The following is a 55095-nucleotide window of genomic DNA, read 5'->3' as shown; positions in this document are numbered from 1 at the left end:
CGATCGGCAGCCAGCGCATGCCCTCGGCGTCGAGCGTGGCGTGCAGCGGGTCGTAGCGCCCGTACTCGTAGACGCCCTCGGTCTTCTCGATCGACTCCCAGAACGCGTCGTCGCGCACGGTGCGCACCCCGGCCTTGGCGGCCAGTTCCAGCAGGTCGCCGCCGGGAGCGCCCCAGTCTGCCCGGGTGAAGTGCCCGGCCACGCCGAACGGGGAGTCGCCCGTCGCGGTGAAGGGCGTGAGCACGGCGAAGGCGGTCTCCTTGGTGGCGATCGCCGTCCCGGCCGCGGTCGCGGTCACGCTGAGCCGGTAGTGCCCCGGCCTGGCGACCGGTACGGCCAGCGTCCCGGGAGTTCCGCCGCCCGCGGCCACCTGGACGCCGGACAGGTCGCGTACGGTCCAGGTCAGCGCGTCGCCCCGGCTCGTCACGTCGAACGAGGGCTGGGTGGGCTGCACGAACACGTTGCCCACGGCCCGCTGCCCCAGGGCGAGGTCGGGGGCGGGCGCGGTGATCGTGACCCCGTCGAGCCTGAGCTGCCCGGTGCGCTCGACGAGGAACGCCACCCGCTTGGCCGGCCCGTGCCAGACGCCGTCGCCGGCCCCGCCGAAGTGCTGGTAGGACTGCCCGGCGGTGAAGGAGGTGACGGTGAGCCGCTGCCAGCCGCCGCCCGCGGCCAGCGGCAGCCGCTGCTGGTGGGTCTGCCCGGTGCTGTCCACCAGGCGGAGCGTCACCGTGGGCAGTGCGGGCGAGCGCGCCCAGAGCGACAGCGCCTTGAGGTCGGCGGCCGTGGCGTACCCGGCCTCGACGTACTTGCCGCCGGCGGTGAGGTCGGCGGTCAGCAGGGCCGAGCGCGCTCCGGTCCTCGCGTCGGCCGCGTCGCTGGTGAGGGCGCCCTTGGCGCCGGGGAACTCCGGGCCGAGCCCCAGGGCCCAGCCCTGCGTGCCGTACTCGAAGTCGCCGACGACCTGGTCGATGTCGGTGGCCGCGTGGGACGGCACGGCCAGGAACGGGACGATCAGCAGGGAGGTGATGACGGTACGTAACCAGAGATGGATGCGGGATCTCATGGGGGGTGGATCCTCTCCGTTCGTCAGAACCGGTACAGGTGCTCCGCCTCGAAGCCGAGGACTCGGCGGGCCTTGGTCACGTCGATCGGCACGGCCCGGCCGGGCAGGGCCGCGCGCAGCGGGGAGCGGGGCAGGAAGTGATGGACGAGTTCCTCGGTGGGCAGCGGGACGATGGTGTCGGGGGCGGCCACGAACAGCACGTGGGAGCCGTCGATCGGCCGGGTGACGCCGAGCCAGCAGGCGGTGGCCGCGTCCCGGGAGTCCAGGTAGGCCCACAGGTCGGCGACTCCCCTGGCCGGCTCGGCGGCGAACTCGGCGGCCCGCTCGGGCAGCCGGTCCTCGGGGCCGCCGACGAACGGGAAGCGCAGCGCCACCACCGTCATGCCGTGCAGCCGGTGGATCATGCGCGCGGTGGACTCGTCGGCCTCCTTCGACAGCGCGTACGGGTCGGCGGCCAGCAGCGGGTGCGCCTCGTCGACGGGCAGGTAGGCCGGTTCCAGGCGGTGCGGGGAGAACGGCATGCCGAGCACGCTGAGGCTGCTGGCGATGACCGCGCGGCGCACCCCGGCCCGGCCCGCCTCGTCGAGCACCGCGAACGTGGCGCCGGTGTTGTTGAGGTAGACCTCCTGCGGGGGGTTGTCGTTGGGGCTGGGGATGGCCGCCAGATGGATCACGGCGTCGACGCCGTCCAGCGCCCGCCGTACGGCCTCGGGGTCGCCCGCGTCGCCCACGACGACGCGGTCGGCCTTGAGGTCGCCCGGATCCTCCAGGACCAGCGCGGTCACCGGCACGTCCTCGGCCGCGCAGCGCGCGAGGACGGCCCGGCCGATCAGCCCGGCGGCGCCGGTGACGAGCACTCTGCTGAGCATCAGCCCTTGACCCCCGTGAACCCCACGCCGCGCACGATGTACTTCTGGAAGACGATGAAGACGAGCACGGGCGGCATCAACGCCATGAACATGCCGGCGATGACCATGTTCTCCTCGGCGAACTCCGCCAGCCTGGGCAGCGCCACCGAGATCGGGTGCAGTTCGCCGTCGGAGATGGCCACCATGGGCCACAGGAAGTCCTTCCAGGCGCCCATGATCGTCAGCAGGGACGTCACGGCCAGGATGGGCTTCGACATGGGCAGCACGATGTACCAGAACATCCGCCACGGTCCGGCGCCGTCGACCTGGGCCGCGCCGAACAGCTCGCGCGGGATCCCGTCGAAGAAACGTTTCATCAGCAGGACGGTGAAGGCGTGCGCGGCGTGCGGCAGCCACACCGCCCACGTGGTGTCGGCGATGCCCACGTCGAGCACCGTCAGGTAGAGCGCGACGAGCGACACGCTGCCCGGCAGGAACAGCGTCGCCAGGATCGCGCCGTAGACGTACTTGCCGTAGCGCGGCCGGAGCACCGACAGCGCGTACGCGCCCATGACCGACACGACGATCTGCGCCAGCCACGACCCTCCGGCCAGGACGACCGTGTTGAGCATGAAGTGGCCGATGCGCAGCCTGCTCCATGCCTCGGCGAGCAGCGACCAGTCGGGGGCGGCCGGGTAGAGGCGCAGCGGGTCGGTGAGCAGTTCCCGCGTCGGGGAGATCGCCCCCTTGACCGTCCACAGGATCGGGCCGAGCCCGGCGACGAGCACGCCGAGGAAGACGGCGAACTGGGTCGAGCCGAGCACCGCGCGTACGCCGCGCTTCTTGCGGTCGGAATCGGAGATGAGTCCGCTCATGTCGTGCTCCAAGCCTTCGTCATGCGCAGGTACACCGCCGACAGCAGGCCGAGCACGACCGCCAGCAGCACCGACAGAGCGCCGGCCATGCCGTAGTCGCCGTAGACGAAGGCGTACCGGTAGATGAGCAGCAGGACGGTCACCGTCGCGTCCTCAGGGCCGCCGTCGGTCATGACGAACGGCTCGGTGAAGACCTGGAAGGTGCCGATGACCTGCAGCAGCAGCATGAGCAGCAGCACGCCGCGCAACTGGGGCAGCGTGATGTGCCACACGCGCCGCCGGATCGACGCGCCGTCGCTCTCGGCCGCCTCGTACAGCTCCCTGGGGACGCTGGTCAGCGCCGCGATGTAGATCAGCACGGTGCCGCCCGCGCCCGCCCAGGTGGCCTCCAGCACCAGCGAGGGCATCGCCCACTGCGTGTCCTGCAGCCACGGGAACGGGCCCAGGCCGACGAGTCCGAGCAGGCCGTTGAGCAGGCCGTAGTCGCTGTTGTAGAAGAACTTCCACATCATGATCGCCACGACCGGTGGCACCGCCACCGGCAGGTAGACCAGCACGCGGAACAGGCCGCCGCCCTTGCGCAGCTCCGACATGACCACCGCGAGGAAGACCGGCACGGGAAAGCCGAGGATCAGGGCGAGGACGGTGAACCAGAGCGTGTTCAGCGCTGCCTTGCCGAGCAGCGGATCGGCGAACAGGTTGGCGAAGTTCTGCCAGCCGACCCAGCTCGCCGCCTCGACCAGGTTGGTGCGCTGGAAGGCGAGCATGGCGCTCTGCAGGATCGGCCACCAGGAGAACACCGCGAACACGAGCACCAGCGGCGCGAGGAACAACACCGAGGCCACCGCGTGGGGGTGCCGGGCCCGGCGCCGCCGGGGCGGGCGCGGCGTGGTGACCGCCGCGTCCGCCTGCTCGGCCAGCGCCGTCACTGCTGCGACCTGTCCAGGATCGGCTTCACCTTCTCGACGGCCTTGGTGATCTCTGCCGCCGGGTCGGCGTCCTGGCGGGTCAGCACCGCCTGGACGACCGTGTCGAGCGCGGCGTAGAGCTCCTGGCCGGCGACGGGCGGCTCGGAGATGAACTCCTGCGCCTTCACGCCCTCGTTGTAGGTGGCGAAGTGCTCCCAGTCGACGTTGGAGACGGCCTTCTCCGCGGCCATCACCGGGTCGGAGACCGCGGGGGCGAAGAACGGCAGCTGCGGCACGGCGGCCACGAGACCGTCGGCCTTCTTCTTCTCGGCCCGCTCGGTGGCCAGGGCCGGGTCGTACTTGGGCCGCAGGTAGACGGCGTCGATCCACTTGACCGCCGCCCGGCGCTGCTCGGGAGTGGCCTTCGGGCTGACGACGGCGACCGTGCCGCCCAGCAGCGTGCCCTTGCCCGACCCGGACGGCAGCGTGGTCTGGCCGTACACCTCGGGCTTGCCGTTGAACTTGGCGACGTAACTGCCGTAGAGGTTGGGCGCGCCCATCATCATCGCGACCTTGCCGGCGGCGAAGTCACGCAGCAGGTCGTCCTGGTCGCGCAGGTGCTGGGTGCCCATCGAGCGGTCGTCCCAGCGCATCGCCTTGAGGAGGGCGAGGGCCTGCCTGGTGGGGGCGTCGTCGAAGGCGGGGACGACCTTGCCGCCCTCCTCCCTCTCCATCCGGCCGCCGTAGGAGTAGGTCATGGTCGTGAGCATCCAGCCGCCGGTGTTGGCGGTGGCGTGCATGCCGAAGCCGGGCACCCCGGTCCTGTCGCTGATCGTCTTGGCGGCGGCCCGCACCTCGTCCCAGGTGGCCGGGGGCTTGTCGGGATCGAGCCCGGCCTTGGTGAACAGTTCACGGTTGTAGACGAGGCCGGCGGCGTACGCCTCGGTGGGCAGGCCGTAGATCTTGCCGTCCGGGGTGCTGCTCGGGGCCAGGATGCGCTTGTCGAAGTCGGACTTGGCGAGCAGCTTCAGGTCCGCGGTGAGGTCGGCGACCTGGCCGCGCCTGATCATGGCCTGCGGGTCGGTCAGCGGGACGCGGAAGACCGTCTCCAGCCGGCCCGCGGCCAGGCGCGCCGCGAACGTCTTGACGTCGTACTGCGTCTCGGTCGGCTTGACCTTGATGGTCGGGTTGGCCTTCTCGAACTCGGCGACCTGGGCCAGGAAGTTCTTCTGGCTCTCCGGCTGGGTGCTGGGCGGCATGCCGGAGACGGTGATCTCGGTCTTGCCGCCGGACGTGCCGTCCTGCCCGCCGCCGCACGCCGCGACCGCGGCCAGGAGCAGCAGACCCGCGGCTCCTCTAGCCATGTACGTGTTCATCGGGACTCCAAGTTCATGCCGGGGGGCGAGTCGAGTCGAACGCTATATATGACGCGTTAACGTGTAAAGCACGGGATGGTAACGCGCGCGAAATGCAACGAGTTAACGCGTCAACTAAGGTGCCTCTATGCCGCCGTCGGGGCGGCGGACCCGCGCGGCCCACCGCTCGTGCAGGTGCGTGACCGGCGGGTACGCGGCGGCCAGCGTCTCGTCCAGCTCGATGCCCCAGCCGGGCAGGTCGGCGGGACGCAGGTGACCTCGGACGGGATTGAGCGTGCCGGGGAACACCTCGCACACGCTGTCGGGGTAGACGTGCCCCTCCTGGATGCCGAACGCGGGCGTGGTGACGTCGAGCGCCAGGTTCGCCGCCACGCCGACGGGCGAGACGTCGCCCGGGGAGTGCCAGGCCGTGCGCACCCCGGTCAGCTCGCAGAGCGCGGCCAGCTTGCGCGCCGGGGTCAGCCCGCCGATGGCCGAGACGTGGCAGCGCAGCAGGTCGACGCCGCCGCCCAGGATGAGCCTGGCCGCGTCGGGCACCGAGACGAGCAGCTCGCCGACCGCGATGGGCGCGGGCGAGGCCGCCCGCACCTCGGGCAGCCGGTCGTAGTGCTCGGGCGCGACCACGTCCTCCAGGAAGAACAGCCGGTACGGCTCCAGCGACCTGGCCAGCAGGATCGCCTCCTTCGGGGTGAGCCGGCTGTGCACGTCGTGCAGCAGCTCGACGTCCTCGCCCAGGACCTCGCGGGCCCGGTCGAACAGGGCGGGGGTGGTGCGCAGGTAGTGCCTGACGTCCCAGCCGTCGGGATGCGGCGCGTCCGGGTAGGCGTTCGCCCTGCCGGGCGCGCCGTAGCCGCCCAGCCCCGGTTGCCCGGTCTGCAGCCTGACGTGGCGATATCCGGCGGCCATGAGCCGCTGGGCGTGCTCCAGCGTGCCCTCGACGGTGGCGCCCTCGGCGTGCAGGTAGACGGGCGCCGCCGCGCGCACCCGGCCGCCGAGCAGCTCGTACACGGGCATGCCGGCGCGCTTGCCCGCGATGTCCCACAGCGCCATGTCGACGCCGGACAGCGCGTTGTTCAGCACCGGTCCGCCGCGCCAGTAGGACGACAGGTGGATCATGCGGGTGATGTCCTCGATGTCGGCCGGATGGCGGCCGATCAGCATCGGGCCCACGTGCTCGTCCACGGTCGCGGCGACGGCGTGGAAGCGCTGGGTGAAGGTGGCGCAGCCGAGGCCGTGCAGGCCGTCGTCGGAGGTGTCGATCCTGACCACGACCAGCGGGATGCCCTCGGGCGCCGTGACGACGGCACGCACGCGCGTGATCGTCAGCCCGTCCCTGGACGTCCAGGGGGCCTGGGTTTCCTGCATGCGGGGACGCGCCTTTCAGAAGCGGGTGGGACGGGCGGGCACGGCGACCTCCAGGCCGCCCCACGACCAGCGGACCTCCTCCTCCCCCACGGCGCTGAGCAGCGCCTGCGCGGCGGGTTCCGCGCCTTCCGCGAGCAGTTCCACGGCGAACCCGGCGCGCAGGACCGCGTGGTGGAAGTCGACCGGCCGGCGCGGCCCGCTGTAGAGCACCGCCTCGACGGCGACCTCGTCCTCGCCGGTCGTCAGGGCCCAGGTGGCGGGCTCGCCGAGGAAGGCGGCCGCGCCCGTGTGCACGACCGCCCGGCGCCTTCCGGCGGCGAGCTCGAAGACGCCGTCGCCCAGCTCGCGGCCCCGCACGCCCCGGCCGCGCAGCGTGACGCGCAGCCGCAGGTCGCCCACGTCGAAGACGCTGCCTTCTGGCTTGTCCAGGTTCGGATGGAAGTCGCCGGAGTCGTAGGTGAGCCACCATCCGGCCAGCGCCCTGGGCCCGTCCTGCGCCTGACGGCACCACGCGGCGGTCAGATCGTGGCCGTTGTGCATGATCCGGGCGCGCAGCACCACGGCCGGGTCCTCGGGCGTGCGCCAGTAGCCGAGCAGCGGCCTGCGCTGCACCCAGGCGAACTCCTCGTTGACCGTGCCCAGCGTGGCGTCCTCGCTGAGCCAGGTGGTGCCGGTGGTCTGGCCGTCGAAGACGGTCCTGACCTGCACCTCGGGCTCGGGCAGCCGGGCGAAGCGCCCGGCCAGACGCGGCGGGCAGGGCAGCGTGGGCACCAAGCGCGGGGTGTCGTCACGGATCCCGACGCCGGGGCGCGGCTCGATCGGCGCTCCCGTCTGTGCGGCGAGATAACACGTCAACTCCTCGCTGAGCCAGTCGGTGTACGCGCGGGCGTGCGGCCCGGCGAGCTGCCCTGTGCCCGGATGGAAGCGCTCGGCGAGCGCCGCCCAGACGCGTTCCCGCATGACCTCGATCTGCTCCAGGAACCCCTGGTCGCGGACCACCACGTGGGCGCGTTCGCAGATCTCCAGCAGGAATGGGCTGTAGGCGGGCGAGTTGTACTCGGCGAAGGCGTCGCGTTCCAGCATCGCGGCGAGCTTGCGCCTGCCGTAGGCGAGGAACTCGGGCGTGCCGAGCAGCTCGCCGGCGCTCGCGCAGGTGACGGAGCCGAGCAGGGCGATGTTGGTGTAGCGCGGGCCGACGTTGCGCCGGAAGATGGACAGGGCCGCGTGGCGCAGCGCCTCGGCGATCCGGCCGTCGAGGACGTCCCCGTGCGCGGCCAGCACCTGGGCCAGCCGTACGCCGATGAAGTCGGCCCAGTTCCAGTCGGCGGGCGCCATGGCCTGGGGCGGCTCCTCCATGAAGTAGCCCCAGATGCCGTAGTGGTCGTCGAGCGGGTCGCGCTCCTGCAGGCCGACGATCGCGCCGAGCACGTCCTTGGCCCGGTCGAGGCGGCCTGCCTGCAACAACGCGATCGCGTAGTCGGTGGAGGCGCGGGTGTCGTGCACGCGGGTGCCGGCCGGGATCGTCGTGTGGTATCCGTTGCTGCGTGACAGCTGCCACGGCAGCCGGTGTTCGGGGTCGTAGCGCTCGTCCTGAACCTTCAGGAACTCCTCGGGTGTCACCGCTGGGTGTCCTTTCGCCGAATGCGGCCCGACGTTAGTCTTAGCGTGTTAACGTGTCAACGATCACGAATGGGACGGATGGGGGCAGGATGAACGAATCGTCCGACAGCCAGGAGCCGCTCTACCAGCAGGTCAAGCGGGATCTGGTCGCGGCGATCTCGCGCGGTGAGTACGTGCAGGACGAGCCGTTCATCAGCCAGCGCGAGGTCTGCGAACGGTTCGGAGTGAGCACCACCACCGCGGTGCGCGCGCTCAACGAGCTGGTCACCGAGGGCTACCTGGTACGCCGGCGCGGACGCGGCACGTTCGTGGCCGACCGGCCCGTCCCGGCCGAGTCGACGCGGGAGCGCTCCATCGCCTACATCATGCACGGGCACGGGCCGCACAACTCCGACGTGATCGACGGCATCGAGTCGGTCTGCGCCGAACTCGGCTACCGGATGTTCCTGTCCAACACCAAGGGCTCACCGGCCGCCCAGGAGAAGGCGCTGCGTCAGGCGCTCGACACCCAGGCCAGCGGCGTCGCGCTGTACTCGGTCGACGCCCACCACGACTCCCCCGCCCTGGCCGAGCTGAGACGGCGGCGTGTCCCGCTGGTCATGGTCGACCGCTACCACCCCGAGTCCCCGACCGACGCGGTGCTCTTCGACAACTTCGCCATCGGCTACCGGCTGACCGAGTACCTCATCGGGCAGGGGCACCGGCGCATCACCGCGCTCTGGGACGCCACCGAGTGCACCTCCGTGCAGGAGCGCCTCACCGGGCACGTGCAGTCGCTGCGCGAGCACGGGCTGCCGGTCTCGCCGGAGCTGACCGCGCTCAAGACCTATCTGCGGCTGCCGGAGGACCGGCGGCGGGAGATGCTGGCCGGGCTGCTCGACCGGCGCGAGCCGCCGACGGTGCTGCTGTGCGCCAACGGGTTCGTGCTGGCGCACGCGGCCTCCGACCTCACCGCGATGGGCGTCGAGGTGCCCGGCCAGGTCGAACTGGCCGGCATGGACGACGCGGGGCCGTTCGACCTGCTGCCGCTGACGGTCGCCGCCGCCCGCCTGCCGTCGCGGGAGATGGGCGAGCGGGCGATGCGGCTGCTGGCCGAGCGCATCGACCATCCCGAGACGGCGTCGGAGGTCGAGCACGTGGTGCTGCCGATCGAGATCCGCACCCGCGAGTCGGCTTCCGCCTATCTGCGCGTGGTCTCCGCCCAAACCGCCTGAACCTCCCGAGGTCCCCCATGCCTTCCCCTCTTCGCGTCGTCCTGGTGGGCGGCGGTCAGATCGCCGACTCCACCCACATGCCGGCTTTTCGCGAAATGTCGGCCGATATCGAGGTTGTCGCGGTCGTCGACGCCACCGTCGAGGCGGCCAGGTCGTTCGCCGACCGGTGGGCCGTGCCGTACGCCTCGGACGACCTCACCGCGACGCTGCGGGACCTGCGCCCCGACCTCGTCGACATCGCCAGCCCGCCCGCGCTCCACCGCGACCAGGTGGTCGCCGCGCTGCGCGCGGGCGCGTGGGCGTGGTGCGAGAAGCCGCCGTGCCTGTCGCTGGCGGAGTACGACGAGATCACCGCGGCCGAGCGGGCCGGCGGCCCGTACGCCGCGGTCATCTACCAGCAGCGTTTCGGCTCGGCCGCGCAGCACGCCCGCGCGCTGATCTCCGGCGGCGCACTCGGCCGGCCGTACGTCGCGCACTGCCAGACCACCTGGTTCCGCGACCCCGGCTACTACGCGGTCCCGTGGCGCGGCCGGTGGGAGACCGAGGGCGGCGGCCCCGCCATGGGCCTCGGCATCCACCAGATCGACCTCATGCTCGAACTGCTCGGCGACTGGAGCGAGGTGCGCGGCATGGCCGCCAGGCTCGCCCGCGACGTGCGGACCGACGACGTGACGACGGCGCTGGTCCGCTTCGACTCCGGCGCGCTGGCCACGGTCGTCAGCACGTCGCTGGCGCCGCGCCAGGTCAGCCACCTCCGCGTCGACCTCGCCGCCGCCACCCTGGAGCTCACCCACCTGTACGGCTACGCCAACGAGAACTGGACGATCACCCCCGCCCCCGGCGTGGCCGGTCTCGACTGGCCGCCGCCCGACGACGTGCCCAGCTCCCACCTGGCCCAGCTCCGGGGCCTGATCGCCGACCTGCGGGCCGGACGGCGGCCACGCGGCAGCGGCCAGGACGGCCGCAGGGCGCTGGAGCTGATCACTGCGATGTACAAGTCGGCGCTCACCGGGCAGCCGGTGCGTTCCGGCGAGATCGGTCCGGGCGACCCGTTCCACCGGAACCTGCACGGCGACAACCCCGAGGTGTTCCGGTGAAGATCATCGGCTTCGAGCTCTTCGTCGTCACCCCGCGCTGGATGTTCCTGCGCGTCGACACCGACGAGGGCGTCAGCGGCTGGGGCGAGCCCATCGTCGAGGGCCGCGCCGAGACGGTCGCCGCCTGCGTGAACACGCTGATGGAGGCGCTGGCAGGCGCCGACCCCGGCCGCATCGAGGACCACTGGCAGGTGATGTCGAAGGGCGGCTTCTACCGGGGCGGCCCGATGCTGTCCAGCGCGGTCGCCGGGATCGACCAGGCGTTGTGGGACATCAAGGGCAAGGCTCTCGGCGTGCCGGTCCACGACCTGCTCGGCGGCCCGGTGCGCGATCAGGCCAAGGTCTACACGTGGGCGCACGGCGACACGGACGCGGAACTGGCCGAGAACGCCGTGGCCCGGGTGGAGGCGGGCTTCGACACGCTGAAGTTCGCCGCCTGGGAGGGCCGGCTGCCGCCGATCCCGTCACCGGCCCTCACCAGCCGGATCGTGGCCCGCTTCGCGGCGGTGCGCGACGCGGTGGGCGACGGCGTCGACCTGGCCGTCGACCTGCACGGCCGCTTCACGTCGGCGGCCGCGCGCAAGGTGCTGCCGCTGCTTGAGCCGCTGTCCCCCTTGTTCGCCGAAGAGCCGGTGCTCCCTGAGTTCTCCCGCGACCTGCGACGAGTGGTGGAGTCCACATCAATTCCCATCGCGACCGGCGAGCGCCTGTTCTCCCGCTGGGACTTCCGCGACGTGCTCCCGACGGGCGTGGCGGTGATCCAGCCGGACCTGTCGCACGCCGGGGGCATCTCCGAGGTCCGGCGGATCGCCGCGATGGCGGAGACCTGGGACGTCACCCTCGCTCCCCACTGCCCCCTCGGCCCGATCGCTCTGGCCGCCTGCCTGCAGATCGACTTCGCGACCCCGAACTTCCTCATCCAGGAGCAGTCGCTGGGCATCGGCTACCACGACGGCAGCGAACTCCTCGACTACCTGGTGGACCGTTCGGTCTTCACCTTCACCGACGGCCACCTCGACCGCCCGACGGCCTCCGGCCTGGGCATCGAGGTCGACGAGAAGGCGGTGCGCCAGGCGTCGTCGCACGCCTGGCGCAACCCGGTCTGGCGGCACCGGGACGGCTCGTTCGCCGAGTGGTAGCCGTCCATGGAGCGCGCGGCCGATCGTACGGCCGCGCCCGAGGGCAAGCGTCACGCCGATCATCGTCATGGGCGCCAGCTGGGGTTCCCCGGCCTCGCCCTGCCCGCCCTGACCGTCGCGTGGCCGCAGGCCGTCACCGACGGCCGCCGAACTGCCAGTCGTGCACCTCGATCCCGGCGTAGCGGTCGGCGGTGAGGACGGCGCGGGCCGCGTCCGCGTCCGGCGCCCGGACCAGCAGCGCGGTGCCGACCCAGGTGGCGCCGTCGTCGGACAGCAGCGGCCCGTACGCGATCAGCTCGTCGCCGTCGGCCGGCGGGACGAGGTCGGCGGGCTGCCCGGAGCCGAGGCCCAGCACCAGGTACCGGTTGCCGCCCTCCCGGCCGCCGGGGAACTCCCACATGGTGCGCCCCAGCACGTTGCGCCAGCGGCGCAGCAGCACGTCGCGGTAGACCCCGGCCTGGTAGTTGGGCTCGTCGAAGGCGAACGCCCGCGCGGCGGCGGGGCCGGGCAGGTCGACGATGTGCACGCTGCCGGTGGCCGCGCCGGTCTCGCGGTCGAGGGTCGGGCCGCGGGCGATCAGCTCCGCTTCGTACCGGTCCATGTAGGACCAGTGCGCTTCCCCCAGCTCCTTGCGCAGGGGGCCCGATCCGGGACGGTCACGGTGGTGGCAGAAGAACTCCATGCCGGAAGTACCTACCACGTGATCTCCTCCCGGTCACCACCGTCGCGCGGCCCGGCGGCTCAGCCGAGCATCTGCTCGACGAGGTCGGCGGCGCGGGTGGTGCCGCCCTCGGCCCGCGCCTCGGCCTTCAGCCGCGTCAGGCGGCGGGCCACGTCGGGGTCGGCGGTCAGCTCGACGAGCGCGGCGCGCAGGGCCTCGGCCGTGGCGTCGGCGGTGTCGATGCGGCGGGCCACACCCAGCTCCACGAGCCGGTCGGCGTTGGCGAACTGCTCGGCGCCCTGCGGGACGGCGATCATCGGCACGCCCGCCAGCAGCCCTTCGCAGCAGCCGCCCATGCCCGCGTGGGTGACGAACGCGTCGGCCTGGTCGAGGATCGCCCGCTGCGGCACCCACGGGTGCACCTCGACGTTGGACGGGATCTCGCCCAGCTCCGCCGCATCGGTGTACTTGCCGATCTGCAGCACGACGTGCCAGCCGGGCAGGCCGCCGAAGGCCGCCAGGCACCGGCGGTAGAACTCCGGCTGACGGGTGTAGGCCGACCCCAGGGAGATCAGCAGGACGTTCGCGGCGTCGCCCGGACGGGTCCAGCCGCCCTGCCCGCGTAGCTCGTGGCAGGGGCCGACGAAGGTCACGGTGGCGGTGTCGACCTGGTCGGCGTGCGGCTGCATGGCCCGCGGGATCAGGGCCAGCGCGCGGGGCGGACGGCCGGAGAAGGCGTCGACGTCGGTGGTGGTCGCGCCGGATCCGGCGAGCCACCCGGCGAACCTGGCCCGGTAGGCGTCGGCCCCCGGCAGCCGCCAGAGCTGCTCGGCCACCTCCTCCTCGTAGCCCTTCCAGGCCACGAACGTCGGCGACAGCTGCAGCAGCGGACGGCCCTGCGCCTCGGCCAGGGCCCGCGCGGCGTAGGCGCCGATGTCGTACAGGTAGAGGTCGGCGGGGTCGTGGTCGTAGGCGGCGCGCAGCTGCGGGAGCGCCTGGACGGCGTCGTCCAGGAAGAGGCTCATCGCCGCGATGGGGTCGTCGGGCCAGTCGTTGTCGGCGACCGGCAGCGTCGAGGTGCACGGGACCAGCTCGGCGCCGGCGCCGGTGACCAGGTCGGCGACCGCCGGGTCGTTGGCGTACGTCACCCGGTGGCCGCGGGCCACCAGCTCGCGGACGATCTCCAGGCTGGGCAGGATGTGGCTGACGGCCGGGATGCCGACCATGGCGATGTGGGCGCGGCGGCGAGACATGGGCGAATCACTCATTCCGGGTTCTGCGCGGCGGGACAGGTGAGGGACGGCGGTCAGGCGCGACGCGCGCCCGGCGCGGCGGCCTCCAGGTCGGCGACGCTGCCCGACATGATCGTGCGCACGTGCTCGGTGATGTGCTCGGCGGGCCAGTCCCACCAGGCCACCGCGAGCAGGCGGGCGACGTCGCCGGCCGGGTAGCGGGTGCGGATGAGGCGGGCCGGGTTGCCGCCGACGATCCCGTAGTCGGGCACGTCGGAGGTGACCACGGAGCCGGCGCCGATGATCGCGCCGTGCCCGATGCGCACGCCGGGCAGCACCGTCGCGCCGTGGCCGAACCAGACGTCGTTGCCGACGACGGTGTCACCCCGGTTCGGCAGGCCGGTGAGCAGGTCGAAGTGGTCGGACCACGAGCCGCCCATGGTGGGGAAGGGGAAGGTCGAGGGGCCGTCCATGCGGTGGTTGGCGCCGTTCATGATGAAGCGCACGCCGGCGCCCAGGGCGCAGAACCTGCCGATGACCAGCCTCTCCGGGCCGTAGTGGTAGAGCACGTTGCGGGTCTCGAACGCGGTCGGGTCGTCGGGGTCGTCGTAGTAGGAGAACTCCCCCACCTCGATCAGCGGGGACTTGACCAGCGGCCGCAGCAGCACCACCCGTGGCTGGGCGGGCATCGGGTGCAGGACGGCGGGGTCGGCGGGGACGCGGGCGTTCATGGATCTCTTCCTTCCGCCGCTGCTAATGCGACAACTTGTACATTAAGATGGTGGCATGCCGACGTCCGCCTCGCAAACGGGAAAGGGAGCGTTGACGCCCGAGAGCCCGTCGTCCGAGAGCCCGTCGTCAGGGCCGCGCCGCCGTCCGGGTGGCCGTACCGGTCGCATCCGCGCGCAGGTGCTCGACGCGGTCCGCGCCGAGCTCGGGGAACGCGGCTTCGACGGGCTGACCCTCGACGCCGTCGCGGGCCGCGCGGGCGTGCACCGCGCGACGGTCTACCGGCGCTGGCGGGACGTCGGCGGCCTGCTCGCCGACGTCCTGGAGGCGACCGGCGACGACGACTGGCAGCCCCGGGACACCGGCTCCCTGCTGGGCGACCTGACGGCGCTCAACCGCGAGAACCAGGCGGCCATGACCGCGCAGCCGTCGATCGCCGCGGCCCTGATCGCGGCGTCGTTCCGCTCGGAGGAGGCCGCCCGCGGCCTACGGCGGCTGTGGGAGGACCGGTACACCCGCTGCGAGGTCGTCGTCAGGCGGGCGGTCGAGCGGGGCGAGCTGCCGGCCGGCACCGACGCGCGGCGGCTGCTCGTCGCCGCCACCGCGCCGCTCTACCACCACCTGGTGCTCCTCCGCACGCCTCCGGACCCCGACCTGCCGGAGCAGGCGGCGCGGACGGCCGTGCTCGCCGCCACGGCCGGCGCCTTCACCCCTCCGCCGGGGCGGTGAGGCCGGTGCGCGCTCAGGAGGAGACGGCGACGGGCAGGCGGTACGTGCTCGGGTCGCCGAGGTGATCGACGATGAAGGCGGCCAGGTCGGCGCGGGACGTACGGGCGCCCAGGCGTTCGGTCGCGCCGATCGAGACACGGGGGCGGCCGGTGCCGGGCCGGTCGGTCAGGCCGGTGGGGCGGACGGCCGTCCAGGTCAGCTCCGTCCGGGCGAGCGCCTGTTCCATGAGCGCCATGTCGGCGTACGGATGGCGCATGGCGTGGCGCAGGACGCGGCCGAGCAACCGGGTGACGGGCCCCGCACCGGCCGGGACGGACAGCCCGGCCGAGGAGATCACGACGAGCCGGGCGGACGGCGGCAGCGCCGCGACGATCGCCGCGGTCCCCTGCGAGTAGACCGTGGTGGGGCCGCGGCCGCCGGGGCCGAGGGCGGAGATCACGGTGTCGTGGCCGGTCAGGGCGTCGCGCAGGCTCGCGGGGTCGGTCACGTCGGCAGCGCGGCGGACGAGCCGCGGGTGGGCCAGGTCGAGGTCGCCGGGGCGGCGGGCGACGGCGGTGACGGTGTGCCCGGCCGCCAGGGCGCGTTCGACGACGAGGCGGCCGGTGCGGCCCGTGGCGGCGACGACGGCGAGGGAGGTCATGAGCGGACGATCTTCCGTGGCGAGGGGCCGAGGGGTCAGGCGTGGGCGGCGGGCTTGCTGGCGGGCTGGAACTTGAAGGAGATGGCCTCCATGAGGGCCTGGTGCTTGGTGTTCTGGAAGGCGGCGATCTTCCACTCGCCGTCCGGCTGCCGGACCATCGTGTAGGTCTGGATCTTGTGCAGCTTGCCGGGCCTGCCCTTGTAGGTGTCGCCGCGGGTGACGACGAGGGCGGTGTCGGGGCCGGTGAGACGGATACCGACGGTCTCGCTGGCCAGCCTGGTGCCCTTGACGAAGCTGTCGAACAGCGCCTGGTGGGCGTCGCCGATCTCGCGGGCGCCGGTGTAGAGGGTGCCGACGTAGGTGATGTAGGTGGCGTCCTCGGTGAACAGGTCGCCGTACGCGCCGCCGTCGGCCCGGTTCCAGGCGTCGGCGAGACGGTCGAGCACGGAGGTGATGGCGGCGGCGTCGGCGGCGGTGAGGGTGCTGCTCATGGTCGTTGCCCTTCCTCAGGTGACTTCGCGGAAGCATTTGCTTCTTTGAAGATTTATCTTCTCTGAAGAAGAGATTAGAAGAGGGGTCGGCCAGTGTCAACACGGGGCGCCGCCAATCGCCGCGCCGCCTGCCGGGGCATGATCCAGGACGGCGGGCTCACGTATGCTTGCGGTCCCATGAGCGAGCAGTTGACGATCGGCGAGCTGGCCGGACGCACCGGCGTCGCCACCTCCGCGCTGCGCTACTGGGAGGAGCTCGGGCTGATCCCGGCGCCCGAGCGGGTCTCGGGGCAGCGGCGCTATCCGCCGTCGGCGGCCGAGCTGGTCGCGGTGATCCTGTTGCTGCGCGAGGTCGGCCTCACGTTGCGCGAGGTCAGGACGTTCATCGCGGCCCGGTCCGAGCCTGGCGACGGGTGGCGGGAGCTGTACCGGCGCAAAGTCGCCGAGCTGGACGAGCGCATCGCCCGCGCCCAGGTGGCCCGCACCGCCATCGCGCACGGCATGGCCTGCCCGCACGAGAACGTCCTCGAGTGCCCCGCCTTCACCGGAGCGGTCAGGGCGCGGCTGGCGGGGGCATCCCTGGAAGAGGCTCACCAGCACTGAACCATGGCCCTGCGGGCGCGGACGCCGTGACCGCCGCATGCACCGAAGGGGTGCTCGCGGCGGCCGAGGCCCGCGTCAGGCGGCAGGAGGTAAGGGGGCGGACCGTCAGGGGGTCGGGTCGGGGGTGCGGCGGGGCAGGGTGAGGGTGACCAGGAGGCCGGCGATCATCACCGCCGCGGTGAGCAGGACGACCAGGAACTCGCCGTCCGCCGTGGCGGCGCGCAGGGCCTGGCCGGTCCTGCCCGCGGTCCCGAGGTCGGCGATGACGGTGAAGACGGCCAGGCCGATGGCGTTGCCGATGTTGAGCGCGGTGGAGGCGATGCCGTTGGCGACGCCCTGCTCGTGGGCGGGGGTGCCGGTGGCGGCGGCGATCCACATGGCGGTCCAGACGACGCCCTGTCCCAGGCCGGAGACGACGAGACCGGGGATCAGCAGGCCGTACCCGGCGTCGGCGTCGAAGCCGAGGGCCAGGACGGCGGTCCCGGCGACGCCGACGGCGAAGCCGATCAGCAGCGTGGCCCGGGTGCCGATCCGGGTGGCCAGGCGTTCGCCGCCCTGGGTGCCGGCGGCGATGGCCAGCGACGGGACGAGGAAGGCCAGCCCGCTCTGCAGGGCGCTGTAGCCGTGGACGCTCTGCAGCAGCACGGTGAGGAAGTACGGCAGGACTCCGAACGTGGCCATGTAGACGAAGGTGACCAGCATGCCGACGGTCAGGCTGCGGTTGCGGAACAGCCGGAACGGCATGAGCGGATCCGCGCTGCGGGCCTCGACCAGCGCGAAGATCACCAGCAGCACGGCGGCCACCGCGAAGGCGCCCGCGACCAGGGGGCTGCCCCAGCCCAGCTCGGGCCCCTCGACCAGGGCGAAGACCAGCAGCGTGGACCCGCCTGTCACGGTGAGCGCCCCCGGCATGTCGAATCTGCGCCGTTCTCGCCTGGCCGGGTCACGCGGGACGACGGCCAGGGCGGCCAGCGCGACCAGCCCGGCCAGGGGGACGTTGACGAAGAAGACGGCGGGCCAGCCGAAGTTCTCGGTGAGGACGCCGCCGAGCAGCGCGCCGATCGTCAGCCCGCTGGCGCCCGCGCCGCCCCAGACGGCCAGCGCCCGGTTGCGCTGCCGCCCCTCGGCGAACAGGCTGTTGAGCAGCGCCAGCGTCGAGGGCAGCAGCAGCGCCCCGCCGACGCCCTGCACCGCGCGGGCGGCGATGATGACGACGGGGCCCGCGGCCAGCCCGCCCGCGAGCGAGGACAGCGCGTACAGGGCCAGGGCCAGCACGAAGACGCGGCGGCGGCCGAGCAGGTCGGCCGCCCGTCCGCCGAACAGCAGGAAGCCGCCGGCGAAGACGACGTACGCGCTGACCACGAGCTGCTGGGTCTGGCCGGGGAAGCCCAGGTCGGCGCCGATCCGCGGGAGCGCGACGAAGACGATGTTGAGGTCGAGCGCGTAGATGAGCTGGGCCAGGGCGAGCAGCGCCAGGGTCCAGCCGAGCCTGGGCTTGACGCCGTCCGCGACGGACGCGGGCAGCGTGGATGGTGTGGACATGGAACGCCCTTCGGAGGGAGCCGGTGAGCGGGCACGCGGAAGCCCGCCGCACGAAACGATCGTACGATGATTTACGTACGGTCGTACTATGCCAGACCGGAAGGGGATTGTTCGACAGTCGCGGTACAGTTGGATCATGGCTTTCCGTCATCCCGACCCTGATCAGATCCGGGTCGAAGACGTGCTGTCGGCGCTGGGGAACGGCGTGCGGCTGTCCGTCGTCCGCATCCTCGACGCCGGGGGTGAGCACAACTGCACCAGCGTGCTGAACACGCTGGGGATCACCGCGAAGTCGACCATGACCCACCATTGGCGGGTGTTGCGCGACAGCGGGGTGATCTGGCAGCAGCCGTCGGGCCGGGAGAACCTGCTCGTCCTGCGGCGCGAGGACCTGGACGCCCGCTACCCCGGCCTGCTCGACGCCATCCTGTCCGGCGCCCGCACCGACGCCGCCGCCCAGCAGCACGACGACACCGCCCCGGCCACCTGACCTACCGACCCTGCCCGCGCGTTCCCACCGGCCGGGCCGCCGGAGGCGTCACCGCGGCCGGTGGACGCGCGATTGCGGAACAGCCCCACCGGAGGAGCAGCCCTACCGGTGGAGCAGCCCTACCGGAGGAGCAGTCCTCCAGGAGGGGCGGCTCAACCGGCTTCAGGCGCGTACATTGCTGTCATGTCGCTGCGCGCCGGCCGGGTCGTCGTGGGCGTGGTCGCGCTGGCGCTGGGGGCTTCCGCCGCCTTTCCGCTGGACGCCCGGGGCCCGCGGCTCGGGGCCGGCGGCTGCCCGGTCTCGTCCGGCGGCGGGTGGGAGGGCGGTGACCGGCCCGGGGAGCTGGTGCCCGCCGACGGCGCGGTGTCGGTGACGATGTGCGAGCTGCCCCTGCCGTACGCGTCAGGGCAGGCGGCGGCGCGGATCAGGAGGCTCACCGCCGGGGCCGGCGCGATGGTCTCCGAGCTCAACGGCCTGCCCACGCGCGACGCGCTGGAGGCCGAGCTGCGCCGGAGGGAGTCGGCCAAGGGACGCGTCCTGGGCGACGACCTCCGCCTCGGCGAGATCTGCAACGTGGTCGGCCACGGCACGAGCCTGTCCTTCGTCGTACACTACGGGGACCTGCGCCGGCCCGCCGTCGTCCTGGTCGATCGCAACTGCGGCACCGCCCGGCACGCGGGCCGGACCCGGTTCGGCGATCCGAGCGATTCCTTCCTCCGCCGTTACCGGGCGCAGCTGGAGGCGCACCCGGCACCCGCGCCGCTTCCCGGCTGCGCGGCCGGGCTGCCGGCCGCCGACGTCGACCTGACCCGCCCACGCGGTTGGCCGCGCGACGACGTCGCGGCCAACCGCGGCCTCCGGTGGCGCGCCCTGCTGCCCAGCCCGCTGTCGGCCGCCGCCGCCTGCCGGTACCGGCTCGACGGGGACGTGCTGCGCCTGCGGAGCCGGGCCCGCGTCCCAGAGGATCTTGAATCCGTGCGGTCGCTGCTCAACGTCGTGACGGCCGTGGACCCGGTGACCGGCCCGGGCGGAACGGAGAGCGTCACCGACTGCGGGGTCGGCAGGTTCACCCGCCCGGCCGCCCTCGACGTGGTGTGGGTGGGCGACGTCACCGGCGCCGTCGCCGAGGTGCGGGTCTGGCGCGCGCCCTGCCGGGCCGTGCACGCCGGGACGACCGGCGGCAGGAACCCCACCGCGGAGCTGCTGTCCCGCCTGGACGCCTGGCTGGGCCGCTGAGCGACCTCCGGCGGGCGGTCAGGCGGACCTGACGGCGGAGACGTCGAATTCCAGGGTGATCCGGTCGGAGATCATCACGCCCCCGGTCTCCAGCGCGGCGTTGTACGTCATGCCGAAGTCCTTGCGGTTGATCGCCGTGCCGCCCTCGAAGCCGACCCGGGTCACGCCCTGGGCGTCGACGGCGGTGCCGGTGTAGTCGAGCGGGACGGTGACCTGCCGGGTGACCCCGCGGATCGTCAGGTCGCCGGTGACCTCGAAGGCGTCACCGCCCACGTGCTTGACGGACGTGGAGGCGAAGACGATGTGCGGGTGGGCGGCGGCGTCGAGGAAGTCGCCGGTGCGCAGGTGGCCGTCGCGCATCTGGTTGCCGGTCTGGATGCCGGCCACGTCGAGCACCACGCGGACGGCCGAGGCCGCCGGGTTCGCCGCGTCCAGGCGGGCGGTGGCCTCCTGGACGGGGATGCTGCCGCGCACCTTGGTCACCATGGCGTGGCGGGCGACGAACCCGAACCGGCTGTGGGCCGGGTCGAAGGTGTAGTCGCCGCTCAGCTCGCTGGGAAACATGCCGCACTCCAATTAGTTCAGTACTGGAATATTGGGCACGACAGTACATAGATTTATTTCAGCACGCAACCTTCCAGTACGATGAGAGGCATGACCCGCTGGCTCGACGACGACGAACAGCAGGCGTGGCGCAGGTTCGGGCTGGCCACCCGCCTGCTGACCGACCGCCTGGAACGCGACCTGATGGCGGCCGCCGGCATGCCGCCCACCTACTACGAGCTGCTCGTCCTGCTGTCGGAGGCCCCCGGGCGCACGATGCGCATGAGCGAGCTGGCGCAGTGGACCAACTCCAAGCCGAGCCGCATCTCGCACGCGGTCAACAAGCTGGAGCAGAAGGGGTGGGTGCGCCGGGAGCACTACGCCGGCGACCGGCGCGGGTGGCTGGCCGTGCTCACCGACGACGGGCACGCCGCGCTCCGGGCGGCCGCCCCGAAGCACGTGGCCGGCGTCCGTGAGCACCTGGTCGACCTGCTCACCACGGAACAGCTGCGGCAGCTCGCCGACATCAGCCAGGTCCTGCTCGACCACCTCACCGAGCAGGAGTGAGGCCGTCCGGCCGGCTCAGCGGGCGGGGGTGACGCGGACCGGCGGGTCGGTGGTGAAGGCCGCCAGGGCGTCCGGGTCCGGTGTGACGCCGACGCCGGGGCCGTCGGGCACCGTGATGGAGTCGCCGGTCAGCTCGATCGGCGCGGTGATGTCACGCTCGTAGTAGCGGGCGGTCGCCGAGATGTCGCCCGGCAGCGTGAAACCGGGCAGGCTGGCCAGCGCCAGGTTCGCCGTCCGGCCGAGCCCGGTCTCCAGCATCCCGCCGCACCACACCGGCACGTCCGCGGCCAGGGCCAGGTCGTGGATCCGGCGGGCCTCCAGGTAGCCGCCGACCCGGCCGGGCTTGATGTTGATGATCGAGCAGGCGCGCGCCCTGATCGCGGCCGTCGCGGCGCGGGCCGAGGTGATCGACTCGTCCAGGCAGATCGGGGTGTCCATGCGGGCGGCCAGGCGGGCGTGGCCGTCCAGGTCGTCCGGGGCGAAGGGCTGCTCCAGCAGGGTCAGGCCGTAGGCGTCCAGGCGGGCCAGGTGGCGGGCGTCGGCGGGGGTGTAGGCGGTGTTGGCGTCGGCGGTGAGCATCAGGCCGGGGCCGAACGTCTCGCGCACCAGCCGCACCGGCTCCAGGTCCCAGCCGGGCTCGATCTTGAGCTTGATCCGGGCGTACCCGGCGCCGACGTGCCGGTCCACGGTGTCGAGCAGGTCGTCGAGGGTGGCCGCGATGCCGACGGACACGCCGACGCGCACGCTGGACCGCACCCCGCCCAGGTGGGCGGCCAGCGACAGGCCGCGCGCCCTGAGCACGGCGTCCAGGACGGCCGTCTCGACGGCGGCCTTGGCCATCGGATGCCCGCGCAGGTGCGCCAGCGCCGGCGCGACGCCGGACGGGTCGAGGCGCGGCACCGCGAACAGGGCGGGCAGCAGGAACCGGCGGATGAGGTCGGCCGCGCCCTCCAGGTACTCGGGGCTGTAGGTGGGCTCGTCCTCGGCCACGCACTCGCTCCAGCCCTCCTCCCCCTCGGCGCCGCGCACCCGCAGCAGCAGCGCCCGGCGCACGGTCTGCGTGCCGAGCGAGGTGCGGAACGGGGTGATCAGCGGCAGGGCCACCGTGCGCAGCTCGGCTTCGGCGATCCTCATGCCGCGCGCTCCAGCACGTACCAGCCGTCCCTGGTGAAGGCGGCGATGCGGTAGCCGCGGTCGAGCGCGCCTCCCAGCGCGGCCCGCTGGGCGGCCCGCCACCGCGCGGCCTCGCCGGGCTGCTCGCGCCGCAGCCGCTCGGCGTCGGCGGGCGTGGCGCAGCGCAGCACGGCCGCGCCGCCCGGCTCGCGCGGCGCCCCGGTCTCGTCGAGGATCACCTCGCCCTTACGCGGCCCGTCCGGGGCGGACGGCTCCGGCTCCGGGTGCACGGGCCAGTGGGCGAACAGGCGGTCGGTGACGTCTCCGCCGTTGATGCCGTCGTTCATCGGCCCGTAGAAGTCGGGCACGTACCGCTCGGCCCGCGCGCCGAGCCGGGCGAGGTTGAAGAAGGCGTTGCGGCGCACGAGCGGGTCGAAGGTCCAGGAGATGGAGTTCAGGCCGCGTTCGGCGGCCCACTCGCGCTGGTGCGCCTTGATCGCCTGGCCGATCCCCCGGCCCCGCGCCTCTGCGGCCACGCCCACGACGTGGGAGTGCAGGCTGGCCCTCTCGGCGAGGAACCCGGAGGCGGCGGCGACGAGCACGCCGTCGAGGAAGGCGCCGCCGACGTACCCGCCGGTGTGCTCAAGGGCGCACATGAGGTCGACGGCCACCGGCGGGTCGTCGCCCGCCCTGGTGTTCCAGACGCGGCGCAGCAGCCGGTCGGCGGCCTGGAACTCGGAGGTCCCGTGGAGGATGCGGATTTCGAGCATGGCACCAGCATTCCGCCGGACCGCCGCCGGATCGTTGGCGCGCAAGCCCAACTTCAGCCGCCGCCGTTTGTGCCGGACGCCGGGCCGCGACCGCCGCCCGCGCCGGACGCCCCGATCTCGGCCAGCCGGAGCTGAAGGCCCAGCACGAGCCGGACGTCGGGCTCGTCGAGCGCGATCAGCTCGCCGATGCGGCGCAGCCGGTACCTGAGCGTGTTGGGGTGCAGCGACAGCGCCTCGGCCGCCCTCGGCACGTCGTAGTGGGCGGCCAGCCAGGCCCGCAGGCTGCGGACGTAGTCGGTGCCGTGCCCGGCGTCGTGCTCGGCCACCAGGGACAGCGGCTCGCCCGCCGGCGTCGTGCCGGACCGCATCGAGGCGGCCGCGTCCAGCAGGAACAGCGCGGCGGCCAGCTCCTCGTGCAGGCCCACCTCGCCGCCCGCGAACGGGCCGCCCATCGCGCGCAGGGCCTCCTCGGCCTGCCGGGCGGCGGCGGGGACCTGGGCGAGCGAGCCCGCGACCCGTCCGACGCCCGCCCGCCAGTGGCCGCCGAGCCGGTCGGTGATCCGGCCGAGGGTCTCGGCGGTGACGCGGCGCAGCAGCCCGGTCCCGGAACCGGCCGCCACGATCGCGTACGCCCGGCCGTCCACGGCGCCGACGGCCGCCCTGATCCGGTAGACGGCGTAGGCGGTGCGCAGCAGGTCGGCGGCGTGCGTGGCGGCGAAGACGTCGGTCCGCCCGGCCGGGTCCCCGGCGGCCACGACCCGGACCGGCTCGTCCGGGCGCAGGCCGAAGGAGGCGGCCAGCTCGCCGGCCGGGCCGCCGCCGCGCAGCAGCCGGCCCACCCATTCGTCCCTGGTCCGGCGGGCCTCGTCGGCGGCCAGGCTGAGGCGGGCCAGGTGCGGGGCGGCGGTCCTGGCGGCCTCGGCGAGCACGGCGGCGGCGTCGGGCGCGAGCGGCTCGTCCGCCTGGATGGCCCAGATCGTGCCGAGCGCCTCGCCCCTGGCGCGGACCGCGATGGCCAGCCGGGGCAGGTACTCGCGCGGCTCGTGGCTCCACACGGCCTCCTCGCAGCGCAGGACGGCGGCGTACTCCTCGGCGTTCGTCGGGTGCTCGGGCACGCGCCGGCCGAGGATGCCCTCCCTGCGCAGGTCGTCGATCGGCTGGCCGATCGTGGAGTAGGCCAGGACGCGCATGGCCAGGTCCTCGATGGCCACCGCGCCCCCGACGCGGGCGGCGACCTGGTTGGCCAGCGCGAACAGGTCGCCCGCCTGGCCGCCGCCCAGGTCCGCGGCCGGGGCGACGAGCGCGAGCAGGGCGTCCACCAGGGCGTAGAGCTGGCCCCAGGCCAGGCCGGGCGCGGCGGCCAGCAGCGCCACGCCCGCGGCGCGGGCCGCCTCGGTCAGCGCGCCGGCCTCGCCGAGCCCGGCCCGGACGACGACCGCGCTCACGCCCGCCCCGGCCGCGCTCTCCAGCAGGGACGGCTCCGGCCGGCCGGTGGCCAGCAGCAGCGCCCCTGCGTAGGCGGCCATCGGCTCGTCGGAGCCGTGGATGACCGGCGCGCCCACCATGGCCTGGCGGCCGGAGGGCAGGCACAGCGCGCTCACCGTCTCCGCGCCGAGGCTGTCGAGCAGCACGCCGAGCGTCACCCGGCCCTGGCCGCTCACGCCCGGCCCCCGCGCAGGAGGCGTCCGTGCCGGCCGCCGGTGAACTCGCCGTCGTCGATCACCATGCGGCCGCCCAGGAGCACGTGGGTGACCCCGGCCGGACGGATGGCGGGCTCGTCGTAGGTGCCGTCGTGGCGGATGGCGGCGGGGTCGAACACGCACACGTCGGCGACCGCTCCCCTGCCCAGCCAGCCCCGGTCGGCCAGGCCGAACTGGGCCGCGGTGGCCGAGCTTGCCTTCCTGATCGCCTCGGCCATCGGCACGAGCCCGCGGTCGCGCACGTACGCGCCGAGGAAGGTGGGGAAGGTGCCGTACGTGCGGGGATGGGTCGGCCCGGTGGGCGGCCCGCCGTCGGAGCCGATCGACACGAGGGGGTGCCGCATGATCCGGGTGACGTCGTCGTCGTGCATGGTGTGGAAGACGCCGTCGGCGTGCGGGTCGGCCATGAGCAGGTCGCACAGCGCGTCCCAGGGCTCGCGGCCGTCCAGCAGGTCGGCCAGCGAGCGGCCGGTGACGCCCACGGAGGCGTGCCGCAGCAGCCGCACGTCCTCGGGGTGCGTCTCGCGCCACAGGCCGACGCCGGTCGTGCGCTCCGGGTCCTCGGCCAGCGCGCGCAGCGCCCGCCGTTCCGCCGGGTCGGCCAGCCTTCTGAGCAGCTCCGGCTCGCCGCCTTCGCACGCCGCGGGCGGCAGCAGCGCGACCAGCCCGGTGCAGAACGCCCGGTACGGGTAGACGTCGGCCCGCACGTCCACGCCGTTGACCCGGGCGGCCGTCAGCTTGTCCAGCAGCATGGCCGACGAGCCGTGCACGGCCCGGCCCGACGCCTTGCAGTGGGAGACCTGGAGCCGCACCCCGGCCGCCGCCGCGACCTCGACGGCCTCGTCCAGCGCGTCGGCCAGCCCCTCGCTCTCGCTGCGCAGGTGGGTGGCGTAGACCAGGTTCCGGCGCCGGGCCGCGCGGGCCAGCGCGATCAGCTCGCCGGTGCCGGCGTAGGCGCCCGGCACGTACTCCAGGCCGCTGGACAGCCCGCACGCGCCCGCGGCGAACGCCTCCTCGGCCAGCCCGGTCATCCGGTCGAGCGCGCCCGGCGGCGGCGCGGCGTCCATGCCGCAGACGGCCGCGCGCAGCGTGTTGTGGCCGACGAGCGCGGCCAGGTTGTTGGTCGTGCCCTCCCGCTCGACGGCGTCGAGGTAGCCGCCGAAGGTGGCGAAGGCGTGCTCGCCGAAGATCCCGGGGGTGAAACCGGCCGCCTCCGGGGTGGCCGGCCCGCAGGAGAAGCCGCAGTTCCCGACGATCTCGGTGGTGACGCCCTGCCACAGCTTGAACGGCTGCGCCCCGGCCATGAACGGCACGGTGTCGGAATGGCTGTGCGGGTCGATGAATCCGGGCGCGACGACCATGCCGTCCACGTCCACCACGCGGGCGGCCCGGCCGAGGTGGCGGCCGGTCGCGGTGACGCGTCCGCCGCCGATGGCCACGTCCGCGGTGCGGCCGGGCGAGCCGAACCCGTCGTGCAGGGTGCCGCCACGCAGGATGAGGTCGTGCATGCAGGTGTGCCTTTCCCGGTACGAGATTCGTCGGTCATGTCAGGGGACGGCCGCCACCAGGCGCCTGGTGTAGTCGTGGGCGGGGGCGTCCAGGACGGCCGAGGTCGTCCCCTCCTCCACGACCGCGCCCTTCAGCAGCACCACGGTCCTGGCGGCGACCTGGCGGACGACCGCCAGGTCGTGGGTGATGAACAGCATCCCGGTGCCCAGCTCCCGGCCGATGCCGCGCAGCAGTTCGAGCACGTGCGCCTGGACCGACACGTCCAGGGAGGCGACCGGTTCGTCGCAGATCAGCAGCGCGGGACGGACGGCCAGGGCGCGGGCGATGGCGACGCGCTGGCGTTCGCCGCCGGACAGCGCCTTGGGCCGGCGGGCGGCGTACGCGGCGGGCAGGCCGGCCAGCTCCAGCAGCTCGCCCACGCCGATCCGGTCGGCGGGCGCGGCCCTGGAGATCGCCTCGGCCAGCGTCGCGCCGACGGTCATGGCGGGGTTGAGGGAGGTGGAGGGGTCCTGGAAGACGCACTGGACGAGCCGGTGCACGCGGGCGCGCTCGCGCGGGTCCAGGGCGGCGCGGTCGGTGACGTCGAGGCCGGCGAGGCGGATGCGGCCGCCGTCGGGGGTGATCAGGCCGAGCACCGACCGGGCCAGCGTGGTCTTCCCCGAGCCCGACTCCCCCACCAGGCCGACGGTCTCGCCGGGGTTCACGTGCAGGCTGACGCCGCCCAGGGCGGTGTGGGCGCCGTACCGTTTGCGCAGGCCCTCGATGTGCAGCAGCGGTTCGCCGGCGGCCGGGGCGGCGGGGAGCGCGGCCTCGCGCAGCGCCGGGCGGGCGGCTCCGGCGGTGTCGTGCACGCAGGCGGTCAGCCTGCCGCGGCCGATCGGGCGCAGCGGCGGCCTGGCCGCGGTGCAGGCGTCGGCGACCCGGTCGCAGCGGGTGGCGAACGCGCAGACGCCGGCCACCGCGTCCGCCCGCGGCACCGCGCCCGGGATGCCCACCAGGCGCTCCAGCGTGCGCTCGGCCGACGGCAGCGCGCCCAGCAGCCCCGCGGTGTACGGGTGCGCGGGCTCGGCGGCCAGCGCAGGGCCCGGCCCCTGCTCGACGACGCGCCCGGCGTACATCACGGCGACCCGGTCGCAGACGGCGAACGCCACGCGCAGGTCGTGGGTGATGAGCAGCACGCCCATGCCGCGCGCCTCCTGGACCCGGCGCAGCAGCGCCAGGATCTCGTGCTGGGTGGTGGCGTCCAGCGCGGTGGTGGGCTCGTCGGCGACGAGCAGCTCGGGGTCGCCGGCCAGCGCGGCGGCCAGGGCGACGCGCTGCCGCATGCCGCCCGAGAGCTGGAACGGGTAGCGCCCGGCCACGGCGGGGTCGTCGATGCCGACCTCGGCCAGCCTGCGCGCGATCTCCTGCCGGGACGTGCGCCCGGGCAGGGTCTCGGCGATGTGCGCGCCGGCCGTGCGCAGCGGGTTGAGCATGGCGAAGGGGTCCTGCATGAGCAGCGAGATCCGCCGTCCGCGCACGCCGCGCAGCAGCCGCTCGGACGCGCCGACGAGCTGCGCGCCGCCGACCTCGACCGACCCCTCGGCGCGCAGGCCGCGCGGGAGCAGGCCGACGAGGGCGCGGGCGGTCAGGGACTTGCCGCTGCCGGACTCGCCGACCAGCCCGACGGTCTCGCCCGCGGCGACCGTCAGGTCCACGCCGTCCACGAGCACCCGGTCGCCGACGACCCGCAGGCCGCGTGTCTCAAGCATCGGAGAGCCTCTCGAAGAGCTGGTCGCCCAGCAGGGTGGCGGCGGTGGCGGCGACGGTGACCAGCGCGGCGGGCACCACCGCGGCCCACGGGTTGAGGTCGAGCAGGCCGCGGTTCTCCTCGATCATCAGCCCCCAGTCGGGCGTGCCGGCGGGCAGGCCGATGCCCAGGAAGGACAGGCCGGACAGCGCGACCAGCGCGGCGACGAAGCTGAGCAGCGCGCCGGCCACGACCGTGGGCGCGATGTTGGGCAGCAGGTGCCGGAACATGATCCGGCCGCGGCCGAGCCCGAGCGTGCGGGCCGCCTCGGCGTAGGCCAGCTCGCGCTGGGCCATGGTCAGGCTGCGCACCACCCGGATGTCGCCGGGCGTGAACAGCACCGCCATCGCCAGCACCGCCCAGCCGATGCCGCCGCCCAGCACGCCCACCAGGACGATCAGCATGAGCAGCCCCGGCATCGCGATGAGCAGGTCGACCACCCGCATCATGACGGCGTCGATCCAGCCGCGGCGGTAGCCGGCCAGCAGCCCGAGCGAGGTGCTCATCGCGCACGTGGCCAGCGCGACGACGAGCGGCCACAGCAGCGCCGAGCGGGCTCCGGCCAGGCAGCGCGACAACACGTCCCGGCCCAGCTCGTCGGTGCCCGCCCAGTGGGCCCAGCTCGGCATCGTCGCGCCGAGCCCGAGGTCCTGGGCGGCCGGGTCGTAGGGCGCGAGCCACGTCCCGGACAGGGCGGCGAAGGCCATCAGGGCGAGGATCCCGCCCGACAGCAGCGTCAGCGGCCCCGGCCGGGCCCGGCGCAGCCGCCGCGCCCGTCCGCCGAGGCGCACGGTCCCCGTCACGACGCTCACGCGGCCACCGCCCCGTGCCGCACCCGCGGGTCCACCGCGAGGTAGGCCAGGTCGATCAGCAGGTTGACGGCGACCACCACGGCGCCTCCCATCAGGACGAGCGCCTGGACGACGGGCAGGTCCTTCTGCCCGACGGCGCTGACGAGCAGCTCGCCGACGCCGTGCAGCCCGAAGGCCCGTTCGACGAACAGCGCGCCGGTGAGATTGGCGGCCAGCAGCAGGCCGCCGACCGTGAGGACGGGCAGCGCGGTGTTGCGCAGCGCGTACCCGATCCAGTAGCGGGCGCGGCCGACCCCGCGCGCCCGCGCGAAGGTCATGAAGTCCTGCCCGGCCAGGTCGAGCGCGGCCGCCCGCATCTGCCTGACGACGACCGCCGCCTGCCCGGTGGCCAGCGCGATCGCGGGCAGCGTCAGGTGCGCGACCCGCTCGGCGAACGTCTCACCCGCGCCGAAGACGGGGAACCAGCCGAGGGTGACGGCGAAGCCGTACAGCAGCAGGATGCTCATCGCGAACGGCGGGATCGCCAGGCCGACCAGCGCGGAGAGCGTGATCCCCCGGTCGAGCGGGCCGCCCCTGCGCATGGCGGCGGCCAGCCCGGCGGGCAGGCCGACGGCGAGGGTCAGGATGATCGCGTAGCCGGCCAGCCCGGCGGTGACGGGCAGCCGGTCGGCGATGACGCTGGTGACGGGTTCGCGGCTGTAGAGGGAGGCGCCGAAGTCCCCGCGCACGGCGTCGCCGAGCCAGGTGGCGTAGCGGACGGGCAGCGGGTCGTCGAGGTGGTACTGCGCGCGGACGGCGGCGCGCGACTCCGCGGTGGAGGGCCGCGGCCCGAGCAGGACCTGCTCCGGGTCCCCCGGGGCGAGCGCCAGCAGCGCGTAGGTGAGCACGGACAGCACGCCGAGCAGGAGCAGCGCGGCGGCCAGGCGGCGGGCGACGAAGGCCATCAGGCACCGGCCGCCGGGCGGATGGCGCTGAAGACGTTCATGGTCCAGGTGCCGAACTGGCCGGTGAACCGCTTGCGCAGCGCGACGGCGGCCTCCTTGGTGTAGAGCGGCACGTACGGCACCTGGTCGGCGATCTCGGCCAGCACCTCGGTGACGGCGGCGGCACGGTCCGCTCCCTCGAGCTTGCCCAGGTCGTCGAGCCGGGCGTCCGTCTCGGGCGAGCCGTAGCCGCTGAAGTTGAAGCCCTGGGGCCCGGCCGAGGCGCGGCTGACCAGGTCGGGCAGCACCTCGCCGGGGTCGGGGGTGCCGTAGAGCAGGTCGACCAGTTGCAGCGGGGTGTCCTGGTGGCTGAACATGCGCTGCCGGTACTGCTCGGTGGGCAGCGGCTGGAGGTCGAGCTTGATGCCGATCACCGCCAGGTCGGCGACGATGGCCTGGAGGGCTTTGACGTCGTCGCTGCCGCTGTCGTACGGCGCGGCCAGGGTGAAGCCCTGAGGGTGGGCCGACTTGGCCAGCTCGGCCTTGGCGGCGTTCACGTCGTGGGGGTGGGCGGGCAGCTCGGGCAGCTTGCCGCCGTACAGGGCGGCGAGCTGCGGCTTGGGCAGCATCAGGTCGGCGATGCCGCCGTGGCCGCTGGTCATGAGCGTGGCCAGCGCCTCCCGGTCGAGGGCGTGGGCGATGGCGCGGCGGACGTGCACGTCCTTGAGCGGCCCCTCGCGCACGCCGAGCGACAGGTAGGCGATGTTGTTGGCCGGGTAGAAGGAGGTCGTGACGCCGGGCAGGGCGCTCCACTTGCGCGTCTCGCTGACCTGGATGTCGTTGGTGCCGTCCACCTCGCCGGAGGAGACGGCCAGGCGCAGCGTCTCGGGGTCGCCGATCGCCTTGATCTCGATCCTGCGCAGCTCCGGCTTGGGGCCCCAGTACAGCTCGTTGCGTTCCAGCGTCACCCCGGAGGTGAGCGAGAACTTCGTGACCTTGAAGGGGCCGGAGCCGAGCGTGCCGACCTCGGGCGAGCCGAGGTCCTTCGGGTGCGCGGCGGCCAGCCTCTTCGGGACGATCTGCCAGGCCAGCGCGGCGGTGGCCAGGAAGCTGGCGCTGGGCTTGCTCAGGGTGACCTTCACCGTGCGCGGGCCGGTGGCCTCGACCTTCTTGACCTGCGTGACGTAGCTGGCGGCCTGGGAGGTCACGGCGGGGTCGAGGTGGCGGGTCAGGGAGTAGGCGGCGTCCTCGGCGGTGACGGGCGTGCCGTCGCTGAACCTCGGGCCCTCGCGCAGGGTGAAGACGTACGTGCGCGGGTCGGGGTGGGTCCAGGAGGCGGCGATGCTCGGGATGACCCTGCCGTCCGCGCCGAGGGTCACCATCGTGTCCAGGACGGCGAACTGCACGGTCGTGGAGGCGTCGTTGAAGCCGTGGGCGATGTCGAGGCTGTTGGGGGCGAGCCCCATCGCCCAGCGGAGGGTGTCGGGCGCCGCGCCGGAGCCCGGGGCTCCGGCGCAGCCCGCCGCCAGCAGGAGCAGGGTGCCCGTGGCGAGCCTGGCGAGTGCGGTTGCGGATGTCATGGAACCACCTCGGGGAGTGAGCGGGGGGAATAGTCGGACGCTAGAAGCCCGGCCTCCCTCGTTCACTGACCCGGCAGCCAAACTCTGCGCGCCCCGGCTCGTGCTGCAGGCCAACACGCCCCTAGACCAGACCAGGGGGGATGCCGACGGGCGCGGTGCCCTCGGGCTGGGCGGCGAAGCGCAGTCCGAGCAGGCCGAAGCCGCTGAGCAGCAGGTCGCCGTCCCCGTCGAGGCGGAGGGTGAAGGGGCCCGCCCGCCAGGTCCCGGCGGGTGCGGGGGCTACGGGGGCCTGGAAGGTGAGGCCGACGCGCAGCGTCCCCTCGTCGATGACGGCGAGCACGCCCGTCTCGTCGTTGAGCCAGGCGCCCCGCAGGGCGGGCTCCTCACCCGGCGGGTCGCACGGCTGGTACACGTGCGGCCAGCGGATCGACCCGTCGTGGCCGAACAGCAGCCGCCCGTCCTCGGGCATGAGCCAGATCCGGCCGGCCGGCACCTGCGCGTACCAGCGGCCGTCGTCGTCGAGGGCGAGCTCCAGGTCGGTGGCGCCGGTCAAGGAGATGCCGCCGTCGCCGGCGGGTTCGAGCGTGAGCGTGGCGTCGGTCTCCTGGTCGTGCCAGTGCCCGAGCAGGGCGGGCCGGGCCGCCTCGGCGTCCTCCCGGCGGGCGGGGGCGGGACGCGGGGCCGGGTCCTGGCCGGTCAGGACGCGGGCCAGGCCGAGGCTGAGGCCGACGGGGTCCAGGCCGCTGTGGTTGGTCAGCACGGCCACGCCGAGGCCGGGCTCCGGCAGGTGGAGCAGGTTGCCGACGTAGCCGTGCATGCCGCCGGCGTGGCCGTACCCGGCCAGGTCGCCGACGGTCAGGTGGCAGATCCCGCGGGCGTACCGCAGGACGGCGCCGTCGGCGAGCGTGGTGCGCTCCAGCAGCGCGGTCCGCACGTCGGCGCCCAGCACCCGGCCGTCGGCCAGGAAGCCGAACCAGGGGGCGAGGTCGTCGACGCCGGTCACCAGGCCGCCGTCGCCGACCGCGCTCTCCTGCGTGTCGGCCCGCGCGCCGGCGCCGTCGTAGCCGTAGGCCATCCGCGGCAGCGGGACGGAGGCGTCGTCGCGGAAGACGGTGTCGTCCATGCCGAGCGGTTCGAAGAGCCGTTCGCGGGCGAAGTCGGCCAGCGAGCGGCCGGTGAGCCGCCGGACCACGACGGCGGCCAGGACGTAGCCGGTGTTGGAGTAGGAGAAGCGGGTGCCAGGCTCGAAGGTGGTCCGGCGCATGCCCGCCACGATCTTCATCAGCCGTTCCTCGTCCATCAGGGTGAACGGGACGCCGGTGACGGCCTGCAGGCCGTACCACTCCGGCAGGCCACCGGTGTGCCGCAGGCACTGGTCGAGCGTGACGGGCACGCCGAGCCGCAGCTCGGGGACGTGCTCGCGGACGTCGTCCGACAGGCTCAGCCTGCCGTCGCGGGCCAGCAGCAGCACGCACGCGGCGGTGAACTGCTTGCTGATGGAGGCGATGTCGAAGCGGGTACGGGAGTCGATCGGGACGCCGAACTCGACGGAGGCCATGCCCCTCGCCGCGGTGTGCAGCACCTTGCCGTCGGCGTAGACCCCGACCGCCAGACCCGGCCCGCCGGGGCGGAGGCCGGGAAGGGCGTCGAGCGCGCGTTCTACCTGCTCAAAATCCATCGTTCAAGTATCTGGATGTCCGGGTGGGAAACGCTTGTCCGGAGCGGCAAAGCTGAGGGCTACCTGGTTGGTCTGCCGTACAGGGCCATCCTGGCGATCATGGCGTCCGCGGCCAGGTGGTAGCAGGTCGTCACGCATCCGAGCACCTCCCTCGGGGTGGTGAAGGTGGCCGCGAGCGTCTTGTCGGCGATCCGGCGCACGCCCGGCACCAGCTCGCCCAGCTCGGCGGCGGGCGTGGTGGGCATGTCGATCTCCAGCTCCAGCACGGCGGGCAGCTCGACCGGCCGCAGCTCCCCGGCCGAGCGCACGGTCTCCGCGGCCGCCTCCTTGATCAGCCGCCGCGCCTCGGACGGCGAGAGGCTGTCGGCCGAGGTGTGCCCGTGCGCGATCTTGACGGCGACCGTGCGCACCCCGGGGAACGCCTTGCCGGCGACGTCGCAGATGACGTCGTCGCCGGTGAGCAGCCCCACCGGCACGCCGACGGCGGCCGCCTGCAGGGCGTTGACCTCGGCCTCCGAGACGATCGCGCCGTTGAGCCGTACCTGGTGGAAGTGCGAGGAGTAGGTGTGGGCGAGCACGCCCGGCGAGCCGGCCGCGGCGTGGTAGCCGAGGAACATGGCCACGTCGTGCTCGGCCGAGATGCCCTCGGCCATGCAGTCGAGCTTGGGCGTGCCGAAGATCAGCCGGGCGCGCGGGTCGAGCTCCTCGTGCAGCAGGTTGTCCATGGTGCCGTGGCTGTCGTTGACCAGCACGCTGGCGGCCCCGGCCGCGAACGCGCCCTCGATGGCGGCGTTGGCCTCCGCGGTCATCAGCCGCTGCGCCCGCGGGTAGCCGTGGCCGGCGCGGGAGACCTGGTCCATGGTGGCGATGCCCGCCACGCCTTCCATGTCGATGGAGATGTAGACGTTCGTCATCGTCACAGGCTTTCACCGGGACGGACGGACGGCTTCGTCGCCAGGACAGAAACCGCCTGCCCTCCTTGCGCCTTCCGCACAGTGGCGGGGATCACGAAGGCGGCGGCGACGGCCAGCAGCCCCAGCGCCGCCGACAGCAGGTACGTCTCGACGAAGCCCTGCTCGGTGGGCACCCCGGCGACGGCCCCGGAGGCCAGCACCATGGCCCCGAACTGCGCCCCGAACGTGCCGCCGATGCTCTTGGCGACGAACACCACGCCGCTGACCCCGGCCGCGCGCTCGCCGGGCACGTCGGCGGCCACGGCGTTGAGCCCGGCGGTGAGGCCGATGGAGGCGCCCAGCCCGATGACCGTCACCGCGACCATGATCTGCCAGGCGGCGGAGTGCCACAGGGCCAGTCCGCCGGTCCCGCCGCAGACGAGCACGCTGCCCAGCAGCAGCACCGCGCGCCGGCCGAGCAGCCTGGTCATCGGCCCGACCAGCGGCGCGATCACGGTGCCCGCGACGCCCATGGGGAACATGTAGATGCCGATCCACAGGGTGTCGGCGCCCTGGCCGTACCCGGTGCCGGCGGGGGCGGCCAGCATCATCGGCAGGGCGACGACGAGGCCGAAGGAGGCGAAGCCGAGCAGCGCCCCCATGGCGGTCACCCCGGCCGGGGTGCGTCCGGCCAGCAGCCGCAGGTCCACGAGCGGGTCGGCGACGCGCAGCTCGACGACCGCCCACGGGCCCAGCGTCAGCACGGCGGCGGCGAACAGCGCGAGCGTGGCCGGGGCCGTCCAGCCCCAGCTGGAGACGGCGGTCAGGCCCAGCATGACCAGGGCCACGCCGCCGCCGAGCAGCAGCCCGCCCGCCCAGTCGACGCGGCCGCCGGCCGCGCGCGGGGTGGACGGCACGGCGAACCAGGCCAGCAGGGCGGCCGCCGCCACGCCGGCCACGGCCAGCAGGAACAGCGACCGGTAGCCGAAGGCCGAGCTGATCGGCCCGGCCAGGATGAGGCCGAGCGCGCTGGCCAGCGCGGCGACGCCGACGACCAGGCCGTTGCCGGTGGCGGCGCGCTCGGGGGTGAGGGTGTCGCGGAACAGCCCCACGGTCAGGGGCAGCACGCCCAGCCAGACGCCCTCGACCGCCATGCCGGTGATCAGCAGGGTGATGTTCGGCGCCAGGGCGGCGAGCAGGACCCCGGCGCCGCTGATCGCCATCAGCGCGAGCAGCACGCGCCGCTTGTCGTACATGTCGGCCAGGCGGCCGACGATGGGGGTGCTGATGGCCGAGCTGATCAGCGAGCCGGTGAAGATCCACGCGAGCGCGCCGGGCGAGGCCCCCAGGTCCTGCTGGACGAGCGGGAGCGCGGGCGAGAGCGTCATCTCCATGGTCTGGAGGACGCCGATGAACAACACCGGCGCGCCGATGACGCCGAAGCCGGATCTGGACATGGTTCTGCCTTTCGGGGTGGGGTGACGTGCGGCCGTGAGGTCCCCCCGAACCCCGGCCGTGATCTAGGCCGGTCCGAGCACCTTCGGCGTGATCAGCGCCAGGGCGGTCTCGACGAAGTACTCCTCGTCGGCCTCGCAGGCGCCGAGCACGACGTTCTGGCCGAGCCCGGACAGCAGGGCCTTCAGCGCGCGGGCCAGGCGCAGCGCCTGGTCAGCGGTGACGGCGGCGCCGCCGTGCTCGCGGCCGGTGAACAGCGCGGCGAGCTCGATCTCGGTCGACCTGATCGAGGCGGTGAGCCTGCGGCGCAGGTCGGGGTCGTTGAGCACGAGGTCGAGCACGCGGGTCTCGAACAACAGCCGGCCGGCCGCCTGCGGGTCGGCCGACATGCGCAGGAAGCGGCGGGCGATCTCGGCCACGACCTCCGCCAGCCGCGGGCCGTACCCCCCGGCCTCGGGCGTGCGCAGGTCGAGGGGGCCGACGTAGTCGTCGACCATGGCTGCCATCAGCCCGTTCTTGCCGCCGAACAGGGAGTAGACCGCGCCCGTGGTCAGGCCGGCCAGCTCGGTGATGTCCTCCAGCTTGGCCTTCGAGCCGTCCCTGCCGACGATCTCGCGGGCGGCCTCGATCAGCGCGCGCCTGTTGGCGGCCTTGCTTTCCGCTCTGTTCAGCCGCATGACATCTCCTGCATGCCGTAAAGATAATCTGATTTACTAGAATAATCCAGATTATCAGGAGGCCCGAAATGGACGTCGCCCCCCACCTGAGCCGCGTGCCCGACTTCACCGCGTTCCCGACGGTTGACGAGATGCACGCCGAGCTCGACGACCTCGCCGCCGCCCACCCCGGCCTGGTGCGCCTGCGCCGCATCGGCACCTCCCGCCTCGGCGAGCCGCTGCGCGTGGCCACCATCGGCGCGGGCCCCCATGACGCCGTGATCATCGGCGGTCCCCACCCCAACGAGCCCATCGGCGCGCTCACCGTCAGCACGCTGCTGCGGCAGCTCGTCGAGGACGCCGGGCTGCGGGAGGACTTCGGCTTCCGCTGGCACCTCATCCCCTGCGTCGACCCCGACGGCGCCCGGCTCAACGAGGGCTGGTACGCCCGGCCGAGCGACCGCCGCGCCTACGCCGAGCACTTCTACCGCCCGGCCGAGGCCGACCAGGTCGAATGGACCTTCCCGCTGACCGGCGAGGACTACTTCTTCGACCGCACGCTGCCGGAGACCGAGGCGCTGATGCGGCTGATGGACGAGGTCCGGCCCGCCCTGGTCTACTCCCTGCACAACGGCGAGCTCCAGGGCGCCTTCTACTACCTCAGCCGGAACGACCCCGCGCTCGCCGCCCGCCTGACCGCCGTCGCCACGGCCGAGGGCCTGCCCCTTCACATGGGGCCGCCGGAGCTGCCGGGCGCCGTCCAGATCGCGCCGGCGGCCTACCTGACCCCGCGCGGCGCCGACATCGGCGCGACGTACGGCATCGGCGGCGGCAGCGTCGACTACGCCGACCGCTTCGGCGCCCTGCACCTGGTCACCGAGCTGCCCTACTGGGCCGACCCCCGCGTCGCCGACCAGACCCCGACCGGGCAGAAGTACCACGAGACGATCCGCGACTGCCTGGCCGGGCAGCGCGAGCTGATCGGCGAGCTGGCCGCCTCCCTGGCCCGCGCCAAGGGCGACCTGACCGTGCGCTCGCCCTTCCGCCGGGCGCTGGAGGACTTCGTCGCCGGCCACGACGAGTTCATCGGCGAGTGGGAGGACCTGCCCGGCACCGACCGCCCGGCCACGGTGGCCGAGGTGGTCGGCGGCCGGCAGCTCGTGCACTCCATGCGGCTGCGGTACTGCGGCACCTACCTGCGCATGCTGGACGCCGAACTGGCCGCGGGCAACGCGACGCCCGCCGTCCGGGCCGAGCGCGCCCGGCTCGGCGCGCGCTTCGAGGAGTGGTTCACCGATGCCGGGGCCGACGCGCAGGGCACGCCGATCCCGCTGCGCTCGCTGGTCGCGGTCCAGCTCGGCGCGGCGCTGCTCGCGGCCGACGCCGTCAGGCGGGCAGGAGGGCGGTCAGCTCACGCCTGACCAGCGGCCAGGTACGGCTCTCCGGGTCGATGAGCACGAAGTGGCCCGCCCCCGGGACGCGCACCAGCGACGTCCCCGGGTGGGCCGCCAGGTAGGACTCCGAGACCTGGACGGGGACCCGCTCGTCCGCCGTGCCGTGCACGATCACCAGCGGGCCCGTCCGGTCCGGCAGCCGGGCCGGGTCCAGGCCGGGATGGTCGTCCGGCGATCCGCCGAGGAAGTCGGCCACCGCGCCGTCGTCGAGGTCCAGCCGCGCGGCCAGCCGCAGGTCGGCGACCGGGGCCAGGGCGAGGACGGCGGTGCCGTCCGGCGCGGCGCACATGGCGAGATGACCGCCGGCCGAGTGGCCGACGACCACCGAGGGACGCAGCAGGCCGACCGCGGCCCGCAGGTCCGCGACCGCCGCCGCCGGATCCCCCGGCCTGCGGCGGTACTCGACGGCGGCCACGCTGCACCCCGCCCGGTGCAGCGCGTTGGCCATGGGCCGCAGGTGCGTCCGGTCGTACTCCGGGCGCCAGAAGCCGCCGTGGACCAGCGCCACCACGGGTCCCTCGGCCGGCCAGAGGTCGATCACCTGGTCGGCGTCGGCCCCGTACCGCAGGGCGCGGAGCGGGCCGGGCGCCGGGCGGGTCAGGACGGCACGGTTCTCCACCCTCACCTCCGGCCGGACCGGCGGGAGCCGAGCCGGGCGAGCCCGGCCGCGCCCGCCGCCAGCAGCGCGGCGCCGAGCCCGGCGGCGGCCCCGGCCAGCAGCAGGTGCTGCCGCCGTACCCGCCGCCTGACCTGCGCGTACGGCACCGTGGAGAAGGACACCAGCTCGTACCGCGACACGTAGCGGCCGGGCAGCGCGCGTTCCAGCCGGTGCTCCACGCTCTTGGTCAGCCGGTGCACCGGGGAGGCGACCTTGTCGCGCATCTCGACGAAGTTGGCCAGCGCCATCTCGGCGATCGCGTCGGTGTCGTCCCTGCGCCGCAGCTCGAACAGCGGCAGCGCGCGGGACCAGTCGCCGCCGGTCTCCGTCAGGCACCGGTCGAGCACGGTCACGTCCTCGAAACCGCAGTTGGCGCCCTGGCCGTAGAAGGGCACGATGGCGTGCGCCGCGTCACCGATCAGGCCGACCCGGCCGTCCGTCTGCCACGGCGCGCAGCGGACGGTGCCGAGCCGGCCGACCGGGTTCTCCAGGTACTCCCGCACCAGACCGGGCGCGAGGGGGGGCACGTCCGGGTAGTGGGTGCGGAAGTGGCGTTCGATCGCGGCAGGGTCGCTCAGCGAGGCGAAGCTCGACGTGCCCTCGCTCGGCCAGAACATCGTGCAGGTGAAGGAGCGGTCGGGGTTGGGCAGCGCGATCATCATCGAGGTGCCGCGCGGCCAGATGTGCAGGGCGCCGGGGTCGAAGGCGAACTCGCCGGCCACGGGCGGGATCGTCAGCTCCTTGTAGCCGTGGCCGAGGAAGTCCAGGCTCTCCCGGACGCCCCGGTGGGCCACCAGCTCGGCCCGTACGGCCGAGCCGGCCCCGTCGGCGCCGAGCACCACGCCGGCCGTCGCGCGCACCGGGCCGGCCGCGGTGTCGAACTCCATCGCGCCGGTCGCCGGGTCCAGGCCGGTCAGCCGGTGCCCGAAGAAGATCTTCACGCCGGGCGCGGACTCCGCGGCGTCCAGCAGCGTGTCGTTGAGCGCGCCGCGGCTGATGGAGTTGATCGAGCGCACCCCGTCGTGGCTGTACGGCTGGAAGTTCAGCGGCCCGTCCACCGGGTGGATCATCCGGCCGCGCATCGGCAGCGCGCCGGCCATGACCTTCTCCTCCAGGCCGATCCGGCGCAGCGCGTCCAGCCCGCGTTCGGAGATGGCCAGGTTGATCGACCGGCCGCGCTCGGCGAGCCCGGCGCGCGGGTCGGGCCGCCGTTCGTAGACGGTCACGTCGAGGCCGCGCCGGGCCAGGTAGCAGGCGAGCAGGCAGCCGGTCAGGCCGGCGCCGACCACGGTGACGTTCATCGGTCCTCCTCGACGCACTCGGCCAGCGCGACGGCGGCGCGCCAGCAGTCGTGGTAGGTCGAGTACAGGGGCGTCGGCGCCAGGCGGACGACGTCCGGCTCGCGGGCGTCGGCGATCACCCCGTGCTCCTGGCGCAGCCGCCGGGTCAGCTCGGCCGCGCCGCCGCGCCCCACGCGCAGGGAGAGCTGGCAGCCCCGGCGCGCGGGGTCGCGCGGCGTGATCACCGTGAGCGGCCTGGTGGGGGTGACCCGGTCGAGCAGGCTCTCCAGGTACGCGGTGAGCCGTACGCTGCGGGCCCGCAGGGCGGTCATGCCGATCCGGTCGAAGACGCCGAGCGAGGTGCGCACCGGGCCCATCGCGTAGATCGGCGGGTTGGAGACCTGCCAGGCGTCGGCGCTGGCCGGCGGCCGGGAGACCGGCGCCATCTCGAACCGGGTCGCCTGCTCGGTGCTCCACCAGCCCTCCAGCCGCTGCAACGCCGGGTCGCCCAGGTGCCGCTGGTGGACGAACACGCCGCCGAGGGCGCCGGGCCCGGCGTTGAGGTACTTGTAGGAGCACCAGGCGGCGAAGTCCGGCCCCCACGCGTGCAGCTCCAGCGGCACGTTCCCGGCGGCGTGCGCCAGGTCCCAGCCGACGGCCGCGCCGCTCGCCCGGCCGGCCGCCGTGATCGCCGGGATGTCCATGAGCTCGCCGGTCAGGTAGTTGACGCCGCCCAGCAGGACCAGCGCGACAGTGTCGCCCTCGCGGTCCAGGAAGTCCAGCACCTCCCGGCCGTCGCGCAGCCGGACCACCGTCTCGTCCGGGTCGAGGCCGTGCAGGCGGGCCTGGCTGCGCACGGCGTAGCTGTCGCTGGGGAAGGCGGTGTCCTCGATGAGGATCCGGGTCCGCCTGCCTTGCGGCCGGTAGAACGAGACCATCAGCAGGTGCAGGTTGACCGTCAGCGAGTTCATCACCACGGTCTCCTCCGGCAGCGCGCCGACCAGCCGGGCGGCCGGGCCGGTGAGCCGCTCGTGGTAGGGCAGCCACGGCCGGGCCCCCTCCAGATGTCCCTCCACGCCGAGCCGGGCCCATGCCTCCAGGTCCTCGGCCAGCTCCGCCGCGGTCGCCCGGGGCTGGAGGCCCAGGGAGTTGCCGGCGAAGTAGGCGCACTCGGGGTGGCCGCCGCCGTCGGCGGGCGGGATCAGGAAGAGCTCGCGGTGGCCCGGGTCGTCGCGGTCGCGGCGGAGGGCGTCCTGCTCGGCGGGCTTCCAGTCGTCGGTCACGTGTCGTCCGTCCTTCACATGTGGGTCCGGGCGGACCACAGCTCGGGGAAGACCACCCGCGCCATGCTCCGTTCCAGCCAGGCCAGGCCGTTGGAGCCGCCGCTGCCGGGCTTGGCGCCCATCGACCGGCGGACCGCCGTCACATGCTGGTAGCGCCAGTCGCCGAACTGCTCGGCCACGTCGGTCAGCGCCTCGCCGAGCAGCCGCGGGGCGTTGCCGGGGCCGGTGTCGCGGTACACCTCGACCCAGGCCCGCTCGACGGCCGGGTGCGGCTCGTGCTCGACGGCGAAATCGCGTTCCAGCAGCTCGCGGGGCAGGTCGTGGCCGAGCCTGGCCAGCAGGGCGATGGCGTCGTCCCACAGGCTCGGCGACTCCAGGGTGGTGAGCAGGTCGCGGTGGGTGCGGTCCTGGCGTCTGAACGGGCGCAGCAGGGCGGGGTTCTTCAGCCCCAGCAGGAACTCCACGTGCCGGTACATCGCCGACTGCAGGCCGCTGGCTTCGCCGAGCTCGTCCCGGAAGCGGTTGAAGTCGGCGGGGGTCATCCAGCGCAGGCCGCGCCAGCTCGCGTTCAGGCCCTCCAGGTGCAGCACGGTACGGCGGAGCGGGTCCAGCGCGGCCCACACGTCGTCGGCCCGCAGCCGCTCCTGCGCGTTGCGCAGCTCGAAGGCGATGAGCTTGAAGTAGAGCTCCATCACCTGAGTGATCATCAGGAACGACATCTCGCCCGCGTCGTCGCTCATCGGGTGCTGCAGCTCGTGCAGCACGTCGGTGCGGACGTAGGCGTCGTAGGGGGTGCGGGTCTCGAAGTCCAGGGTGGGGGCTCCGCCCGTCGCCCTGGCTCTTGCGGCGCGTTCCTCCGCCGTGGTCGGCCGCACTGCCGATAACTGTCGCGTCGCGTCCACGCGCTTGCCCTTCTCTTAGCCTTGCTGTCCCCATGATGGCGTCGGAATGAAGGAGAAGGAATGCCATATGTAAGGCTATATCGCCATATAGGCTTATGTTTCGGTATAAATCGTGATTTGTGGCTTACGAACGGAAGGCGAGATCGTGGACGAGACCGACTGGGAGTTGCTGCGCGAGCTCCAGGACAACGCCCGGCTCTCCCTCAAGGAGTTGTCGCGCCGGATCCACCTGTCCGCGCCCGCCGTGGCCGACCGCGTACGCAAGCTGGAGGAGTCGGGGGTGATCACCGGCTACCACGCGACGGTGGACCCGGTGCGGGCCGGCTGGCCGGTCTCTGCCTTCATCCGCATGTCCTGCTACGGCACCCGCTGCGTGCTGCGCGACCCCGAGGTGGCCGGCTGGCCGGAGGTCCGCGAGATCCACCGGGTCACCGGCGACGTGTGCAGCATCCTGCGGATCGTGGCGGTCTCCATGGTCGCCTTCGAGGACCTGATCGACCGCCTGGCGGTCTACGGGCCGCCGTCCAGCACCATGATCCTGTCCACCCCGCTCCCCGGCCATCCCCTCACCACCCCCGACGGCCCGTGATCCCGTCACGTCAGGCCCCGTCCACGAAGCCGTCGGTCCACGCGTCCGCGTCGAGCTCGACCTCGCCGTACCAGAAGCAGTCGGGCTCGTCCCGGAAGCCGGGCAGCGCCCGCGCCGCCGGGCCCGTTCCTCGCTGGAGTAGACGCCCAGCAGCTTGACGTCGTCCCCCTGGTCCTCCTGGGCCGAGAAGTCCCCGTCGCGGAAATGGACGACGTGCCCGTGCTCGTCCCGTGCGACATGGTGGACGTGCCAGAGGATGTAGACGCGCGGAGCGGGCATTTCGGAACCTCCGTCAGTGAGCGTACCTACGACGACGAGGCGGGCCACGGGATCGTGCCGTCGTGGCAGAAGCGGGCGAAGGCGGTGGTCATCGTGTGGGCCAGGGCGTCCACCTGGGGGCCCGTGCCGGTCAGCGGGGTTCCGTGGGTGCCGAGGTAGAGGGGCACGTCTGCCAGGTGGCAGGCGCCCAGGGCGATGTCGCCGTGGCTCATCGGCGAGCGGTGCCCGCAGACGTGGTGCCAGGCGGGGCCGTGATGGGCGTCGGCGAGCTCCTGGGCGGGCCCGGCGAAGAGGTCGCCGGTGTCCAGGCCGTCCTGGCCGATCGCGGTGAACAGGCGGGTCTCCTCGGCCGTCGTCGTCACCAGCAGCGGGACGCGCGCGGCGGCGCCCGTCCTGACGGCCTCCACCGGGTGGACGGCCAGCAGGTCGCCGTCCACGACGGGCGCGGCGGGCAGCAGCCCAGCGGCCGGGGCGCAGGCGCGTACGGCGGCCTCCTCGGCGGCCATGAGCCCGGCCAGAGGCACGGCGTACGGGTCGCCGCCGAGCGCCGAACGTGCCGCCGAGGTCCAGGCGGCGGCCTCGGCGGGCGTGCGGAACCCGTACGGGACGGGGCTCATCGCCGCCGCCCTGGCGAACAGGCCGGGCGCGCACGTCATCAGGGCCAGCACGCAGGTGCCGCCCGCCGAGTGCCCGGCCAGGGTGACGTTCGCCGGGTCGCCGCCGAAGGCCGCGATGTTGGCGCGCACCCACTCCAGGGCGGCGATCTGGTCGCGCAGCGCCAGGTTGGCCGGCACGCCGTCGCCGTGCCAGAAGCCCGGCAGGCCGAGCCGGTAGTTCACGGTCACCACGACCAGGCCGTGGTCGCGGGCCAGCGCGGTGCCGTCGTACATCGCCTGGGCGCCGGAGCCGAAGACGAACGCGCCGCCGTGCAGGAACAGCAGCACGGGGCGGCGTCCCTCGGCGGAGGGCGTCCAGACGTTGAGGAACAGGCAGTCCTCGGCCGACGTGGAAGGGTCGATCTCCAGGCCCGGCACCCAGGCCATGCGGCCGGGCCGCTGCGGGGCGGGCGGGCCGGGGGTGCGGGCGTCGGCGACGCCCCGCCAGGGGCGCGCGGGCTCCGGCGCGGCCAGGCGGCGGGCGGGCGCGGCGTAGCGCACCCCCTTGAACGCGCGCACACCGTCGAGCCGGACGCCGCGCAACGCCCCGAGCGGCGTCTCGGCGACCGTCATCCCCCGAGCCCCAGGAAGGCGGCGGCGTTGCCGCCCAGGACGGCGGCGCGGCCCTCCTCGTCCAGCTCGGCGCAGGCGCGCACGACCGCGCCAGGCTCCTGCTCCCCCAGCGGGAACGGGAAGTCGGTGCCGAGCATGACGCGCTCGGCCCCCATCACCTCGACCAGCAGCCGCAGGGCGCGCGGGTCGAACACCGCCGAGTCCACGTAGAAGCGGTCGGTGTAGGCCGACGGCGGCCTCGGCGAGTGCTCGCGGACGATGTCGCGCTGGTGCCAGGCGTTGTCGGCCCGGCCCAGCAGGTAGGCGAAGCTGCCGCCGCCGTGGCAGAAGCACAGCCGCAGCGAGCCCGGCAGCCGCTCGAACGCCCCGGACAACATCAGCGACAGGATGCCGAGGTGGGTCTCGGCCGCCATGCCGACCAGCCACGGCATCATGTGGCCGCGCATGCGGTCGGCGCCGAGCATGTCCCAGGGGTGCACGAGCACCGGCATGTCCAGCTCGGCGCAGTGCGCGAGGAAGGCGACGATGTCGGGGTCGTCCAGGTTGCGCGGGCCGACGTGGTTGCCGATGTGCACGCCGCGGTGACCGGCGGCCTTGGCCTCGGTGACGGTCCGGGCCGCCAGGGCGGCGTCCTGCAACGGCACCTGGCACAGCGGCAGCAGCCGGTCGGGGGCCTGCGCGCAGTGGTCGAGCACGCGGTCGTTGACCATGGCGCACCACTCGGCGGCGCGGGCCGGGTCGGCCGCGTAGCCGAACAGCAGCGGGGTCGAGGAGACCGCCTGCACGGCCACGCCGGTGCGGTCCATGGCGGCCACCCGGGCACCGGCGTCCCACAGCTCCGGCGTGACCGGGCGGTAGTCGTCCTCGCCGCTCATCATCATGCCGTCGCGCAGCCACGGCTCACCGGCCCCGGCGAGCGTCCTGGCCTCCTCGCGGGAGATCCGCGGGAAGACGTGCGCGTGCACGTCGATCATGGTCACCGGACCACCGGCCGCAGGTGGTCCGGCCAGTCCTTGCCGGGGTGCTCGGCGCCGCAGTGGGGGCAGGTGCGGTCGCCCTCGTGGAAGGCGCGGAAGACCGGCGGCAGGTCGTCGACGATCGACTGGAGCTGCACCTCGGCGCGGTGGACCAGGCGGTGGCAGTTGACGCAGTACCACTCGAAGGCGTCCAGCGCGCCCTGCGGGCGGGCGAACTCCACGACCAGGCCGATCGAGCCGGGCACCGGCCGCTGCGGCGAGTGCCGCACGTGCGGCGGCAGCAGGAAGACGTCGCCCTCCCCGATCTGCACGTCCACCGGCGGCTTGCCCTCCTCCTCCATGACCCGCAGCACCATGCCGCCCCTGAGCTGGTAGAAGAACTCCTCGATCGGGTCGTCGTGGAAGTCGGTGCGCTGGTTGGGCCCGCCCACGATCGTCACCATGAGGTCGGCGTCCTTCCAGATCTGCGCGTTGCCGACCGGCGGCTTGAGCAGGTCCTGGTGCTCGTCGATCCACTTGTTCAGGTTGAAGGGGGGGATCATGCCTGGCTCCTTTGCGGGACGAGGGCGATGCAGGAGATCTCGATCAGCAGGTGCGGGTGCGGGAGCTGGTGGACGGCGACCGTCGTGCGGGCGGGGCCGCTCTCGTCGAAGTACTCGCCGTAGACCTCGTTGTAGCCGCCGAAGTCGTTCATGCTGACCAGGTACGCGGTCACGTTCACCACGTCGTCCAGGCCGCCTCCGGCGGCGGCGAGCAGGTCGGCGATGTTGTCGATCACCGCCCTGGTCTGCTCGCGGATGTCCAGGCTGGTGGTGCCCAGCTCGTCAGCGCTCGCCCCGGCGAAGGAGCCGTCGGGGCGGCGCGAGCTGGTGCCCGACACGAACACGAAGTCACCGGCCCGCTTGACGTGCGGGAACCGGCCGCGGGGCCGGGCCTTGCCCTCGACCAGCAGCGCGTCGCTCATCGGGTGGTCACCTCCACGTGTCCGAGTCCGGCGGCGCCGACGCGTACGTGCGCCCCGGCGGGCAGCGGCACCGCCGCCGTGGCCGCGCCGGCCAGGACGATCCAGCCGGCCTCCATCTCGATCCCGGCCGCCCTGGTCAGCCGGGCGGCCGCGGTCAGCGCGCGCAGCGGGTGGCCGAGGATGGCCGCCGACGAGCCGCCGGCGACCTGGCGGCCGTCGATCTCCATGACCAGGCCGAGGTTGCCGAGGTCGCCGGCGTCCTGCGGGCGGCGCCAGGGGCCGACGCCGAAGCCGCTGGCCGAGGCGTTGTCGGCGATGACGTCGGGCAGGGTGAAGCTGAAGCCCTCGTAACGGGAGTCGAGCACCTCGTAACCGACCGCGACGCCGCCGACGGCCGAGGCCACGTCGGCCGTGCCGCGCACCGGGCGGTCGAGCAGGAACGCGATCTCCGGCTCGATCCGCGGGTGGATCAGCCCGGCGGTGTCGAGCCGGGACTCCACCAGCATGGCGTCGGTGAGCAGGCCCCAGATGACGTCGTCCACGCCCATCTGGGCCATCTTGGCGCGGCTGGTGAAGCCCATCTTGACGCCGATCAGCCGCTCGCCGCGGGCCAGCCGCCGTTCGATCAGGGCGCGCTGCACCTCGTACGCGGCGGGCACGTCGAGGTCGGCCGTGTCGGTCAGGCGGGGGATGGCGCGGCCGGTCAGGGTGGCCTCGTCCAGGCGTTCGGCGAGCGCGTTCACCGCTCCTCCTTCTCGTCGTCGGCGGCGAAGGCGGCGCGGACGTCGCCCAGCCCGTCGATGCGGGCCTCCAGCACGTCGCCCGGACCCACCGGGACGACCGGGCCGAGCGCCCCGGTCAGCACGGTGTCGCCGGCCTGAAGCGGGCGGCCGAGCGCGGCCAGCGTGTCGGCCAGCCAGACCGCGGCGTGCAGCGGGTGGCCCAGGCAGGCCGCGCCGACGCCGGTCGAGACCTGCTCGCCGCGCCGTTCGATGACCATCCCGGCCAGCCGCAGGTCCACGTCGCGCAGCGGCACCGGGCGGTTGCCGAGGACGTACAGGCCGGAGGAGGCGTTGTCGGCGACGGTGTCGGCCAGGGTGATGTCCCAGTCGCGGATGCGGCTGCCGACGACCTCGATCGCGGGCAGCGCGAACGCCGTCGCGGCGATCACGTCGGCGACCGTGTGGCGCTCGTGCGGCAGGTCGCGGTCGAGCACGAGCGCGACCTCGGCCTCGGCGCGCGGCTGGAGCACCGCGCCGGCCGGGATCTCCTCGCCGTCGGGCACCGCCATGTCGGCGAACAGCACGCCGAAGTCGGGCGAGCCGACGCCGAGCTGCCGCTGCACGGCCTTGCTGGTCAGCCCGACCTTGCGGCCGGTGATCCGCCTGCCCTCGCCGAGCCAGTGCTCGGTGAGCAGGCTCTGCACCGCGTAGGCCGCCTCCAGGCCGTCGACCAGGTCGCGGACCGGCTCGCACGGGCGGCCGGACGCGTACGCCTCCAGCAGCCGCGCGGCGGCGGCGCGATGGTTGTCTGTCACTTCTGTCCTCATATCTTGACGCACACGTTGACCGGCTCGGAGAAGAAGTCGAGCGAGTACTCGCCGCCCTCCCGCCCGATGCCGGAGGCCTTCACGCCGCCGAACGGGGTACGCAGGTCGCGCAGGTTCCAGCAGTTGACCCAGACGATGCCGGCCTGGATCCGGGGCGCCACGCGGTGGGCGCGCGACAGGTCGGTGGTCCACACCGTGGCGGCCAGGCCGTACGGGCTGTCGTTGGCCAGCCGGACGGCCTCGTCCTCGTCGTCGAAGGGGGCGACGTGGCAGATGGGGCCGAAGACCTCCTCGCGGACGGTCCTGGCGTACGGCGGCAGGCCGGTGATCACGGTCGGCTCGACGTGGAAGCCGCCGTCGCGGGCGTCGCCGAACTCCGGCACGCCTCCTCCGGCCAGCACCGTCGCGCCCTCCTCGACGGCCAGGCGGTAGTAGGACAGCACCTTGTCGCGGTGCTCGGCCGAGATCATCGGCCCGTAGCCGCGCAGGCCCCTGGCCCGCTCGGCCAGCGCCCGGGTGAACGCCTCGAAGATCGGGCGCTGGACGTAGACGCGCTCGGTGCACAGGCAGATCTGGCCGGAGTGGGTGAAGCTGGAGCGGATCGTGCCCTCGACGGCCTCCTCCAGGTCGGCGTCGGCGAAGACCAGGGCCGGGTTCTTGCCGCCGAGCTCGAAGGAGACCGGGGTGACGTGCGCGGCGGCGTTGCGCATGATGGCGCTGCCGGTGGCCGAGGCGCCGGTGAAGGCGATGGCGTCCACGCCGGGGTGGGCGGTCAGGTGCTCGCCGGCCGCCCCCGCGCCGTGGCCGTGGACCAGGTTGAACGCGCCGGCCGGCAGGCCCGCCGCGTCGATCACCTCGGCCAGCAGGGTGGCGGTGGAGGGGGTCTCCTCCGACGGCTTGGCGACGACGGCGTTGCCCGCGGCCAGCGCGGGCGCGACCTTCCAGGTGAGCAGCAGCAGCGGCAGGTTCCACGGCGAGATGACGGCGACCACGCCGAGCGGGCGGCGCACGGTGTAGTTGAGCGCCTCCCCGCTGCCGCTCCAGGCCGGGACGCTGGTGGAGTAGGCCCGCTCGGGACGGCCGTAGGCCAGGTCGGCGTAGGCGCGGAAGTTGCCGGCGGCGCGCGGGATGTCCACCGTCGCGGCCAGCTCGCGCGGCTTGCCGGTGTCGGCGGCCTCGGCCTCGACGAACTCCTCGAACCTGGCCTCGATCCCGTCGGCGATCCGGCGCAGGTACGCGCACCGCTCCTCGGTGGAGGCGGCTCCCCAGGGGCCGTCGAGGGCGGCGCGGGCGGCCCGGACCGCCTCGTCGACGGTCTCGCGGGACGCCTCGGGGACGGCTCCGACGGTGCGGCCGTCGACGGGCGAGATGAGGGGGAAGTCCGTCCCCGCCGTCGTGAAGACGCCGTTGACGTAGTGCGCGGGCTTCATGGTCGACATTCTGCTTATGGCTCGACATAACAGTCCAATACCGAAATGTCGCCTGGCTATCTTTATTTCGTTATATGTCGGTTCTGCTATGCCTGCCGACCGAATCGGTATTCGTTCTGGCATACCACCAGCGTGCATCCTCTTCCGTACCCTCATTCGGAAGGCACAGAGAGATGGACACAGATCGCCGCCTGGCCGCCCGCCGCGTCTCGCGGGCCGCCTTCATCGGCACCGCCATCGAGTGGTACGACTTCTTCCTCTACGGCACCGCCGCGGCCCTCGTCTTCAACAAGCAGTTCTTCCCCGCCATGGACCCGGTCGCCGGCTCCATCGCCTCCTTCGGCACCATGACCGTGGGCTTCCTCGCCCGCCCGCTCGGCGGCATCGTCTTCGGCCACTTCGGCGACCGGATCGGGCGGCGCAACACGCTCGTCGTCTCGCTGCTCATCATGGGGATCGGCACCACGCTGATCGGCGTGCTGCCGACGTACGACAGCCTGGGCGTGTGGGCGGCGGTGCTGCTCGTGGTGATGCGCATCGCCCAGGGCATCGGCCTGGGCGGCGAGCTCGGCGGCGCGGTGGTCCTGACGATGGAGCACGCGCCGAAGGGCCGGCGCGGCCTGTTCGGGGCGTTCCCGATGATGGGCACCCCGGCGGGCATGTTGTGCGCCAACGCCGTCTTCCTCGGCACGTCCTCGCTGCTGGGCGAGGAGAGCTTCATGGCCTGGGGCTGGCGGGTGCCGTTCCTGCTCAGCATCGTGCTGGTGGCGGTCGGCCTGTACCTGCGGCTGCGCATCGAGGAGAGCCCCGACTACGCCGACCTGGTCGAGCGGCGCAAGCCGGTCAAGCTGCCGATCGCGGTGGTGCTGCGCGACCACTGGCGCGAGGTGGTGCACACGATCGGCGTGATCATCGGCAACAGCGCGCTGGCCTACATCTTCATGGTCTACATCCTCGGCTACGGCGAGGCCGCGGCCGGCCTGTCGCGGACGTTCCTGCTGAGCTGCGTGATCGGCGGCGCCGCCGTGTGGCTGGTGACCGCGCCGCTGTGGGCCCACCTCGGCGACCGGCACGGGCTGCGTTCCGTCTTCGCCTGGGGCTCGGTGGTGCTGCTGGCCGGCGCCCTGGCGATCCTGCCGGTCGTCAACACCGGCAACAAGCCCCTCATCGTGCTGTTCATGCTGGTGATGGGCGCGGTCCTGGCCATGACGCACGCGCCGCAGGGCACGCTGACCGCCAGCTTCTTCCCGGTCGCCATCCGGTACTCCGGCACGTCGGTGGCCTACCAGCTCGCCTCGCTGCTGGGCGGCGGGATCACGCCGCTGGTGGCCGCCTCGCTGTTCGCCTCGACCGGGACCTCGGTGTCGATCACCGTCTACCTGGCCGTGGTGACGGTCATCAGCCTGGTCGCCGCCCTGCTGATCCCCCGCAACGACGCCGAACGCCTGGGCGACCAGCCGGTTCCCGCCGACATAGCGAAATAGGGCAGGTTCTCCCTGGTCATATGATGATTTCGTGATATCTCGTCCGCTGGACCTGCTGAGCGGCCGGCTCAAGCTGCGGCATCTCGTGCTCGTGACCACCATCGCCGAGCAGGGCGGCGTCCTGCGCGCCGCCGAGCACCTCCACCTGGCCCAGCCCGCCGTGACCCGGGGGCTGCGGGAGGTGGAGCAGATCCTCGGGGTGGAGCTGTTCACCCGCGGATCGCGCGGCGTCACCCCCACCCTCTTCGGCGAGGCGTTCATCGACCACGCCCGCGCCGTGCAGGCCGAGCTGCGCCGCGCCGGCGAGCGCATCGCCGGCCTGGCCGACGGCACGGCCGGCACGGTCACCGTCGGCACCCTGCTGGCCGCCACGAACGTGCTGCTGCCCCGCTCGATCGCGGCGCTCAAGGCCGAGCGGCCGGGCATCACCGTGATCGTCAAGGAGGGCACGTTCGACTCGCTGGTCCCCCAGCTCACCGGCGGCGACCTCGACCTGATCCTGGGCCGGCTCAATCCGATCGAGGACCGCCCGGACCTGCGCCAGATCCCCCTCTACAACGAGCCCGTGCTGCTGGTCGCCCGCGCCGGGCACCCGGCCGCGCACGCCCGCGCGCTGGCCGGCCTGCTGGACTACCCGTGGATCCTGCCGCTGGAGCAGACCTCGCTGCGGCGGGAGCTGGAGCAGGTGTTCCACCGCAACGGGCTGCCGCTGCCGCCCGACCGCACCGAATGCACCTCCATCCTGACGATCCGCTCCCTGCTGCTCGGCACGGACATGATCGCCGCGCTGCCCGCGCTCTTCGTCAGGACCGACCCCCAGCTCCTCGAACTCCAGGTGCCGCTGCCGTCGGTGCGCCGCTCGGTGGGGGCCACCCTGCCCGGGGCCCGCGCCCTGACGCCCGCGGGCAAGGTCATGCTCGCCCACCTCCAGCAGCAGGCGCGACGCCTCGACACCGGCCAGGACGCCGGGGACACCGAGGACACGGGAGGCGCCGGAGGCCCGTCCGGCGCGGCGCCGGTGGGAGACTGAAGGGCATGGTGGCAGGAGCCGGGTTCGAGCCCGAGTCCGTACGCGTCATCCGGCGGCTGCGCGACGACATCCTCGACGGCGTCCGCCCGCCGGGCAGCAAGCTCGTCGAGCGCGACCTGGCCACCGAGCTCGGCGTGAGCCGGGTGCCGGTGCGCGACGCCCTGGCCACCCTGGCCGCCGAGGGGCTGGTGACGTTGCGGCCCCGCACCTGGGCCGTGGTGCGCGAGTTCACCGCCCGCGACGTCGCCGACCTGGTGGAGGTGCGTTCGGCGTTCGAGGCCGTCACCTTCCAGCTCGCCGCCCGGCGGCACGACGCGCAGGGCCTGCGGCGGCTGCGCGCCGACCTCGACGCGGAGCTGCGGGCGGCGCGCGCCGGCGACGCGGTCCGCGCCCGGCGGGCCGCCGCCGACTTCCACGAGACGGCCACCGCCATCGCGGGCAACGACCTGCTGGTCGAGGTGGGGCAGGTGCTGCGCAGCCGGATGCGCTGGCTGCTCGGCCGGCACGACGACCTCCAGGTGGTCGCCGACGAGCACCGCGAGCTCTACGAGGCGATCGCCGCCCGCGACGTGGCCCGCGTCGGCGAGCTGGTCGCCCGGCACGTGGCGACCAGCGGCCGGCTCATCGGCGAGCACGCCGACCGCCGCCGGCCCACGGGCCCCTGACCCGCGCGGGCGTCCAGAAGGCCGCCGTCGCGGTCAGGCGTCCAGGAGCACGGCGCAGGTGTCAGGCGTCCGGGACCACGACGCGGGCGTCAGGCGTCCAGGAGCACCTCGCCGTCGCGGGTGACCACCCGGCCGCCGGCGACCACGAGTGCCCGCGGCGGCACCCGCACGAGCGCGTCCGGCACGTTCTCGGCGTCGACGAGCACGACGTCGGCCCGCGCGCCCGCGACGAGGTCGTGCCGGTCACGGTGCACGAACGGCGCCGCCTTGGTCGTGGCCAGCTCCACGGCGGCGGTGAGGTCGTCGTCGGAGCGCAGGCCGTGCAGCCGGGCGAAGCCGAGGGCGATGCGCAGCAGGTCGCCGTCGCCGAACGGCGACCACAGGTCCCTGATCCCGTCGGTGCCCAGGCCGAGGCCGATGCCGCGCTCGGCCATGCCCCGCCACGGGAGGGGCGCGGTGCGCACCGGCGCGACCGTCGTCCAGGAGATGCCCGCCGCGGCCAGGTCGTCGAGCAGACCGCGCTGCCGTTCGGGGGCCAGGTCGCCGAGGGCGAAGCCGTGGGAGACGGTGACCTTGCCCTGCAGGCCGGTCCTGAGCGTGCGGTCGATGATCAGCTCGTACTGGAACGCGCCCAGCTCGCCGCCGTCGTGCAGGTGGATGTCCAGGCCGACGCCGCGCCGCTCGGCGATCTCGAACAGGCCGTCGAGCTGGGCGACCGGGTCCCGGTCGATGGTGGCGGGGTCGATGCCGCCGATGCTGGTGGCGCCCGCCCGCGCGGCCTGGTCGAGCAGGTCGAGCACGCCGGGCCGGCGGACGACGCCGTCCTGCGGGAAGGCCACGATCTCGACCTCGATCGCCCCGTCGAGCCGTGCCACGGCCTCGCGCACGGCCTCGATGCCGCGCAGCCCGACGCCGAGGTCGACGTCGACGTGGGTGCGGGTGGCCGTGGTGCCGTGCCGCAGGAACTCGCGCAGCACCGCCACCGTGCCGTCGACGCCCGGGATGCCGTGCTTGTCGCGTTCGGCGCGCTCGTGCTCGATGCGGCCCTGCGTGGTCGCCACCCCGCCGTACGACACCCAGGGCCGGCCCCACCAGCTCTTGTCGACGTGGGCGTGGGCGTTGACGAATCCGGGCAGGGCCAGCAGGCCGCGGCCGTCGATGCGCTCGCCGGCGGGCGGGGCGGTCCCGGCCGGGAGCACGGCGGCGATCCGGGTACCGTCGATGGTCAGGTCCACGGGGGCGCCGCCCCAGGGGCGCACGTTGGAGATCGTCCAGGAAGTCACCCGAAAAATGGTATACCAAAAACGGATCGTCCCTGGCGGAGGGCCCTGTCACGCCGTCGTCCAGTCGTTGTCGTAGCCGTTTGGGAAAATCGGCACGGGCCGCGACAGGCGCGGCCCCATCGCCCGGAGAGAGGTGGTCCGATGGGCCCAGAGGTCTTCGACAGCCGTGACATCGGCCAGACGGAGGAGTTCCTCAGCAAGGCATACGCCAAGATGCGCATCGGCTCCGACGTGAAGAACCCCCGCACCCAGATCTCCCGCCAGGTCATGGGCTCGGTGAGCATCGACCGGCTCAATCTCGAATACGCGATGAGCTTCGACGTCAACCCGCTCGGCAAGGTGTGCCTGTGCACGGTCGAGACGGGCACCATCGCCCAGCAGGTCGCCGGCGGGCCCGACGAGCTCTTCGGCCCCGGCGACACCGTGCTGTTCGCCCCGCACGACCTGCCCTACACCGGCGAGATCCGCCGCTCGCGCTACGACATCATCATGTTCGACCCCGCGCTGCTGCAGCAGGTGGCCGGCACGCTGCCCGGCCGCCGGGCCGAGCCGATCCGGCTGGTGGGGCACCGCCCGGTCTCCGCCGCCGCCGGCCGCCACCTGCGGCGCACGCTCGACTACCTGCGCGACGACGTCCTGGCCGCCCCCGAGCTGGCCGCCGAGCCGCTGGTCGTCTCCACCGCCGGGCAGCTCCTGGCCGCGAGCGTGCTCACCGCCCTGCCCACCAACGCCGGCCAGGCCGCCGCCCCCGGCCCGGCCCGGCCCGAGGCGCTGCGCCGGGCGACGGCCTTCATCGACGACCACGCCGACCTGCCCATCGGCATCGACGAGATCGCCACCGCCGCCCGGGTCAGCGCCCGCGCCCTCCAGTACGCCTTCCGCCGGCACCTCGGCACCACCCCGCTGGCCTACCTCCGCCAGGCCCGGCTGGCCCGCGCCCACGCCGAGCTGAAGGCCGGCTCTCCCGCCACCACGGTGACCGCCGTCGCCGCCCGCTGGGGCTTCTTCCACCCCGGGCGCTTCGCCCAGCTCTACCGGGCCGCCTTCGGCTGCTCGCCCGGCGACACCCTCCGCTCCGCGGCCGGGCCCCGCCGCGACTGATCCGCCGATGCCCCGTTTCGTTCTGTGGACAGGAGTCAGCCGAATTCTTCGTCCCGTGTGCTGACCCGCCACCGCCGAAGGCTCAAGGGTTGGAGGCGAGCACCGATCGCCGCGGCACGGAGGAGATGATCGCGATTGAGTTCCGGCCGTAGCGGCGACATGGCGCGTCCACGGCGAGGCCGTAGCCGCAGGCCAGGCGATCGAGAGGCCGCCCGGTCGGGGCGGCCGGGCCCTCCGGGTGAGCGCGTCGGTCACGTGATCGAGCCGATCCCGCCGCCGGCCTGTGATGCCTGACCTCGTTCGTCCGCCGTCGCACCCGTCCGCCCTGCCCTCCGGCCGGACGGGCTTTCGTGCTGCCCGGCCTCTGGTGACGGCGTGACCCCTCTGAGCCTGAGCTGCCGCGACCTGCCCGGCGGCGTGCTGGTGACCGTGCTCGGCGAGCTCGACGCCTCCAACTCGCCGCGGCTGGAGTCCTTCACCGAGCGGCACCTGCGGCCCGGGGCGGGCATGGTGCTCGACCTGGGCGGGCTGAGCTTCATGGACAGCCGCGGCCTGCACGTGCTGTTACGGCTCAACGCCGCGGTGCTCGAACAGGGAGGCGTCCTGCGCCTGGCCGGCGTGCAGGAGCTGCCCGCGCGCGTCCTGCGGGTCACCGGCGTGTGGTCCTCGCTGAGCGTCCACGCCGACGTGGGCGACGCCGTGGCCGCGATGGGCGCGCAGCGTCCCGACGGTCTCCGCGAGTCGTCGTGAGCGGCTGCCGCCGCACCTCGGCGTTCGGGGCTGAAGATCATGAGTACCGGCTCTAGAATCCGGATGACCAACAAACACGATTGTTCCGTCAATGACCTCGATCACGGCCTCCTGATTGGGGCCGTCCGCGAGGTCACCAGCAGGACAGTCCTGACAACGTCGTAGGACACGAGGGTGACATGAGCGAAGCGATGACCGGTGGCTCCCGTTCCGCGTCCGGGGGCGCCGAGGTCGGCGAGCTTCGGCTGCGTCAGCTGCTCGGCGGGCTGACGGCGGTCCGGGACGGCGACTTCCGCACCCGTCTGCCCGAGGACGCCGACGGGTTGCTGGGCGAGATCG

53 protein-coding genes (1 of these 53 only partly in view) are annotated in these 55095 nt (G+C 73.7%); 15 read left to right on the top strand and 38 right to left on the bottom strand.

Annotated elements, in window-relative coordinates:
- The 7 genes from ACIBST_RS22925 to ACIBST_RS22895 all read right to left on the bottom strand — a co-directional run.
- On the bottom strand, positions 1-1066 hold the 5' portion of the coding sequence (locus ACIBST_RS22925) for a sugar-binding protein (protein ID WP_397174344.1). 2087 nt of this gene lie to the left of the window's left edge; only the first 1066 of its 3153 coding nucleotides appear in the window; its start codon is at positions 1064-1066; its stop codon lies beyond the left edge, outside the window.
- A gap of 23 nt (positions 1067-1089) precedes the next feature.
- Positions 1090-1935 carry an NAD-dependent epimerase/dehydratase family protein gene (locus tag ACIBST_RS22920; protein ID WP_397174342.1) on the bottom strand — a complete coding sequence of 282 codons (846 nt, stop codon included), beginning with the start codon at positions 1933-1935 and terminating at the stop codon, positions 1090-1092.
- The gene (locus ACIBST_RS22915) at positions 1935-2789 is read right to left on the bottom strand and encodes a carbohydrate ABC transporter permease (RefSeq protein ID WP_364338760.1); all 855 of its coding nucleotides are present in this window, start codon (positions 2787-2789) and stop codon (positions 1935-1937) included. Before ACIBST_RS22915 ends, ACIBST_RS22920 begins: the two co-directional genes overlap by 1 nt.
- Positions 2786-3718 carry a carbohydrate ABC transporter permease gene (locus ACIBST_RS22910; RefSeq protein WP_397174340.1) on the bottom strand — a complete coding sequence of 311 codons (933 nt, stop codon included), beginning with the start codon at positions 3716-3718 and terminating at the stop codon, positions 2786-2788. The genes ACIBST_RS22915 and ACIBST_RS22910 overlap by 4 nt, the downstream gene beginning before the upstream one ends.
- Positions 3715-5073 (bottom strand): extracellular solute-binding protein, encoded by a 1359-nt coding sequence (locus ACIBST_RS22905; RefSeq protein WP_397174338.1) that lies wholly within the window; start codon positions 5071-5073, stop codon positions 3715-3717. Before ACIBST_RS22905 ends, ACIBST_RS22910 begins: the two co-directional genes overlap by 4 nt.
- A 114-nt stretch (positions 5074-5187) precedes the next feature.
- Positions 5188-6438: an enolase C-terminal domain-like protein gene (locus tag ACIBST_RS22900; protein ID WP_397174336.1), complete on the bottom strand. Its 1251-nt coding sequence runs from the start codon at positions 6436-6438 to the stop codon at positions 5188-5190.
- A gap of 15 nt (positions 6439-6453) precedes the next feature.
- Complete coding sequence (locus tag ACIBST_RS22895; protein ID WP_397174334.1) at positions 6454-8058, bottom strand: hypothetical protein; 1605 nt, start codon at positions 8056-8058, stop codon at positions 6454-6456.
- An 89-nt stretch (positions 8059-8147) separates the two neighbouring features.
- On the opposite strand from ACIBST_RS22895, the gene ACIBST_RS22890 reads away from it, so the two are divergent.
- From ACIBST_RS22890 to dgoD, 3 genes are read left to right on the top strand one after another with little or no spacing between them, the layout of a single operon-like run.
- Entirely contained in the window at positions 8148-9272 is a 1125-nt protein-coding gene (locus ACIBST_RS22890) for a GntR family transcriptional regulator (RefSeq protein ID WP_358299374.1), read from the top strand.
- Positions 9273-9289: 17 nt separating this feature from the next.
- Positions 9290-10369 carry a Gfo/Idh/MocA family protein gene (locus ACIBST_RS22885; RefSeq protein WP_397174333.1) on the top strand — a complete coding sequence of 360 codons (1080 nt, stop codon included), beginning with the start codon at positions 9290-9292 and terminating at the stop codon, positions 10367-10369.
- Positions 10366-11508, top strand: a complete 1143-nt coding sequence (gene dgoD, locus ACIBST_RS22880; protein ID WP_397174331.1) for a galactonate dehydratase — start codon at positions 10366-10368, stop codon at positions 11506-11508. The genes ACIBST_RS22885 and dgoD overlap by 4 nt, the downstream gene beginning before the upstream one ends.
- A 133-nt stretch (positions 11509-11641) precedes the next feature.
- Here the strand turns inward: dgoD and ACIBST_RS22875 are convergent, their stop codons facing one another.
- Genes ACIBST_RS22875 through ACIBST_RS22865 form a run of 3 tightly spaced genes read right to left on the bottom strand, consistent with a single transcriptional unit; the run spans position 11642 to position 14132 of the window.
- Complete coding sequence (locus ACIBST_RS22875) at positions 11642-12208, bottom strand: YciI family protein (RefSeq protein ID WP_397174330.1); 567 nt, start codon at positions 12206-12208, stop codon at positions 11642-11644.
- A gap of 41 nt (positions 12209-12249) precedes the next feature.
- Positions 12250-13422, bottom strand: a complete 1173-nt coding sequence (locus ACIBST_RS22870; RefSeq protein ID WP_397174328.1) for a macrolide family glycosyltransferase — start codon at positions 13420-13422, stop codon at positions 12250-12252.
- 53 nt (positions 13423-13475) lie between these two features.
- Positions 13476-14132: a CatB-related O-acetyltransferase gene (locus tag ACIBST_RS22865; protein ID WP_397174326.1), complete on the bottom strand. Its 657-nt coding sequence runs from the start codon at positions 14130-14132 to the stop codon at positions 13476-13478.
- Between the two features lie 91 nt (positions 14133-14223).
- On the opposite strand from ACIBST_RS22865, the gene ACIBST_RS22860 reads away from it, so the two are divergent.
- Positions 14224-14859, top strand: coding sequence for a TetR/AcrR family transcriptional regulator (locus tag ACIBST_RS22860; RefSeq protein ID WP_397174324.1), 636 nt, complete (start codon positions 14224-14226; stop codon positions 14857-14859).
- Between the two features lie 13 nt (positions 14860-14872).
- Here the strand turns inward: ACIBST_RS22860 and ACIBST_RS22855 are convergent, their stop codons facing one another.
- Both ACIBST_RS22855 and ACIBST_RS22850 read right to left on the bottom strand, forming a co-directional pair.
- Positions 14873-15499, bottom strand: a complete 627-nt coding sequence (locus ACIBST_RS22855; protein WP_397174322.1) for an NAD(P)-dependent oxidoreductase — start codon at positions 15497-15499, stop codon at positions 14873-14875.
- A 35-nt stretch (positions 15500-15534) separates the two neighbouring features.
- Positions 15535-15990 carry an SgcJ/EcaC family oxidoreductase gene (locus ACIBST_RS22850; protein WP_397174321.1) on the bottom strand — a complete coding sequence of 152 codons (456 nt, stop codon included), beginning with the start codon at positions 15988-15990 and terminating at the stop codon, positions 15535-15537.
- A 177-nt stretch (positions 15991-16167) separates the two neighbouring features.
- On the opposite strand from ACIBST_RS22850, the gene ACIBST_RS22845 reads away from it, so the two are divergent.
- Positions 16168-16593, top strand: a complete 426-nt coding sequence (locus tag ACIBST_RS22845; protein WP_397174319.1) for a MerR family transcriptional regulator — start codon at positions 16168-16170, stop codon at positions 16591-16593.
- Between the two features lie 105 nt (positions 16594-16698).
- Here the strand turns inward: ACIBST_RS22845 and ACIBST_RS22840 are convergent, their stop codons facing one another.
- Positions 16699-18135 (bottom strand): MFS transporter, encoded by a 1437-nt coding sequence (locus ACIBST_RS22840; protein ID WP_397174318.1) that lies wholly within the window; start codon positions 18133-18135, stop codon positions 16699-16701.
- Between the two features lie 136 nt (positions 18136-18271).
- On the opposite strand from ACIBST_RS22840, the gene ACIBST_RS22835 reads away from it, so the two are divergent.
- Positions 18272-18625, top strand: coding sequence for an ArsR/SmtB family transcription factor (locus tag ACIBST_RS22835; protein WP_397174316.1), 354 nt, complete (start codon positions 18272-18274; stop codon positions 18623-18625).
- Between the two features lie 183 nt (positions 18626-18808).
- Entirely contained in the window at positions 18809-19861 is a 1053-nt protein-coding gene (locus ACIBST_RS22830) for a hypothetical protein (RefSeq protein WP_397174314.1), read from the top strand.
- An 18-nt stretch (positions 19862-19879) separates the two neighbouring features.
- Here ACIBST_RS22830 and ACIBST_RS22825 read toward each other — a convergent pair whose 3' ends face one another.
- Complete coding sequence (locus tag ACIBST_RS22825; RefSeq protein WP_397174313.1) at positions 19880-20425, bottom strand: YceI family protein; 546 nt, start codon at positions 20423-20425, stop codon at positions 19880-19882.
- 90 nt (positions 20426-20515) lie between these two features.
- On the opposite strand from ACIBST_RS22825, the gene ACIBST_RS22820 reads away from it, so the two are divergent.
- Positions 20516-20971 carry a MarR family winged helix-turn-helix transcriptional regulator gene (locus ACIBST_RS22820; RefSeq protein WP_397174311.1) on the top strand — a complete coding sequence of 152 codons (456 nt, stop codon included), beginning with the start codon at positions 20516-20518 and terminating at the stop codon, positions 20969-20971.
- Between the two features lie 15 nt (positions 20972-20986).
- Here ACIBST_RS22820 and menC read toward each other — a convergent pair whose 3' ends face one another.
- From menC to ACIBST_RS22760, 12 genes are all read right to left on the bottom strand, one after another.
- The gene (gene menC / locus ACIBST_RS22815) at positions 20987-22105 is read right to left on the bottom strand and encodes an o-succinylbenzoate synthase (RefSeq protein ID WP_397174310.1); all 1119 of its coding nucleotides are present in this window, start codon (positions 22103-22105) and stop codon (positions 20987-20989) included.
- Positions 22102-22854, bottom strand: a complete 753-nt coding sequence (locus tag ACIBST_RS22810; protein WP_397174308.1) for a GNAT family N-acetyltransferase — start codon at positions 22852-22854, stop codon at positions 22102-22104. Before ACIBST_RS22810 ends, menC begins: the two co-directional genes overlap by 4 nt.
- A gap of 53 nt (positions 22855-22907) precedes the next feature.
- Positions 22908-24515, bottom strand: coding sequence for a PucR family transcriptional regulator (locus tag ACIBST_RS22805; protein ID WP_397174307.1), 1608 nt, complete (start codon positions 24513-24515; stop codon positions 22908-22910).
- Complete coding sequence (locus ACIBST_RS22800) at positions 24512-26062, bottom strand: amidohydrolase family protein (RefSeq protein WP_397174305.1); 1551 nt, start codon at positions 26060-26062, stop codon at positions 24512-24514. Before ACIBST_RS22800 ends, ACIBST_RS22805 begins: the two co-directional genes overlap by 4 nt.
- A 39-nt stretch (positions 26063-26101) precedes the next feature.
- Positions 26102-27814, bottom strand: a complete 1713-nt coding sequence (locus ACIBST_RS22795; protein ID WP_397174304.1) for an oligopeptide/dipeptide ABC transporter ATP-binding protein — start codon at positions 27812-27814, stop codon at positions 26102-26104.
- On the bottom strand, positions 27807-28664 hold the full coding sequence (locus tag ACIBST_RS22790; RefSeq protein ID WP_397174303.1) for an ABC transporter permease: 858 nt from the start codon (positions 28662-28664) through the stop codon (positions 27807-27809). The genes ACIBST_RS22795 and ACIBST_RS22790 overlap by 8 nt, the downstream gene beginning before the upstream one ends.
- A complete protein-coding gene (locus ACIBST_RS22785; RefSeq protein WP_397174302.1) occupies positions 28661-29608 on the bottom strand; it encodes an ABC transporter permease in 948 nt (315 codons plus the stop codon). Before ACIBST_RS22785 ends, ACIBST_RS22790 begins: the two co-directional genes overlap by 4 nt.
- Complete coding sequence (locus ACIBST_RS22780; RefSeq protein WP_397174300.1) at positions 29608-31167, bottom strand: ABC transporter substrate-binding protein; 1560 nt, start codon at positions 31165-31167, stop codon at positions 29608-29610. Before ACIBST_RS22780 ends, ACIBST_RS22785 begins: the two co-directional genes overlap by 1 nt.
- A gap of 121 nt (positions 31168-31288) precedes the next feature.
- Positions 31289-32845, bottom strand: a complete 1557-nt coding sequence (locus ACIBST_RS22775) for a serine hydrolase domain-containing protein (RefSeq protein WP_397174298.1) — start codon at positions 32843-32845, stop codon at positions 31289-31291.
- A 59-nt stretch (positions 32846-32904) separates the two neighbouring features.
- A complete protein-coding gene (locus ACIBST_RS22770; protein WP_397174297.1) occupies positions 32905-33759 on the bottom strand; it encodes a M55 family metallopeptidase in 855 nt (284 codons plus the stop codon).
- Positions 33760-33761: 2 nt separating this feature from the next.
- Positions 33762-35195, bottom strand: coding sequence for an MFS transporter (locus tag ACIBST_RS22765; RefSeq protein ID WP_397174295.1), 1434 nt, complete (start codon positions 35193-35195; stop codon positions 33762-33764).
- A 63-nt stretch (positions 35196-35258) separates the two neighbouring features.
- Positions 35259-35870 carry a TetR/AcrR family transcriptional regulator gene (locus ACIBST_RS22760; RefSeq protein WP_397174294.1) on the bottom strand — a complete coding sequence of 204 codons (612 nt, stop codon included), beginning with the start codon at positions 35868-35870 and terminating at the stop codon, positions 35259-35261.
- A gap of 68 nt (positions 35871-35938) precedes the next feature.
- Here ACIBST_RS22760 and ACIBST_RS22755 point away from each other — a divergent pair, with 68 nt between their 5' ends.
- The gene (locus ACIBST_RS22755; protein WP_397174292.1) at positions 35939-37270 is read left to right on the top strand and encodes a M14 family zinc carboxypeptidase; all 1332 of its coding nucleotides are present in this window, start codon (positions 35939-35941) and stop codon (positions 37268-37270) included.
- Here ACIBST_RS22755 and ACIBST_RS22750 read toward each other — a convergent pair.
- Genes ACIBST_RS22750 through ACIBST_RS22735 form a run of 4 tightly spaced genes read right to left on the bottom strand, consistent with a single transcriptional unit; the run spans position 37236 to position 41399 of the window.
- Positions 37236-37922, bottom strand: a complete 687-nt coding sequence (locus tag ACIBST_RS22750; protein WP_397174290.1) for an alpha/beta hydrolase family protein — start codon at positions 37920-37922, stop codon at positions 37236-37238. The two genes, ACIBST_RS22755 and ACIBST_RS22750, sit on opposite strands and share 35 nt — an antisense overlap.
- A 2-nt stretch (positions 37923-37924) precedes the next feature.
- Positions 37925-39262 carry an FAD-dependent oxidoreductase gene (locus ACIBST_RS22745; protein WP_397174288.1) on the bottom strand — a complete coding sequence of 446 codons (1338 nt, stop codon included), beginning with the start codon at positions 39260-39262 and terminating at the stop codon, positions 37925-37927.
- A complete protein-coding gene (gene kynU, locus ACIBST_RS22740) occupies positions 39259-40524 on the bottom strand; it encodes a kynureninase (RefSeq protein WP_397174287.1) in 1266 nt (421 codons plus the stop codon). Before kynU ends, ACIBST_RS22745 begins: the two co-directional genes overlap by 4 nt.
- Before the next feature lie 14 nt (positions 40525-40538).
- Positions 40539-41399: a tryptophan 2,3-dioxygenase gene (locus tag ACIBST_RS22735; RefSeq protein WP_397174286.1), complete on the bottom strand. Its 861-nt coding sequence runs from the start codon at positions 41397-41399 to the stop codon at positions 40539-40541.
- Positions 41400-41571: 172 nt separating this feature from the next.
- Here ACIBST_RS22735 and ACIBST_RS22730 point away from each other — a divergent pair, with 172 nt between their 5' ends.
- Positions 41572-42015 carry an Lrp/AsnC family transcriptional regulator gene (locus tag ACIBST_RS22730; RefSeq protein ID WP_352325099.1) on the top strand — a complete coding sequence of 148 codons (444 nt, stop codon included), beginning with the start codon at positions 41572-41574 and terminating at the stop codon, positions 42013-42015.
- A 305-nt stretch (positions 42016-42320) separates the two neighbouring features.
- On the opposite strand, the gene ACIBST_RS22725 is transcribed toward ACIBST_RS22730, so the two are convergent.
- Genes ACIBST_RS22725 through ACIBST_RS22695 form a run of 7 tightly spaced genes read right to left on the bottom strand, consistent with a single transcriptional unit; the run spans position 42321 to position 48443 of the window.
- Entirely contained in the window at positions 42321-43523 is a 1203-nt protein-coding gene (locus ACIBST_RS22725) for an alpha/beta fold hydrolase (RefSeq protein ID WP_397174285.1), read from the bottom strand.
- The gene (locus tag ACIBST_RS22720; RefSeq protein ID WP_397174862.1) at positions 43520-44497 is read right to left on the bottom strand and encodes an amidohydrolase family protein; all 978 of its coding nucleotides are present in this window, start codon (positions 44495-44497) and stop codon (positions 43520-43522) included. Before ACIBST_RS22720 ends, ACIBST_RS22725 begins: the two co-directional genes overlap by 4 nt.
- 2 nt (positions 44498-44499) lie before the next feature.
- Positions 44500-45042, bottom strand: coding sequence for a 3-hydroxyanthranilate 3,4-dioxygenase (locus ACIBST_RS22715; protein WP_357981713.1), 543 nt, complete (start codon positions 45040-45042; stop codon positions 44500-44502).
- Positions 45039-45464 carry a RidA family protein gene (locus tag ACIBST_RS22710; protein WP_397174284.1) on the bottom strand — a complete coding sequence of 142 codons (426 nt, stop codon included), beginning with the start codon at positions 45462-45464 and terminating at the stop codon, positions 45039-45041. Before ACIBST_RS22710 ends, ACIBST_RS22715 begins: the two co-directional genes overlap by 4 nt.
- Positions 45461-46207 (bottom strand): 2-keto-4-pentenoate hydratase, encoded by a 747-nt coding sequence (locus ACIBST_RS22705; protein ID WP_397174283.1) that lies wholly within the window; start codon positions 46205-46207, stop codon positions 45461-45463. Before ACIBST_RS22705 ends, ACIBST_RS22710 begins: the two co-directional genes overlap by 4 nt.
- The gene (locus tag ACIBST_RS22700; RefSeq protein WP_397174281.1) at positions 46204-47001 is read right to left on the bottom strand and encodes a 2-keto-4-pentenoate hydratase; all 798 of its coding nucleotides are present in this window, start codon (positions 46999-47001) and stop codon (positions 46204-46206) included. The genes ACIBST_RS22705 and ACIBST_RS22700 overlap by 4 nt, the downstream gene beginning before the upstream one ends.
- Positions 47002-47009: 8 nt before the next feature.
- Positions 47010-48443: a 2-hydroxymuconic semialdehyde dehydrogenase gene (locus ACIBST_RS22695; protein WP_397174279.1), complete on the bottom strand. Its 1434-nt coding sequence runs from the start codon at positions 48441-48443 to the stop codon at positions 47010-47012.
- Between the two features lie 173 nt (positions 48444-48616).
- Here ACIBST_RS22695 and ACIBST_RS22690 point away from each other — a divergent pair, with 173 nt between their 5' ends.
- Genes ACIBST_RS22690 through ACIBST_RS22680 form a run of 3 tightly spaced genes read left to right on the top strand, consistent with a single transcriptional unit; the run spans position 48617 to position 51622 of the window.
- Positions 48617-49927, top strand: a complete 1311-nt coding sequence (locus ACIBST_RS22690; protein ID WP_397174277.1) for an MFS transporter — start codon at positions 48617-48619, stop codon at positions 49925-49927.
- 31 nt (positions 49928-49958) lie between these two features.
- Positions 49959-50957, top strand: coding sequence for a LysR substrate-binding domain-containing protein (locus ACIBST_RS22685; RefSeq protein ID WP_397174275.1), 999 nt, complete (start codon positions 49959-49961; stop codon positions 50955-50957).
- Between the two features lie 5 nt (positions 50958-50962).
- Positions 50963-51622 (top strand): GntR family transcriptional regulator, encoded by a 660-nt coding sequence (locus ACIBST_RS22680; RefSeq protein WP_397174273.1) that lies wholly within the window; start codon positions 50963-50965, stop codon positions 51620-51622.
- A gap of 89 nt (positions 51623-51711) precedes the next feature.
- On the opposite strand, the gene ACIBST_RS22675 is transcribed toward ACIBST_RS22680, so the two are convergent.
- Positions 51712-52905 (bottom strand): amidohydrolase, encoded by a 1194-nt coding sequence (locus ACIBST_RS22675; RefSeq protein ID WP_397174271.1) that lies wholly within the window; start codon positions 52903-52905, stop codon positions 51712-51714.
- A gap of 141 nt (positions 52906-53046) precedes the next feature.
- Here ACIBST_RS22675 and ACIBST_RS22670 point away from each other — a divergent pair, with 141 nt between their 5' ends.
- Both ACIBST_RS22670 and ACIBST_RS22665 read left to right on the top strand, forming a co-directional pair.
- The gene (locus ACIBST_RS22670) at positions 53047-54006 is read left to right on the top strand and encodes a helix-turn-helix transcriptional regulator (RefSeq protein WP_397174270.1); all 960 of its coding nucleotides are present in this window, start codon (positions 53047-53049) and stop codon (positions 54004-54006) included.
- Between the two features lie 375 nt (positions 54007-54381).
- Positions 54382-54756, top strand: coding sequence for an STAS domain-containing protein (locus ACIBST_RS22665; protein WP_397174268.1), 375 nt, complete (start codon positions 54382-54384; stop codon positions 54754-54756).
- Positions 54757-55095: the final 339 nt, after the last annotated feature.

This window comes from Nonomuraea sp. NPDC049684 (genome assembly GCF_044465345.1).
Classification (GTDB): Bacteria; Actinomycetota; Actinomycetes; order Streptosporangiales; family Streptosporangiaceae; genus Nonomuraea.
This window is presented reverse-complemented; position numbering and strand designations above follow the sequence as displayed.

What these genes read in the sequence shown, in the direction of transcription:
- ACIBST_RS22920 (WP_397174342.1), bottom strand. Translation starts at nt 1,935, where the DNA reads ATGCTCAGCAGAGTGCTCGTCACCGGCGCCGCCGGGCTGATCGGCCGG.
- ACIBST_RS22915 (WP_364338760.1), bottom strand. Translation starts at nt 2,789, where the DNA reads ATGAGCGGACTCATCTCCGATTCCGACCGCAAGAAGCGCGGCGTACGC.
- ACIBST_RS22905 (WP_397174338.1), bottom strand. Translation starts at nt 5,073, where the DNA reads ATGAACACGTACATGGCTAGAGGAGCCGCGGGTCTGCTGCTCCTGGCC.
- ACIBST_RS22900 (WP_397174336.1), bottom strand. Translation starts at nt 6,438, where the DNA reads ATGCAGGAAACCCAGGCCCCCTGGACGTCCAGGGACGGGCTGACGATC.
- ACIBST_RS22890 (WP_358299374.1), top strand. Translation starts at nt 8,148, where the DNA reads ATGAACGAATCGTCCGACAGCCAGGAGCCGCTCTACCAGCAGGTCAAG.
- ACIBST_RS22885 (WP_397174333.1), top strand. Translation starts at nt 9,290, where the DNA reads ATGCCTTCCCCTCTTCGCGTCGTCCTGGTGGGCGGCGGTCAGATCGCC.
- ACIBST_RS22870 (WP_397174328.1), bottom strand. Translation starts at nt 13,422, where the DNA reads ATGTCTCGCCGCCGCGCCCACATCGCCATGGTCGGCATCCCGGCCGTC.
- ACIBST_RS22865 (WP_397174326.1), bottom strand. Translation starts at nt 14,132, where the DNA reads ATGAACGCCCGCGTCCCCGCCGACCCCGCCGTCCTGCACCCGATGCCC.
- ACIBST_RS22855 (WP_397174322.1), bottom strand. Translation starts at nt 15,499, where the DNA reads ATGACCTCCCTCGCCGTCGTCGCCGCCACGGGCCGCACCGGCCGCCTC.
- ACIBST_RS22850 (WP_397174321.1), bottom strand. Translation starts at nt 15,990, where the DNA reads ATGAGCAGCACCCTCACCGCCGCCGACGCCGCCGCCATCACCTCCGTG.
- ACIBST_RS22845 (WP_397174319.1), top strand. Translation starts at nt 16,168, where the DNA reads ATGAGCGAGCAGTTGACGATCGGCGAGCTGGCCGGACGCACCGGCGTC.
- ACIBST_RS22840 (WP_397174318.1), bottom strand. Translation starts at nt 18,135, where the DNA reads ATGTCCACACCATCCACGCTGCCCGCGTCCGTCGCGGACGGCGTCAAG.
- ACIBST_RS22835 (WP_397174316.1), top strand. Translation starts at nt 18,272, where the DNA reads ATGGCTTTCCGTCATCCCGACCCTGATCAGATCCGGGTCGAAGACGTG.
- ACIBST_RS22830 (WP_397174314.1), top strand. Translation starts at nt 18,809, where the DNA reads ATGTCGCTGCGCGCCGGCCGGGTCGTCGTGGGCGTGGTCGCGCTGGCG.
- ACIBST_RS22825 (WP_397174313.1), bottom strand. Translation starts at nt 20,425, where the DNA reads ATGTTTCCCAGCGAGCTGAGCGGCGACTACACCTTCGACCCGGCCCAC.
- ACIBST_RS22820 (WP_397174311.1), top strand. Translation starts at nt 20,516, where the DNA reads ATGACCCGCTGGCTCGACGACGACGAACAGCAGGCGTGGCGCAGGTTC.
- menC (WP_397174310.1), bottom strand. Translation starts at nt 22,105, where the DNA reads ATGAGGATCGCCGAAGCCGAGCTGCGCACGGTGGCCCTGCCGCTGATC.
- ACIBST_RS22810 (WP_397174308.1), bottom strand. Translation starts at nt 22,854, where the DNA reads ATGCTCGAAATCCGCATCCTCCACGGGACCTCCGAGTTCCAGGCCGCC.
- ACIBST_RS22800 (WP_397174305.1), bottom strand. Translation starts at nt 26,062, where the DNA reads ATGCACGACCTCATCCTGCGTGGCGGCACCCTGCACGACGGGTTCGGC.
- ACIBST_RS22795 (WP_397174304.1), bottom strand. Translation starts at nt 27,814, where the DNA reads ATGCTTGAGACACGCGGCCTGCGGGTCGTCGGCGACCGGGTGCTCGTG.
- ACIBST_RS22785 (WP_397174302.1), bottom strand. Translation starts at nt 29,608, where the DNA reads ATGGCCTTCGTCGCCCGCCGCCTGGCCGCCGCGCTGCTCCTGCTCGGC.
- ACIBST_RS22780 (WP_397174300.1), bottom strand. Translation starts at nt 31,167, where the DNA reads ATGACATCCGCAACCGCACTCGCCAGGCTCGCCACGGGCACCCTGCTC.
- ACIBST_RS22775 (WP_397174298.1), bottom strand. Translation starts at nt 32,845, where the DNA reads ATGGATTTTGAGCAGGTAGAACGCGCGCTCGACGCCCTTCCCGGCCTC.
- ACIBST_RS22770 (WP_397174297.1), bottom strand. Translation starts at nt 33,759, where the DNA reads ATGACGAACGTCTACATCTCCATCGACATGGAAGGCGTGGCGGGCATC.
- ACIBST_RS22765 (WP_397174295.1), bottom strand. Translation starts at nt 35,195, where the DNA reads ATGTCCAGATCCGGCTTCGGCGTCATCGGCGCGCCGGTGTTGTTCATC.
- ACIBST_RS22760 (WP_397174294.1), bottom strand. Translation starts at nt 35,870, where the DNA reads ATGCGGCTGAACAGAGCGGAAAGCAAGGCCGCCAACAGGCGCGCGCTG.
- ACIBST_RS22755 (WP_397174292.1), top strand. Translation starts at nt 35,939, where the DNA reads ATGGACGTCGCCCCCCACCTGAGCCGCGTGCCCGACTTCACCGCGTTC.
- ACIBST_RS22745 (WP_397174288.1), bottom strand. Translation starts at nt 39,262, where the DNA reads ATGAACGTCACCGTGGTCGGCGCCGGCCTGACCGGCTGCCTGCTCGCC.
- ACIBST_RS22725 (WP_397174285.1), bottom strand. Translation starts at nt 43,523, where the DNA reads ATGACGGTCGCCGAGACGCCGCTCGGGGCGTTGCGCGGCGTCCGGCTC.
- ACIBST_RS22720 (WP_397174862.1), bottom strand. Translation starts at nt 44,497, where the DNA reads ATGATCGACGTGCACGCGCACGTCTTCCCGCGGATCTCCCGCGAGGAG.
- ACIBST_RS22715 (WP_357981713.1), bottom strand. Translation starts at nt 45,042, where the DNA reads ATGATCCCCCCCTTCAACCTGAACAAGTGGATCGACGAGCACCAGGAC.
- ACIBST_RS22710 (WP_397174284.1), bottom strand. Translation starts at nt 45,464, where the DNA reads ATGAGCGACGCGCTGCTGGTCGAGGGCAAGGCCCGGCCCCGCGGCCGG.
- ACIBST_RS22695 (WP_397174279.1), bottom strand. Translation starts at nt 48,443, where the DNA reads ATGAAGCCCGCGCACTACGTCAACGGCGTCTTCACGACGGCGGGGACG.
- ACIBST_RS22690 (WP_397174277.1), top strand. Translation starts at nt 48,617, where the DNA reads ATGGACACAGATCGCCGCCTGGCCGCCCGCCGCGTCTCGCGGGCCGCC.
- ACIBST_RS22680 (WP_397174273.1), top strand. Translation starts at nt 50,963, where the DNA reads ATGGTGGCAGGAGCCGGGTTCGAGCCCGAGTCCGTACGCGTCATCCGG.
- ACIBST_RS22670 (WP_397174270.1), top strand. Translation starts at nt 53,047, where the DNA reads ATGGGCCCAGAGGTCTTCGACAGCCGTGACATCGGCCAGACGGAGGAG.